The sequence below is a fragment of the Actinomadura geliboluensis genome, assembly GCF_043197915.1.
Lineage (GTDB): Bacteria > Actinomycetota > Actinomycetes > Streptosporangiales > Streptosporangiaceae > Spirillospora > Spirillospora geliboluensis.
The window spans coordinates 274,143-327,771 of the sequence record NZ_JBICUA010000008.1 but is presented as its reverse complement, the minus strand read 5'-3'; the positions used below and the strand labels follow the sequence as shown (position 1 = coordinate 327,771).

The 53,629-nt window shown below is 73.7% G+C and carries 58 protein-coding genes and 1 riboswitch (2 of these 59 only partly in view); of the genes, 28 read left to right on the top strand and 30 right to left on the bottom strand.

Going from position 1 to position 53,629, the window contains the following annotated elements:
* The 5 genes from ACGFI1_RS26430 to ACGFI1_RS26410 form a co-directional block, all read left to right on the top strand.
* A protein-coding gene (locus tag ACGFI1_RS26430; protein ID WP_392788795.1) for a UDP-glucose dehydrogenase family protein crosses the window boundary here: on the top strand, window positions 1–647 show its final stretch. Its footprint begins 721 nt before the window's first position; only the last 647 of its 1,368 coding nucleotides appear in the window; its start codon lies beyond the left edge, outside the window; its stop codon occupies window positions 645–647.
* Window positions 648–666: 19 nt separating this feature from the next.
* Window positions 667–728, top strand: a riboswitch (guanidine-III (ykkC-III) riboswitch).
* 31 nt (window positions 729–759) lie between these two features.
* Entirely contained in the window at window positions 760–1,080 is a 321-nt protein-coding gene (locus ACGFI1_RS26425; RefSeq protein WP_138640609.1) for a DMT family transporter, read from the top strand.
* A 146-nt stretch (window positions 1,081–1,226) separates the two neighbouring features.
* Window positions 1,227–2,012, top strand: coding sequence for a sporulation protein (locus ACGFI1_RS26420; protein ID WP_138640610.1), 786 nt, complete (start codon window positions 1,227–1,229; stop codon window positions 2,010–2,012).
* An 89-nt stretch (window positions 2,013–2,101) separates the two neighbouring features.
* Window positions 2,102–3,559: a hypothetical protein gene (locus ACGFI1_RS26415; protein WP_364552673.1), complete on the top strand. Its 1,458-nt coding sequence runs from the start codon at window positions 2,102–2,104 to the stop codon at window positions 3,557–3,559.
* A gap of 107 nt (window positions 3,560–3,666) precedes the next feature.
* Window positions 3,667–4,413: an SDR family oxidoreductase gene (locus tag ACGFI1_RS26410; RefSeq protein ID WP_392788790.1), complete on the top strand. Its 747-nt coding sequence runs from the start codon at window positions 3,667–3,669 to the stop codon at window positions 4,411–4,413.
* 15 nt (window positions 4,414–4,428) lie between these two features.
* Here ACGFI1_RS26410 and ACGFI1_RS26405 read toward each other — a convergent pair whose 3' ends face one another.
* The gene (locus tag ACGFI1_RS26405) at window positions 4,429–5,067 is read right to left on the bottom strand and encodes an HD domain-containing protein (RefSeq protein ID WP_387069251.1); all 639 of its coding nucleotides are present in this window, start codon (window positions 5,065–5,067) and stop codon (window positions 4,429–4,431) included.
* Between the two features lie 49 nt (window positions 5,068–5,116).
* Window positions 5,117–5,704, bottom strand: coding sequence for a rhomboid family intramembrane serine protease (locus ACGFI1_RS26400; protein WP_138640614.1), 588 nt, complete (start codon window positions 5,702–5,704; stop codon window positions 5,117–5,119).
* Between the two features lie 89 nt (window positions 5,705–5,793).
* On the opposite strand from ACGFI1_RS26400, the gene ACGFI1_RS26395 reads away from it, so the two are divergent.
* Complete coding sequence (locus tag ACGFI1_RS26395) at window positions 5,794–6,720, top strand: NADPH:quinone oxidoreductase family protein (protein WP_138640615.1); 927 nt, start codon at window positions 5,794–5,796, stop codon at window positions 6,718–6,720.
* A gap of 14 nt (window positions 6,721–6,734) precedes the next feature.
* Here the strand turns inward: ACGFI1_RS26395 and ACGFI1_RS26390 are convergent, their stop codons facing one another.
* On the bottom strand, window positions 6,735–7,073 hold the full coding sequence (locus ACGFI1_RS26390; protein WP_138640616.1) for a WhiB family transcriptional regulator: 339 nt from the start codon (window positions 7,071–7,073) through the stop codon (window positions 6,735–6,737).
* A gap of 143 nt (window positions 7,074–7,216) precedes the next feature.
* Between ACGFI1_RS26390 and ACGFI1_RS26385 the strand changes: the two genes are divergently transcribed.
* The gene (locus ACGFI1_RS26385; protein WP_338072633.1) at window positions 7,217–7,687 is read left to right on the top strand and encodes a GNAT family N-acetyltransferase; all 471 of its coding nucleotides are present in this window, start codon (window positions 7,217–7,219) and stop codon (window positions 7,685–7,687) included.
* Between the two features lie 49 nt (window positions 7,688–7,736).
* On the opposite strand, the gene ACGFI1_RS26380 is transcribed toward ACGFI1_RS26385, so the two are convergent.
* From ACGFI1_RS26380 to ACGFI1_RS26370, 3 genes are read right to left on the bottom strand one after another with little or no spacing between them, the layout of a single operon-like run.
* Window positions 7,737–9,050, bottom strand: a complete 1,314-nt coding sequence (locus ACGFI1_RS26380; protein WP_392788787.1) for a phosphotransferase family protein — start codon at window positions 9,048–9,050, stop codon at window positions 7,737–7,739.
* Window positions 9,047–9,448 carry a nuclear transport factor 2 family protein gene (locus ACGFI1_RS26375; protein WP_387069255.1) on the bottom strand — a complete coding sequence of 134 codons (402 nt, stop codon included), beginning with the start codon at window positions 9,446–9,448 and terminating at the stop codon, window positions 9,047–9,049. The genes ACGFI1_RS26380 and ACGFI1_RS26375 overlap by 4 nt, the downstream gene beginning before the upstream one ends.
* Window positions 9,449–9,460: 12 nt before the next feature.
* Entirely contained in the window at window positions 9,461–10,081 is a 621-nt protein-coding gene (locus ACGFI1_RS26370; RefSeq protein WP_386872245.1) for a TetR/AcrR family transcriptional regulator, read from the bottom strand.
* A 120-nt stretch (window positions 10,082–10,201) separates the two neighbouring features.
* On the opposite strand from ACGFI1_RS26370, the gene ACGFI1_RS26365 reads away from it, so the two are divergent.
* The 6 genes from ACGFI1_RS26365 (at window position 10,202) to ACGFI1_RS26340 (ending at window position 15,697) form a co-directional block, all read left to right on the top strand.
* Window positions 10,202–11,707 carry an AMP-binding protein gene (locus tag ACGFI1_RS26365; RefSeq protein WP_387069257.1) on the top strand — a complete coding sequence of 502 codons (1,506 nt, stop codon included), beginning with the start codon at window positions 10,202–10,204 and terminating at the stop codon, window positions 11,705–11,707.
* Complete coding sequence (locus tag ACGFI1_RS26360) at window positions 11,704–12,276, top strand: VOC family protein (RefSeq protein WP_387069259.1); 573 nt, start codon at window positions 11,704–11,706, stop codon at window positions 12,274–12,276. Before ACGFI1_RS26365 ends, ACGFI1_RS26360 begins: the two co-directional genes overlap by 4 nt.
* Entirely contained in the window at window positions 12,260–12,901 is a 642-nt protein-coding gene (locus tag ACGFI1_RS26355) for a carboxymuconolactone decarboxylase family protein (RefSeq protein ID WP_386872239.1), read from the top strand. Before ACGFI1_RS26360 ends, ACGFI1_RS26355 begins: the two co-directional genes overlap by 17 nt.
* The gene (locus ACGFI1_RS26350) at window positions 12,901–14,055 is read left to right on the top strand and encodes an acyl-CoA dehydrogenase family protein (protein ID WP_392788784.1); all 1,155 of its coding nucleotides are present in this window, start codon (window positions 12,901–12,903) and stop codon (window positions 14,053–14,055) included. The genes ACGFI1_RS26355 and ACGFI1_RS26350 overlap by 1 nt, the downstream gene beginning before the upstream one ends.
* Window positions 14,052–15,101 carry an SMP-30/gluconolactonase/LRE family protein gene (locus tag ACGFI1_RS26345; protein ID WP_392788781.1) on the top strand — a complete coding sequence of 350 codons (1,050 nt, stop codon included), beginning with the start codon at window positions 14,052–14,054 and terminating at the stop codon, window positions 15,099–15,101. The genes ACGFI1_RS26350 and ACGFI1_RS26345 overlap by 4 nt, the downstream gene beginning before the upstream one ends.
* 188 nt (window positions 15,102–15,289) lie before the next feature.
* Complete coding sequence (locus ACGFI1_RS26340) at window positions 15,290–15,697, top strand: ATP-binding protein (protein WP_254715661.1); 408 nt, start codon at window positions 15,290–15,292, stop codon at window positions 15,695–15,697.
* 75 nt (window positions 15,698–15,772) lie between these two features.
* Here ACGFI1_RS26340 and ACGFI1_RS26335 read toward each other — a convergent pair whose 3' ends face one another.
* The 4 genes from ACGFI1_RS26335 to ACGFI1_RS26320 all read right to left on the bottom strand — a co-directional run bounded on the left by ACGFI1_RS26335 (window position 15,773) and on the right by ACGFI1_RS26320 (window position 18,463).
* A complete protein-coding gene (locus ACGFI1_RS26335) occupies window positions 15,773–16,414 on the bottom strand; it encodes a choice-of-anchor P family protein (protein ID WP_138638896.1) in 642 nt (213 codons plus the stop codon).
* A 55-nt stretch (window positions 16,415–16,469) separates the two neighbouring features.
* Window positions 16,470–17,303 (bottom strand): L,D-transpeptidase, encoded by an 834-nt coding sequence (locus ACGFI1_RS26330; RefSeq protein WP_392788779.1) that lies wholly within the window; start codon window positions 17,301–17,303, stop codon window positions 16,470–16,472.
* A gap of 143 nt (window positions 17,304–17,446) precedes the next feature.
* Entirely contained in the window at window positions 17,447–17,923 is a 477-nt protein-coding gene (locus tag ACGFI1_RS26325) for a MarR family transcriptional regulator (protein ID WP_138638898.1), read from the bottom strand.
* Between the two features lie 102 nt (window positions 17,924–18,025).
* Window positions 18,026–18,463, bottom strand: coding sequence for a response regulator (locus ACGFI1_RS26320; protein ID WP_138638899.1), 438 nt, complete (start codon window positions 18,461–18,463; stop codon window positions 18,026–18,028).
* Window positions 18,464–18,522: 59 nt separating this feature from the next.
* On the opposite strand from ACGFI1_RS26320, the gene ACGFI1_RS26315 reads away from it, so the two are divergent.
* The gene (locus ACGFI1_RS26315) at window positions 18,523–19,779 is read left to right on the top strand and encodes an RNA-guided endonuclease InsQ/TnpB family protein (RefSeq protein ID WP_392788777.1); all 1,257 of its coding nucleotides are present in this window, start codon (window positions 18,523–18,525) and stop codon (window positions 19,777–19,779) included.
* A gap of 42 nt (window positions 19,780–19,821) precedes the next feature.
* On the opposite strand, the gene ACGFI1_RS26310 is transcribed toward ACGFI1_RS26315, so the two are convergent.
* The 3 genes from ACGFI1_RS26310 to ACGFI1_RS26300 form a co-directional block, all read right to left on the bottom strand.
* Entirely contained in the window at window positions 19,822–21,507 is a 1,686-nt protein-coding gene (locus ACGFI1_RS26310; RefSeq protein ID WP_392788775.1) for a sensor histidine kinase, read from the bottom strand.
* Window positions 21,507–22,703 carry a PP2C family protein-serine/threonine phosphatase gene (locus ACGFI1_RS26305; RefSeq protein ID WP_240808154.1) on the bottom strand — a complete coding sequence of 399 codons (1,197 nt, stop codon included), beginning with the start codon at window positions 22,701–22,703 and terminating at the stop codon, window positions 21,507–21,509. Before ACGFI1_RS26305 ends, ACGFI1_RS26310 begins: the two co-directional genes overlap by 1 nt.
* A 110-nt stretch (window positions 22,704–22,813) precedes the next feature.
* On the bottom strand, window positions 22,814–23,362 hold the full coding sequence (locus ACGFI1_RS26300; RefSeq protein WP_392788772.1) for a CGNR zinc finger domain-containing protein: 549 nt from the start codon (window positions 23,360–23,362) through the stop codon (window positions 22,814–22,816).
* Between the two features lie 80 nt (window positions 23,363–23,442).
* On the opposite strand from ACGFI1_RS26300, the gene ACGFI1_RS26295 reads away from it, so the two are divergent.
* The 3 genes from ACGFI1_RS26295 to ACGFI1_RS26285 all read left to right on the top strand — a co-directional run bounded on the left by ACGFI1_RS26295 (window position 23,443) and on the right by ACGFI1_RS26285 (window position 26,190).
* Complete coding sequence (locus tag ACGFI1_RS26295; RefSeq protein ID WP_392788770.1) at window positions 23,443–24,336, top strand: alpha/beta fold hydrolase; 894 nt, start codon at window positions 23,443–23,445, stop codon at window positions 24,334–24,336.
* Window positions 24,337–24,454: 118 nt separating this feature from the next.
* Window positions 24,455–25,009 carry an RNA polymerase sigma factor gene (locus ACGFI1_RS26290; protein ID WP_138638909.1) on the top strand — a complete coding sequence of 185 codons (555 nt, stop codon included), beginning with the start codon at window positions 24,455–24,457 and terminating at the stop codon, window positions 25,007–25,009.
* The gene (locus ACGFI1_RS26285; protein ID WP_392788768.1) at window positions 25,006–26,190 is read left to right on the top strand and encodes a CU044_5270 family protein; all 1,185 of its coding nucleotides are present in this window, start codon (window positions 25,006–25,008) and stop codon (window positions 26,188–26,190) included. The genes ACGFI1_RS26290 and ACGFI1_RS26285 overlap by 4 nt, the downstream gene beginning before the upstream one ends.
* A 68-nt stretch (window positions 26,191–26,258) precedes the next feature.
* Here ACGFI1_RS26285 and ACGFI1_RS26280 read toward each other — a convergent pair whose 3' ends face one another.
* Entirely contained in the window at window positions 26,259–26,513 is a 255-nt protein-coding gene (locus ACGFI1_RS26280; RefSeq protein WP_392742550.1) for a hypothetical protein, read from the bottom strand.
* 230 nt (window positions 26,514–26,743) lie between these two features.
* On the opposite strand from ACGFI1_RS26280, the gene ACGFI1_RS26275 reads away from it, so the two are divergent.
* From ACGFI1_RS26275 to ACGFI1_RS26265, 3 genes are all read left to right on the top strand, one after another.
* On the top strand, window positions 26,744–28,237 hold the full coding sequence (locus tag ACGFI1_RS26275; protein ID WP_392788766.1) for a pentapeptide repeat-containing protein: 1,494 nt from the start codon (window positions 26,744–26,746) through the stop codon (window positions 28,235–28,237).
* 189 nt (window positions 28,238–28,426) lie between these two features.
* On the top strand, window positions 28,427–30,511 hold the full coding sequence (locus ACGFI1_RS26270) for an RNA degradosome polyphosphate kinase (protein ID WP_387069277.1): 2,085 nt from the start codon (window positions 28,427–28,429) through the stop codon (window positions 30,509–30,511).
* The gene (locus ACGFI1_RS26265) at window positions 30,504–31,382 is read left to right on the top strand and encodes an NUDIX hydrolase (RefSeq protein WP_392788764.1); all 879 of its coding nucleotides are present in this window, start codon (window positions 30,504–30,506) and stop codon (window positions 31,380–31,382) included. Before ACGFI1_RS26270 ends, ACGFI1_RS26265 begins: the two co-directional genes overlap by 8 nt.
* Here ACGFI1_RS26265 and ACGFI1_RS26260 read toward each other — a convergent pair.
* Window positions 31,379–32,872 carry a CYTH and CHAD domain-containing protein gene (locus tag ACGFI1_RS26260; RefSeq protein ID WP_392788762.1) on the bottom strand — a complete coding sequence of 498 codons (1,494 nt, stop codon included), beginning with the start codon at window positions 32,870–32,872 and terminating at the stop codon, window positions 31,379–31,381. The genes ACGFI1_RS26265 and ACGFI1_RS26260 overlap by 4 nt on opposite strands.
* A 254-nt stretch (window positions 32,873–33,126) precedes the next feature.
* Between ACGFI1_RS26260 and ACGFI1_RS26255 the strand changes: the two genes are divergently transcribed.
* Entirely contained in the window at window positions 33,127–33,573 is a 447-nt protein-coding gene (locus ACGFI1_RS26255; RefSeq protein WP_392788759.1) for an iron chaperone, read from the top strand.
* 12 nt (window positions 33,574–33,585) lie between these two features.
* Here ACGFI1_RS26255 and ACGFI1_RS26250 read toward each other — a convergent pair whose 3' ends face one another.
* Window positions 33,586–36,372: an ATP-binding protein gene (locus tag ACGFI1_RS26250; protein ID WP_392788757.1), complete on the bottom strand. Its 2,787-nt coding sequence runs from the start codon at window positions 36,370–36,372 to the stop codon at window positions 33,586–33,588.
* 120 nt (window positions 36,373–36,492) lie between these two features.
* Between ACGFI1_RS26250 and ACGFI1_RS26245 the strand changes: the two genes are divergently transcribed.
* Together ACGFI1_RS26245 and ACGFI1_RS26240 are read left to right on the top strand one after the other, a co-directional pair.
* Window positions 36,493–36,948, top strand: coding sequence for a pyridoxamine 5'-phosphate oxidase family protein (locus tag ACGFI1_RS26245; RefSeq protein ID WP_392788754.1), 456 nt, complete (start codon window positions 36,493–36,495; stop codon window positions 36,946–36,948).
* Window positions 36,949–37,056: 108 nt separating this feature from the next.
* Window positions 37,057–37,365: a hypothetical protein gene (locus ACGFI1_RS26240; RefSeq protein ID WP_138641424.1), complete on the top strand. Its 309-nt coding sequence runs from the start codon at window positions 37,057–37,059 to the stop codon at window positions 37,363–37,365.
* A gap of 42 nt (window positions 37,366–37,407) precedes the next feature.
* Here ACGFI1_RS26240 and ACGFI1_RS26235 read toward each other — a convergent pair whose 3' ends face one another.
* A complete protein-coding gene (locus ACGFI1_RS26235; protein WP_392788751.1) occupies window positions 37,408–37,956 on the bottom strand; it encodes a TetR family transcriptional regulator in 549 nt (182 codons plus the stop codon).
* A gap of 62 nt (window positions 37,957–38,018) precedes the next feature.
* On the opposite strand from ACGFI1_RS26235, the gene ACGFI1_RS26230 reads away from it, so the two are divergent.
* Complete coding sequence (locus tag ACGFI1_RS26230; RefSeq protein ID WP_387069286.1) at window positions 38,019–38,417, top strand: nuclear transport factor 2 family protein; 399 nt, start codon at window positions 38,019–38,021, stop codon at window positions 38,415–38,417.
* 31 nt (window positions 38,418–38,448) lie between these two features.
* On the opposite strand, the gene ACGFI1_RS26225 is transcribed toward ACGFI1_RS26230, so the two are convergent.
* Window positions 38,449–38,733 (bottom strand): putative quinol monooxygenase, encoded by a 285-nt coding sequence (locus tag ACGFI1_RS26225; RefSeq protein WP_386872200.1) that lies wholly within the window; start codon window positions 38,731–38,733, stop codon window positions 38,449–38,451.
* Window positions 38,734–38,988: 255 nt separating this feature from the next.
* Between ACGFI1_RS26225 and ACGFI1_RS26220 the strand changes: the two genes are divergently transcribed.
* Window positions 38,989–39,471 (top strand): hypothetical protein, encoded by a 483-nt coding sequence (locus ACGFI1_RS26220; RefSeq protein ID WP_364551638.1) that lies wholly within the window; start codon window positions 38,989–38,991, stop codon window positions 39,469–39,471.
* Here the strand turns inward: ACGFI1_RS26220 and ACGFI1_RS26215 are convergent.
* The 5 genes from ACGFI1_RS26215 to ACGFI1_RS26195 form a co-directional block, all read right to left on the bottom strand.
* Window positions 39,468–40,253, bottom strand: a complete 786-nt coding sequence (locus ACGFI1_RS26215; RefSeq protein ID WP_392788747.1) for an SDR family NAD(P)-dependent oxidoreductase — start codon at window positions 40,251–40,253, stop codon at window positions 39,468–39,470. The genes ACGFI1_RS26220 and ACGFI1_RS26215 overlap by 4 nt on opposite strands.
* A 21-nt stretch (window positions 40,254–40,274) precedes the next feature.
* Complete coding sequence (locus ACGFI1_RS26210; RefSeq protein ID WP_392788745.1) at window positions 40,275–42,053, bottom strand: serine/threonine-protein kinase; 1,779 nt, start codon at window positions 42,051–42,053, stop codon at window positions 40,275–40,277.
* Window positions 42,054–42,173: 120 nt separating this feature from the next.
* Window positions 42,174–44,105 carry an FtsX-like permease family protein gene (locus ACGFI1_RS26205; protein WP_392788742.1) on the bottom strand — a complete coding sequence of 644 codons (1,932 nt, stop codon included), beginning with the start codon at window positions 44,103–44,105 and terminating at the stop codon, window positions 42,174–42,176.
* A gap of 3 nt (window positions 44,106–44,108) precedes the next feature.
* Window positions 44,109–44,849, bottom strand: coding sequence for an ABC transporter ATP-binding protein (locus ACGFI1_RS26200; RefSeq protein WP_392788739.1), 741 nt, complete (start codon window positions 44,847–44,849; stop codon window positions 44,109–44,111).
* Window positions 44,846–46,147 (bottom strand): SGNH/GDSL hydrolase family protein, encoded by a 1,302-nt coding sequence (locus ACGFI1_RS26195; RefSeq protein WP_392788736.1) that lies wholly within the window; start codon window positions 46,145–46,147, stop codon window positions 44,846–44,848. Before ACGFI1_RS26195 ends, ACGFI1_RS26200 begins: the two co-directional genes overlap by 4 nt.
* 114 nt (window positions 46,148–46,261) lie before the next feature.
* On the opposite strand from ACGFI1_RS26195, the gene ACGFI1_RS26190 reads away from it, so the two are divergent.
* Together ACGFI1_RS26190 and ACGFI1_RS26185 are read left to right on the top strand one after the other, a co-directional pair.
* Entirely contained in the window at window positions 46,262–47,593 is a 1,332-nt protein-coding gene (locus tag ACGFI1_RS26190) for a sensor histidine kinase (protein WP_392788733.1), read from the top strand.
* Entirely contained in the window at window positions 47,563–48,237 is a 675-nt protein-coding gene (locus ACGFI1_RS26185; protein WP_392788730.1) for a response regulator, read from the top strand. The genes ACGFI1_RS26190 and ACGFI1_RS26185 overlap by 31 nt, the downstream gene beginning before the upstream one ends.
* Before the next feature lie 13 nt (window positions 48,238–48,250).
* Here the strand turns inward: ACGFI1_RS26185 and ACGFI1_RS26180 are convergent, their stop codons facing one another.
* The 5 genes from ACGFI1_RS26180 to ACGFI1_RS26160 all read right to left on the bottom strand — a co-directional run bounded on the left by ACGFI1_RS26180 (window position 48,251) and on the right by ACGFI1_RS26160 (window position 51,581).
* Window positions 48,251–49,006 (bottom strand): ATP-binding protein, encoded by a 756-nt coding sequence (locus ACGFI1_RS26180; RefSeq protein ID WP_386872182.1) that lies wholly within the window; start codon window positions 49,004–49,006, stop codon window positions 48,251–48,253.
* A 362-nt stretch (window positions 49,007–49,368) separates the two neighbouring features.
* A complete protein-coding gene (locus ACGFI1_RS26175; protein WP_138639815.1) occupies window positions 49,369–49,566 on the bottom strand; it encodes a DUF397 domain-containing protein in 198 nt (65 codons plus the stop codon).
* A 1-nt stretch (window position 49,567) separates the two neighbouring features.
* Window positions 49,568–50,410 (bottom strand): helix-turn-helix domain-containing protein, encoded by an 843-nt coding sequence (locus ACGFI1_RS26170; RefSeq protein ID WP_386872180.1) that lies wholly within the window; start codon window positions 50,408–50,410, stop codon window positions 49,568–49,570.
* Window positions 50,411–50,538: 128 nt separating this feature from the next.
* Window positions 50,539–50,754, bottom strand: coding sequence for a DUF397 domain-containing protein (locus ACGFI1_RS26165; protein ID WP_138639817.1), 216 nt, complete (start codon window positions 50,752–50,754; stop codon window positions 50,539–50,541).
* Window positions 50,751–51,581 (bottom strand): SAM-dependent methyltransferase, encoded by an 831-nt coding sequence (locus ACGFI1_RS26160; protein WP_392742512.1) that lies wholly within the window; start codon window positions 51,579–51,581, stop codon window positions 50,751–50,753. Before ACGFI1_RS26160 ends, ACGFI1_RS26165 begins: the two co-directional genes overlap by 4 nt.
* Before the next feature lie 156 nt (window positions 51,582–51,737).
* Here ACGFI1_RS26160 and ACGFI1_RS26155 point away from each other — a divergent pair, with 156 nt between their 5' ends.
* Entirely contained in the window at window positions 51,738–52,571 is an 834-nt protein-coding gene (locus ACGFI1_RS26155) for an MBL fold metallo-hydrolase (RefSeq protein WP_392742510.1), read from the top strand.
* A gap of 6 nt (window positions 52,572–52,577) precedes the next feature.
* Here ACGFI1_RS26155 and ACGFI1_RS26150 read toward each other — a convergent pair whose 3' ends face one another.
* Together ACGFI1_RS26150 and ACGFI1_RS26145 are read right to left on the bottom strand one after the other, a co-directional pair.
* The gene (locus ACGFI1_RS26150) at window positions 52,578–52,823 is read right to left on the bottom strand and encodes a hypothetical protein (protein WP_386872174.1); all 246 of its coding nucleotides are present in this window, start codon (window positions 52,821–52,823) and stop codon (window positions 52,578–52,580) included.
* 3 nt (window positions 52,824–52,826) lie between these two features.
* On the bottom strand, window positions 52,827–53,629 hold the 3' portion of the coding sequence (locus ACGFI1_RS26145) for an MFS transporter (protein ID WP_392788727.1). 1,801 nt of this gene lie beyond the right edge of the window; 803 of the gene's 2,604 nt are visible here — the last part of the coding sequence; its start codon lies off the right edge, out of view; its stop codon occupies window positions 52,827–52,829.

Here is a 53,629-nt window from a genome sequence, read left to right as displayed (position 1 = left end):
GCGCCGACGTCAAGGACCTCGCCGACTCGCTGGCGCTGGACGACCGCATCGGCGGCAAGTTCCTGCGCCCCGGGCTCGGCTTCGGCGGCGGCTGCCTGCCGAAGGACATCCGCGCGTTCGCGCACCGCGCCGAGGAGATCGGCGTCGGGCAGGCCGTGTCGTTCCTGCGCCAGGTGGACGACATCAACCGGCGCCGCCGGGCCCGCACCGTCGACCTCGTCCGGGAGCTGCTCGGCGGCGACTTCGCCGGCAAGCGCATCGCCGCGTGGGGCGCGGCGTTCAAGCCCAACTCCGACGACATCCGCGACGCGCCCGCGCTGGACGTGGCCCGCACCATGCACGGCCTCGGCGGCGACGTCCGCGTCTACGACCCGGCCGCGCTCGGCAACGCACGCGCCGCGTTCCCCGAGCTGCGGTACGGCGAGAGCGCGCTCGACGTCGCGCGGGACGCCGACGTCGTCGTCCTGCTGACCGAGTGGTCGGACTTCCGGGAGGTCGACCCGGAGGCGCTGGCCGGGGTCGTCCGGCACCGGCGGATCGTGGACGGGCGGCACGCGCTCGACGCCGCGCAGTGGCGCGCGGCGGGCTGGGAGTACCGGGCGCTCGGCCGCTCGTACAGGGAACAACCCGCCACAACCGGCCGTTGACGGGAACGAGGACGCCGGGGCCGAGGGCACCGGCCCTCCCGGACGAGGTGCGCCGTACCCGGAAAGCGAAGACGACGCGTGACCACCGTCGTCTCGCACCGGGAGCGCATCCATGGCCTGGGTCCTCGTCATCGTCGCCGGCCTCGTCGAGGTCGCGATGGCCCTCTGCCTGAAGGGCAGCAAGGGCTTCACCGAGCCGCTGCCGTCCGTCGGTTTCGCCGTGTTCGCCGTCACCAGCTTCGGGCTGCTCAGCCTGGCCCTGAAGCATCTCGACGTCGGCACCGCCTACGCCGTCTGGGTGGGCATCGGCGCCGTCGGGACGGCGGCGCTCGGCATGCTCGTCATGGGCGACCAGGTGTCCGCCGTCAGGATCGGCGCGCTCGCGCTCATCATCCTCGGCGTGATCGGACTGAACCTCGCGGGCGGCCACTGAGCGCCCGGCGGCGGGCCCGCTGGCCGCAGGCGGCCAGCGGACCCGGCCGTTCGCAGGTCACCACCGTTTCCGCGGAACGTAATCTCCCGTAGCAGCGTCTATCGGACGAGAGCGCGGGGAGTGCTCGGACACGGGAGGGACCGACCTTGGTCTTCAAGAAGCTGCGGCAGGCGATGGGCATCGGCGGCCCGTCGATCGAAACGATCCTGCACGACCCGAACACGACGCCGGGCGGCGTCGTCACGGGCGAGGTCACCATCATCGGCGGCCAGTACAACTCCGACATCAAGTCGGTGAACCTCGCGCTGCGCACCCGGGTCGAGGTCGAGTCGGGCGACAACGAGTACACGTCCAACCTGGAGTACGCGAAGATGCCCGTCGCGGGCAGCTTCAGCCTCCAGGAGGGCGCCCGGCACAGCATCCCGTTCCAGATGCCCATCCCGTGGGAAGCTCCCCTCACGCACATGTACGGACGCCCCCTGCACGGCACCACGGTCGGCATCGCGACCGAGCTGGAGGTGGCGGGGGCGCTCGACCCGGGCGACCTCGACCCCATCGCCGTCCACCCGCTGCCCGCGCAGGAGCGCATCCTCGCGGCCTTCTCCAACCTCGGCTTCCAGTTCCGCAACGCCGACTGCGAGAAGGGCCGCATCTGGGGCGTCCACCAGGAGCTGCCGTTCTACCAGGAGATCGAGTTCTACCCGCCGGGCCAGTACGCGCGCGGCATCAAGCAGCTCGAAGTGACGTTCGTGTCCTACCCGCAGTCCATGGAGGTCGTGCTGGAGCTGGACAAGCGCGGCGGCGTGTTCACCGAGGGGCACGACGCGTTCAGCCGCTTCACGGTCGACTACGCGACCGTCGACCACACCAACTGGGAGCAGCAGCTCGACGGCTTCCTCCAGGAGGCCGGCCGCCGCCGCGGCTTCTTCTAGGCCGCCGCGGGCCGTCCGCCCAGCGAGATCCGGGGGATCCCCTCCGCGAAGTTGATCGCGGAGGGGATCGCCGCGTAGAAAGAGGTTCCGTGCCCCAGCCCCCCGGACTGAACGACGCGGAACGGCGCCTCTGGGCCGCGTTCCCGACCGGCGCCCGCGTCGTCCTCGGCGACGACCTGCCCGCCGGACCCGACCCCGACCGCATGGTCCGCGCCGAGATCGTCACCCGGCTGCTGCTCGGCGCCGGCGAGACCCGGCCGGGCGCGGTCGCCGCCGTCCGGCTGCGCGGCGCCTACATCACCGGGCAGATCGACCTCAAGGGCGGCGCCACCGAGCACGAGCTGCGGCTGGAGGAGTGCCGGCTCGTCGAGGAACCGAACTTCTCCAACGCCGAGACCCGGCAGCTGCGGTTCGCCAACTGCCGGATGCCCGGCTTCGACGGCGGCGGGCTCCGCGCGGACGGCTACATGAGCCTGTCGGGGTCGCGGATCGAGGGCTCGGTGCGGCTGCCGAGGGCGCAACTCGCCGGCGGCCTGCGGATGAACGGCACCCGCATCACGGTGACCGACCCCGCCACGTGGGCGATCTTCAGCGGCGGGCTCGTCGTCGAGGCCGGCACGTTCATGCGGGACGCCGAGATCACCGGCGGGATCCGGTTCGTCGGGGCGCGGATGAACGGCGGCCTGTTCATGGAGCGGACCGTCCTGAACAACCCCGGCCGGATCGCCCTGGACGCGCAGAACATCGTCGTCGAGGACGCGGCCGAGCTCAGCAACGGTTTCACCGCGCACGGCACGGTCCGGCTGCGCAGCGGCCGCTTCAACGGCATCCTGTCGTTCAGCCGGGCGCACCTCGACTCCACCGACCCGGCGCGGATGGCGCTGCACGCCAGCCACATCCAGGCCGACGAGCTGCTCCTGTGGCCGGAGGAGCAGATCAAGGGCCGGGTGTCGCTGTCGTTCTCCCGGATCGACATGATCATGGACCACCCGTCCGTCTGGCCGGACGAGCTGTACCTGAACGGCATGACGTACCAGACGCTGCGCGGCGCCGAGTTCAAGGACCGGCTGAGCTGGGTGTCGCGGGACAAGGAGTTCCACCTCCAGCCGTACGAGCAGCTCGCCGCCTGGTACCACGGCATCGGCCACGACGACCTCGCACGCAAGGTCCAGCTCGCGAAGCTGCGCGCCCGCCGCCGCAGGCTGCACCCCGTCGCCAAGGCGTGGAACCACTTCCTGGACTGGACGGTCGGGTTCGGCTACCGGCCGTGGCTCGCGTTCGCGTGGTTCGCCGCGCTGCTCGCCCTCGGGACGACGGTGTTCTCCATCGAGCACCCGCGTCCGGTGAAGCCGGGCAACGAGCTGCCCGCCTTCCACGCGCTGATCTACACGCTGGACCTGCTGATCCCGCTCGACACGTTCGGGCAGCAGCTGTCCTACGACGCGGTGGCCTGGACCCGGTGGGTGGCCTACGGGCTCGTCACGACGGGCTGGGTGCTCGCCACGGCGCTGATCGCCGGCGTGACCCGGGTGCTGCGCCCCAACTAGCCGCGCCTCCGGCCGGCCCGGCCGAGCGGCCGGGCCCCGGCCGGGCGCCGAACCAACACCCCGCCCCGGGCGTCCACCCGGATAGGGACCGACGAGAATGGGACTCCATGGGCACGTATCTGATCACGGGGGCGACGGGCGGCATCGGCACGGCGGTCGCCGAGTTGCTCCGCGAGCGCGGGCACGACCTGATCCTCACCGGCCGCTCCCCCGAGCGCCTCGGCGCCCTCGCCAGGACGCTGGAGACGGGCGCGCACGCCGCCACCCAGGTCATCAACCCCGGCGCGGTGAGCGCGCCGCCGCGCGCCGGGACCGTCGCGACCGTCCCGCTGGACCTGACGGAGCCGCGCCGCATCGAGGCGTCCCTCGCGATGGCCGGGATCCCGGAACGGCTGGACGGCGTCGTCCACGCGGCGGGCATGGTGCACCTGTCCCCGGTCGCCGAGCTGGAGGCCGACGAGTGGATGGAGCACCTGTCGGTGAACCTGGTGTCGGCGGCGGAGCTGACCCGCCTGCTGCTGCCCGCGCTGCGCGCCGCCGGGGGGCACGTCGTCTTCGTGAACTCCACCGCCGGGCTGCGCGCGAACCCCGAGTGGTCGGCGTACGCGGCGAGCAAGTTCGGGCTGCGCGCCCTCGCCGACTCGCTGCGCGCGGAGGAGCCGTCGCTGCGCGTCACGACCGTCTACCCGGGCCGGACGGCCACGGAGATGCAGCGCAGGGTGCGCGCCCAGGAGGGCCAGAACTACGCCGAGGACGACTTCGCGGCGCCGGGCACCGTCGCCCGCGTCCTGGTGGCGGCCCTGGAGACGCCGCGCGACGCGGTCGTCTCCGACGTCACCGTCCGGCCGAACTGACGTCGGCCGCGCCGCTCACTCCGGCCACGGGCTGTCGAGGATCAGCTGGACGAAGTCGGCGCGTTCGAAACCGTCCATGTAGTGCTGGAGGACGTCGGCGTTCATGTTGCCGAAGGTCGTCTCCGGGCGGTGGACGTTGCCGTCGGTGAACGCGCGGAGGATGCGGTTCTTGAAGTCCGGGCGCGGGTGCGCGCTCGTCACGGCGCCGCGCTGCTCGTCGGTGAGGTCGTCGTAGCCGAGGCCCAGCACGTCGGTCGCCACGCCCGCGTTGAGCAGGGCGATCACCGGGTCGAGGAACTCGGGGACGCCGGGCGTGGTGTGCAGGGCGATGCCGAGCCACACGGTGCGGGCGTCGGCCTCGCCGTGGCCGCGCCGGAGGAGGAAGTCACGCGCGGCGTGGGCGCCGTCGACTTCGAACCGCAGCCGCGAGTCCCGGTAGCCGGGGGTCAGGCCGAGGTCGTGGAACATCGCCGCCGTGTAGAGCAGTTCCAGGTCGGGCTCCAGCCCCCGGGCCCGGCCCTGGAGCGCGCCGAAGAGGAACACGCGCCGCGAGTGGTGGTAGAGCAGGTCGTCCTCGGTGTCGCGGATGTACTCCGTCACGTCCCGGACGAGCGGTGTGTCGGGGACGGTGATGCCTGCGATCGTCTCGGCCATGGCACCGGGGTACCCGGGTCACCGCGGTGCACGCGCCGGGCGCCGGGGCTCAGCTCCGGCGCAGGAACCAGGATGCCAGCACGCCGCCGACCAGCCCGAACAGGTGGCCCTGCCAGGAGATGCCGGGGTCGCCGGGGATGACCCCGAGGATCATCGTCCCGTAGACGGCGACGACGGCGACCGCGATGCCGATGTCGACCAGCCGCCGCTCGAAGAGCCCGCGCCCGACCAGGTAGCCGAAGAACCCGAAGATCAGGATGCTGGAGCCGAGCGTGTTCGCCGAGCTGAGGAACCACACCCCGAGCCCGCCGACCACGATGATGATCAGGCTGGCGGCGAGGAACTTGGCGATGCCGCGCGCCGCCGCGAGGAACCCGAGCACGAGGAACGGCAGCGTGTTGGCCATCAGGTGGCCGAACCCGGCGTGCATGAACGGGGCGGTGAAGATGTCCGGGAGGTCGTTGACGTCGCGCGGCTGGATCCCGAACCGGTCGAGCCACCCGTCGGTCGTGTAGTCGAACGCCTCCAGGACCCACATCACGGCGGTCACGGAGACGATCAGGACGAGCGACGACAGCGCGCGGAACCCGTGCTTGGCCAGCTCCTCGGAACGCTGCCGGTCGGGGGTATAGCTCATGTCAGCCACCGTATGTCTGGACGTCCCTGAACCGTCAACGACCGGGACGCGGGGAAGGTGCCAGCGGACCTTTCCGGCATAGTGGGCGGATGCGCGCTGCGATCTGCGAGAAGCTCGGTTCGGTCGCCGTCACGGAGACCGCCTCCCCCGTCCCCGGCCCCGGCCAGGTGCTCGTCACCGTGGAGGCGGCGGGGGTCAACTACGTGGACGCCCTCTTCGTCCAGGGCCGGTACCAGATCAAGCCGCCGCTGCCGTTCGTGCCGGGCAGCGAGGTGGCGGGGACTCTGCCGTCCGGGGAGCGCGTCCTCGCGATGTGCGGGCTCGGCGGCTTCGCGACCGAGGTGGCGGTGCCCGCGGCCTCGGCCGTCCCGATCCCGGACGAACTGGACTTCCCCCGCGCCGCCACGTTCACCCAGAGCTACTGCACCGCCCTGTTCGCCCTCCGCGACCGCGCGGCGCTGCGGCCGGGCGAGTCGGTGCTCGTCCTGGGCGCCGGCGGCGGTGTGGGCCTGGCCGCGGTGCAGATCGCGAAGGCGATGGGCGCCCGCGTCCTCGCGGCGGCATCCACGGACGGCAAGCAGCAGGCCGCCCGTGACGCGGGCGCGGACGACGCCATCGGCACCGCCGACGTCAAAACCGCCGCCCGCGCGTGGTCGGACGGCGGCGTGGACGTGGTCTACGACCCGGTCGGCGGCGCCCTCGCCGACCCCGCCCTGCGCTCCCTGCGCGAACGGGGCCGCTACGTCGTGATCGGTTTCGCGTCCGGGGACATCCCGTCCCTCCCGCTGAACCAGGTGCTGCTGCGCAACCGCGCGATCGTCGGCGTCGACTGGGGCGCCTGGGCGATGGCGAACCCCGAGGCGCAGCGCGCCCTCCTGGACGAGCTCCTCGCCATGGTCGCCAAGGGCGACCTCACCCCGGTGCCGCCCCGCACGGCACCGCTCGCGTCGGTGGCGGAGGTCCTGGACGACCTGCTGAACCGCCGCGTCGTGGGCAAGGTGGCCCTGCTGCCCTAGGCGGCGGAGTCCGGCTAGGCGGCGGAGGCGTGCTCCGACTCGGAGGCGTCGCCGCGCACCACGATGACGGGCAGCGGGCGCCGCGCCGGGGCCTCGGCCGTCCGGCGGAGGTAGCGGCGCTCCTCCGGGGTCGTGCCGCCCCAGATGCCGTCGGGCTCACCGACCTTCAGCGCCCACGCGAGGCATTCGGCCTTCACGGGGCAGTTCGCGCAGATCGCCTTGGCGGCGTCCTCCTGCGCCTGGAGCACCGGCGCCGAGTAGCCGATCGGGAAGAACAGGTCCGGATCGGCACCGCGGCAGATGGCGTGGTCCGTCCAGTGCTCCTCGTTCTCGTTGTTCTCGTTGACGTGCATTGGCTTCTCCCTGCGCCGCGACGAGACCACCGTGCGGGGTTCTCCTCGGCCGGGGTGGTCTCCACTCAACGTAGTACTACGACACGTAGTACTACAAGACATGCGTGAACGTTGCAACTTAGCGTCCGGATAACCTGTGGGGTGTGCAGCGTGATCAAGAAGTGACCTTCCGCGAGGCGACGGCGGCCGATCTACCCCAGATCGTCCGGCTTCTCGCCGACGATCCCCTGGGATCGACCCGTGAAACACCGGGCGAGGAGATCCCGGAGGCCTACTTCACCGCCTTCGCAGCGATCGAGAAGGACCCCAACAACACGGTGATCGTCGCGGAGGTCGAGGGCGAGCTCGCGGGCACCCTCCAGCTCACCTTCATCCCCGGCCTGACCTACACCGGCGGCGAGCGCGCCCAGATCGAGGGCGTCCGCATCGCCGCCGAGCAGCGCGGCCGCGGCGTCGGCCAGCTCATGATCGACTACGCCATCGACCGCGCCCGCGCCCGCGGCTGCCGCGTCGTCCAGCTCACCACCGACCGCCAGCGCCCCGACGCGATCCGCTTCTACCAGAAGATCGGCTTCCGCCCCTCCCACATGGGCATGAAGTACCACCTCTCCTGACGGGCCACCGCGCGGAGTCACTGTGCGGCCGGCGCGGCGGCCCGCCTGGTCAGGCGCCGGGGAGGGAGAGGTGCCGCGGGTTGGCGACTGTGAGTTTGTCCACTACCGAGTCGCGTACCGCCCGGGTGACCTCGTCCATCCGGGAGTCCAGAGTGCCTTCGCGGATGGCCTTGGCCAGATCGGTGTCGGATCCGCAGTCGAGGTTGCGGAGGCGCTTTTCGTGCGCCGCCTTGTGAGCGTCGCCTAGGAGGAGTTCCCGGCGGGCTATGACCAGGGCCGCGGCGGCGACACGGGCATGGAAGCGCAGGCGGTCGTCGGGTTGCTCTGCCTGGAGGAGGAACGCGCCCACTGCATCGATGAGGGTGGACGCGTCAGGACGGTCATGCGGGGGCGTGCTCGTGTTCTGCGCGGTTTCCAGGGGGTCTTGGACGGTCGTGGGTTCGGTCAGGCCCAAAGCCAGGAGCAGGTCGTGTTCTTGTTCACAGACCTTGCGGCCCAGGACCGCGTACTCGATGGACGGGTCTGAGCCGGTCAGGTAGCGCTCGGCCTGGTGGCGGCACAGGATCAGCCAGCGGAGGGTGCCGTAGACCTCCCACCAGTGGAGTTCCTCCGGGGTGGGCGGGGTGCCGCCCGCGTCGGCGTAGCCGGCGAGGAGCTCCTCGCGGGGGCCGAAGCCGCCCACTGGGTGCGGGGAGTTGAAGCGCCATGCCTTAGTGCAGAGCCAGCCGAGGTCTTCGGCCGGGTCGCCGAGATGGGTCAGCTCCCAGTCGAGGACGCCGCGGACGCCGGTCTCGTCGATCATCAGATTGCCGTTGCGGAAGTCGCCGTGGACGACCGTGCGGGGGCCCGAGGCGGGCGGGCGGTTGCCGTCCAGCCAGCGGAGCGCCAGCTCGACGGCGGGGCGCGCCTCGAAGTTCGCGTAGTACTCGGTGAGGGCGTCGAGGGGGTCGAGGTCGGGGAGGTCCGGGACGGGGGCCATCGTGTGCAGGCGGGCCAGGATCGCGCCGAGCTCGCGGGCCAGGGCGGGGCGGACGGCGGCGAAGCGGTCGTCGCGGAGGAGGCGGCGGGGGATCGTCTCGCCGGGCAGCCGCTCCATGATCAGAAAGGGGGCGCCGGCCAGGTCGTCGCCGTGGTCGGCGAGGGCGGGGACGGGGACCCCGGCCGCGGCCGCGGCGGCCAGCAGCGCCGCCTCGCGGGCCATCGCGGTCGGGTCGGGCGAGCCCGGCGGGTCGCGGCGCAGGATCAGGGCGCGGCCGCCGGCGTCGAACGCCCAGGTCTCGCGGCTGGCGCCGCCGGAGAGCCGACGCAGGCCGGTGATCTCCGAGCCCAGGCGGGCCGCCAGCGCGGCCGCCACGGCGGTCATGCGCGGGCCGCGCGCTGGGCGGCGGCGAGGTCGCGGAGCGGGTCGCTGCCCCGGGTGTCGGCGTACTCCTCGATGCGCGCGATCCGCCCGGCGGCGACGGTCGCGAACAGGCACGCGGCCATCTCGACGGGCGTCCCGTCCGGGAGGGTGCCGCGCAGGACGTGCCGCTGGACGTAGCCGTCCGGCAGGGGGTCGCGGCGGATCTCCTCGTAGCGGAAGTCCGCCAGGTTGCGCGACAGCCAGCGCAGCGTGCGCAGGTTGTCGTCGACGCTCTGCTCGGAGCCGCCGCCGGGGCCGGGTCCGTTGTGCCAGATCCGGGCGTCCGGCGCGTAGATCGCGCGGAGGGCGTCGACGTCTCCCGAGGTGATGGCGGTCATGAAGCGGTCGGCGAGTTCCACGGGTCTCCTTCGTCAGGACGGCAGGCCGAGGGCTCGGACGGTAAGAGTGTCCAGGGTGTCCAGGAGCCGCTCGGTGCCCGGGGGGTCGTTGCCCTGGACGAGCGACAGGTACAGCGAGTGGTCCACCATCGCGGCGAGGGCGCGGGCGGCGGTCTCGGGGTCGAGGTCGGCCGGGACGAGCCCCTCGCGCTGCCAGCGCGCGATCGCCCGCGCGGAGCGCTCGGCGGACGCGGCCCGGTGCTTGCGGCGCAGTTCCTGGAACTCGGCGTTGAACGTCGCGACCTGCTCGATGATCGCCATCATCTTCGCGTTGCGCAGGTACGCCTCGTAGTAGGCGCGGTTGGCGCGGCGGATGCGGGCGGCCGGGGACGGGCCGGTCAGCGGGACGGGCGCGTGGTCCGTCATGTCGGCGAACAGCCGGTCGGCGACCTCCAGGAACACGGCCTCCTTCGACGGGAAGTAGGTGTAGAAGGACCCGTAGGCGACGCGGGCGTGCCGGGTGATGTGCGCGACGCGGGTCTCCAGGAAGCCGTGCTCCTCGAACACCTCGCGGGCGGCCGTGAGCAGGCGCTCCCTGGTCCGGGCGCCGCGCTCGGTGAGCGGCTGGCCGCCGGATTCGTCGCCGCTCCGCATGACCGTGGTTCCTTTCTCCAGGGCTTGACAACCCGATGCTCGCAGGAACAGTATCCGAGCATCGAGCAAGTTGATATGACTGTCAAGTCAACTTCTGGGAGGCGCGATGGCGGGCCGGGCATGCTGATCAACGACATCGTCGAGTACGCGGCGCGCAAGCACCCCGAGCGGCCGGCGATCCTGTTCGAGGACGAGGCGGTCACGTACGCCGAACTGCGCGACCGGGTGCGGCGCACCGCGAACGCCCTGCTCACGGTCGCCGAGCCGGGCGACCGGGTGGCCGTGCTGTCGGGGAACCGGCCGGAGTACTTCGACCTCTACTACGGCGTCCCGGGCGCCGGGATGGCGCTGACCTTCCTCAACCACCGGCTGCACCCGTCCGAGATCGCGGGGCTCGTCGACCACGCGCAGGCGTCGGTGCTCATCGTGAGCAGCGAGTACGTCGAGGAGATGGACCGGCTCCGCGACGCGATGCCGACGGTGAAGACCGTCCTGAACCTCGACGACGACTACCGCGACCTGGTCGCGGAGGCGCCCGCGACCGAGCCGCCGCGCCCCGACGAGGACTCCGTCGCCTGGCTCGTCTACACCAGCGGCACGACCGGCCGGCCCAAGGGCGTCATGCTCAGCCACCGCAACCTGGTCACCGGAGTGATCAGCTCGGTGGCGCACTGGGAGATCCCGGACGCGACGCGGTTCCTGTTCTGCTTCCCGCTCTGCCACGTCGGCGGCTACACCGCCGTCGTCTACCACATGCGCGGCGCGACGGTCGGGATCGTCCGGTCCTACGACAACGAGACGTTCCTGCGGCTGGTCGCCGAATGGCGGATCACCCAGACCGGGCTGGCGCCGACGATGATCGCCTTCCTGCTGTCCCACCCCGGGATCGAGGACCGCGACCTCGGCACGCTGGAGGCCATCGGGTACGGCGCGTCCGCGATCCCGGCCGAGGTGCTGCGCCGCGGGATGGACGTCCTCGGCTGCGACTTCTACCAGGGCATGGGCATGAGCGAGCTCGGCGGCAACATCCTGCACTTCGGGATCGCCGAGCACCGCCGCGCCGCCGCCGGGGAGACGCACCTGCTCGCCGCCGCCGGCCGCGTCATGGACCTCGCCGACGTCCGGATCGTGGACGAGGACTTCCGCGACGTCCCGGACGGCGAGCCCGGCGAGATGGTCGTGCGCTGCGACCAGGTGATGCGCGGCTACTGGCGCGAGCCGGAGCTGACCGCCGAGGCGTTCCGGGACGGCTGGTTCCGCACCGGCGACGTCGTCCGGCGGGACGCCGAGGGCATGGTCTACATCGTCGACCGGATCAAGGACATGATCATCACCGGCGGGGAGAACGTGGCGTCCCGCGAGGTCGAGCAGGTCCTCTACCGGCACCCGGCGATCGCGGACGCGGCCGTGTTCGGCGTCCCCGACCCGCGCTGGGGCGAGTCGGTCTGCGCCGCCGTCGTGGCGCGCGAGGAGATCGGCGCGGGCGACGTCATCGCGTTCGCCCGCGAGCACCTCGGCGGCTACAAGGTGCCGCGCCGCGTCGAATTCGTCCCCGAACTGCCCCGCAATGTCGCCGGCAAGGTCCTGAAACGCGAACTGCGCTCCCGATTCAAGGAGGTCACGTGAACACCGAGTTCGAACTCGGCGGCATCAACCACCTGGCGCTGGTGTCGTCCGACATGAAACGCACCATCGACTTCTACTCCGGCGTCCTCGGAATGCCGCTCATCAAGACCCTCGACCTGCCCGCCGGACTGGGCCAGCACTTCTTCTTCGACTGCGGCGGCGGCGACTGCGTGGCGTTCTTCTGGTTCCCGGACGCACCGGACCCCGTCCCCGGGATCTCCGCACCCGCCGGCCGCCCCGAGCAGGGCGAACTGCTCAGCGCGGTCGGGTCGATGAACCACGTCGCCTTCCACGTCCCGCCGGAGAAGTTCGAGGAGTACCGCACGCGGCTCAAGGAGAAGGGCGTCACGGTCAGCCCCATCCTGAACCACGACGACAGCCCGATGGGCGTCTCCCGCGACGTCGACGACGGGGTGTTCGTCCGCTCCTTCTACTTCCAGGACCCCGACGGGATCCTCCTCGAATTCGCCTGCTGGACGCGCGAGTTCGACGCCTCCGACGTCTCCCACGAGCCCAAGACCGCCGCCGACCGCACCATCTCGAAGGACAAGCATGCCGCGACTGCGTGAGGTCCCCCGCGCCGAAGTCACCGACGAGCGCATCCTCTTCTTCTACGACCACCTGTTCGCGCCCGACCGCGACCCGGCCGTCGACCACGGCACCGCGACCGGCTCGCCCGGCGACTGGTGGACGGTGTTCGCCCAGTCCCCCGACGTGTTCCGGCACGCCGTCCGGGGCTTCGCGCTGTACCGCAACGCCGACCTCGACCCCGTCCTGCGGGAGCTGGGCCAGTGCCGCGCGGGCTGGGCGCGCGGCAGCCAGTTCGTGTTCTCCCAGCACTGCAAGCAGATGCGGGCGCTCGGCATGGCCGAGGAGAAGATCGAGTCCATCCCGCACTGGCAGACGGCCGACTGCTACTCGCCGCTGGAGCGGGCCGTCCTCGCCTACACCGACTGCCTCGTCCTGGACGGCGGCCGGACGCCCGACGCGGTCTTCGACATCCTCAAGGAGCACCTCTCCGACAAGGAGATCCTCCAGCTCACCTACATCACGTGCATGTACGAGATGCACGCGACGATGTCCCGCGCGCTGCGCCTGGAGTTCGACGACCGCCCCGAGCCGATCGTGGAGGTCGCCGCGCCCGAGGGCTACGGCAACCGCGACATCTCGGCCGACCTGACCGGGGCGGGCTGATGCTGTTCCCCGTGCCCGAGCGGGTCCGCGGCGTCCGGGACGCCGTCCACGCCTTCATGACCGAGCGCGTCGAACCGGCCGAACCCGCGCTGAACGGCGGCGACCGCGAGACGCTCCGCAAGCTGCGGGAGGAGGCGAAGGCCGAGGGCCTGTGGGCGCTCGGCCACCCCACCGAGCTGGGCGGCGGCGGCCTGCCGTTCCTCGACTACGTCTACGTCAACGAGGTGCAGGGGCGCAGCGAATGGGGGCAGCTCGCCCTCGGCACGTTCACCCTCCAGGACTCGCTGATGCTGCACAAGTACGCGGGCCCCCGCTGGCGCGAGCGCTACCTGGCCCCGATGGTCGCGGGCGAGGTCTCGCCGAGCTTCGCGATGACCGAGCCGGACATCGCCAGCTCCGACCCCACGCAGCTCCGGACGAAGGCCGTACTGGACGGCGACCACTGGGTCATCAGCGGCCGCAAGTGGTTCACGACGGGCGCCGCCGACGCCGCCTACACCACGGTCATGTGCCGCACCGAGCCCGAGGGGACGGCCCCGCACCGCTCCTTCAGCATGATCATCGTGCCGACGGACACGCCGGGGTACCGGATCGTCCGGGAGACGCCCGTCCTCGGCATCAACGGCGGCCACTACGAGGTCGCCTACGACGACGTGCGCGTCCCCGCCGACAACCTCCTCGGCCCGCGCGGGCAGGGCTTCGTCATCGCCCAGGACCGCCTCGGCCCCGGCCGCATCTTCCACTGCATGCGCTGGCTCGGCCAGGCCCAGCGCGCGTTCGAGCTGATGTGCGCCCGCCTCGGCGCCCGCGTCGCGTTCGGCGAGCCCCTGTCGGCGAAGCAGCTGATGCAGCAGCACGTCTTCGACTCCTACACCGAGATCCAGGCCGCGCGCCTGCTCACCCTCCAGGCCGCCGAGCAGATCGACGCGGGCAGCCAGGCGCGCATCGAGATCGGCGCGATCAAGGTGGTCGGGGCGCGGATGCTGCACAACGTCGTCGACCGCGCCGTCCAGGTGCACGGCGCCGCCGGGCTCACCGACGACACGCCGCTGTCCCGCATGTACCGGCACGCCCGCGAGGCCCGCATCTACGACGGCCCGGACGAGGTCCACGTCCAGAGCACCGCCCGCCGCATCCTGCGGGAGCTCGCATGAGGCTCAGCCGCAGGTCGCTGCTCGGCGGGTTCGGCGCGGCAGCCGTGCTCGGCACGTCCGGCACCGTCCTCGGCACGTCCGGCACCGCGGCCGCCGCCGGCCGGCCGCGTCCGCGAAAGGGAAAGAAATTGAAGATCACCAAGCTGGCCGAGGGGCTCCTGTTCCCCGAGGGCCCGACCGTCCTGCCGAACGGGGACGTACTCGTCGTCGAGTTGCACCGCGGCACGCTGACCCGCGTGAAGCCGGACGGCACCACGTCCGTCGCGGCGGAGACCGGCGGCGGCCCGAACGGGTCGGCGCTCGGCCCGGACGGGCGCGTCTACATCGCCAACTCCGGCGGCCTCAACCGCTTCGAGGTCGGCGGCTTCGTCTTCGCCGGCGGCATCCCCGCCGACTACGCGGGCGGCAGCATCCAGGCCGTCGACCTGACGGACGGCTCCGTCGAGACCCTCTACAGCGACGGCCTCCGCGGCCCCAACGACCTGGTGGTGGACGCCCACGGCGGCATCTACTTCACCGACTACGGCAAGAGCGACGGCGTCACCGGCGACAAGGGCCGCCTGTTCTACGCCAAGGCGGACGGCTCGTCCATCGAGATGATCGCCGCCGGGATGGAGGGCCCGAACGGCATCGGCCTCTCCCCGGACGGCACGCGCCTGTACGTCAGCGAGACCTACACGGCGCGCGTCTGGTGGTGGGACGTCACCGGCCCCGGCGAGATCAAGGGCGGGAGGTCGCTCGGCGGCTCCGGCGGCGGCAACTTCCTCTACACCGCGCCCGACTACACCAACTTCGACTCGCTCGGCGTGGACGGCCACGGCAACGTCTGCGTCGCGTCGATGGTGCACGCGGGCATCTCGATCATCAGCCCGGAGGGCGACCTGGTCCGCTTCGTCGACATCGACGTGGACGGCGACCCGGGCATCACCAACATCACCTGGGGCGGCGACGACATGCGCACCGCCTATGTGACCGCCTCCAGCACCGGCCGGCTTCTGAAGATCGAGAACTGGCCGTTCCCCGGCCTGGTGCTCAACCACGCCTGACATGCGGCCGCGCCGCCGACCGCCCCGCCCGCCGACCGCCCGGCGGGCGGGGATTCGGACGCTCATGGCCGTTTCTTGGAATAGGCGGGCACCGCGTTTTTTCGGTGGGCGGAGTTTCCCGGGGTGACTGCTGGGAAATCTGCCTGCTAGAGGGAACGGAGGCGGTTGGCATGGAGGTCGTTCTCGAAATGACCCTGCCGAGGAACGCCGAGAGCGCTCCGCTGGTGCGGCACACGCTCGACGCTTCCCTTCGCGGGCTCGGAGTGGGTTCCGAGATCCGTGCCGATATCGCGCTGGCGCTCGGAGAGGCGTGCGCGAACGTCATCCAGCATGCCGCCTCCGGAATGGAGTACGAGGTCCGGGCGCGGATGGACGGCGCGCGATGCGTCGTGGAAGTCATCGACGGGGGCACGGACGCGGGGGAAGGCGACGGGAGCGTCATAGAAACGGAATGGGAGCCCGCGGACGCGGCGCCCCTGGCCGAACACGGCCGGGGGCTGCGGCTGATGCGGGCGTTCACGGAGGAGCTTCGCATCGCCGACCGGGTGCACCGCACCGGCGCGATCGTGCATTTCGAGAAGTCGCTGGCCGGGTGACCGGCCCGCGGACCGGGTGACGGGCCCGGCGGCGCGCGCCGCCGGACCGGTCACCCGGCCGGGTCGTGGCCGCCGTCAGCCGGTGACCGGGATGTCGTGCTCGACGGGCGTCGGCGCGGGCGCCTCCTTCGGCGCGCGCGCCGGGGCGCCGCGGCCGCAGGTGGCGGACGCGACCCGGAGCGTGCCCTTGTCGCGGGGCAGCGCCAGCTCCATCGCGGTGACGGCGAGCCGGCCGTCCGCGGTGCGCTGCTGCTTGTTGAGGATCAGCGCCGTCCGGCCGACGCCGTCCACGTCGACCGGGATGGTGGTGTTCGGCGGCGGCGAGGCGTCCAGCCGCTTGCCCGCGAGGACGGCGCGGCCGAGGTGCGCGGAGCCGCGGCCGTCGACGCACTTGGCCGACACGGCGCTGGCGAGCAGGTCCGCGGACGGGACGGCGAGGCGCGTGACGGTCGAGCGGGCGCGGGACGGCGAGGCGCTGACGTGCAGGGCCTCGGCGTCGGCGAGGTCGGTGTGGTTCTCCCGCAGGAGTCTCTTGTTGACCTCCTCGGTGGTGGACGAGACGGCCGGCACCGGCGGGACCGTGATCGGCCCGGTGATCGCCAGCCCGTACGCGGACCCCTCGCCCGCGGGAGCGGTGGCGGCCTGCGCCGGGACGGCCGCGAGCCCGCCGGCGAGCAGGCCGGCGGCGAGGCAGCTGACGACATGGCGGTGACGCATGGGTGTGCTCCGATTCTGGAAAGGTACTCGTTGAGGTTGGTCGAGCGGGGTCTGGTCAGGCGGTGATGAGCACCGGCGAGCCGAGCGGCACGCGGGACAGCGCCTTCAGCGCGTCCGCCGGCACCCGCACGCAGCCGTGCGTGACGGCCTTGCCGAACACGGAGGCGTCGGGCCAGCCGTGCAGGGCGACGGTGCCGGGCCCGCCGCCGAAGGTGTCCAGGGTCGCCGAGTGGGTGCCGAGCGGCAGGACGAGCGGGCTCGGCGTCTTCTTCCCCGGCAGGACCGAGGCCATGATGAACGTCCGGCCGGCCGGTGTCGGGGTCTTGGCGCCGCCGACCGCGACCGTCCACCGGCCCGCGCGGCGCCCCGACTTCAGCAGCGTGAGCTGCCGCTTCGCGACCTCGACCCGGACGGTGTAGGGCGTGCGCGCGGTGCGCAGCCCGGTGCCGGCGAGCCAGCCGCTCGCCCGGTTGGGACGGCTCGGCAGCAGCACGCGCCGCCACTCGCCGGAGGTCTCCACCACGGGCACCCAGGTGGGGCCGCCCAGCTGGGTGGCGGGCAGGGTCGCGATGCGGCGCCCGCCGGGCCGGTCGAACACCGGAGCGGGCCCGGTCGGGTGGACGACGGTGCCGTCGGTGCCGCCCGCGCCGCCCGCGCCGGCGGCCGGTGCCGCGTCCTCGGGCGCGCCGCGGACGGTGGTGAACGTGGTGGCCTCGGGGACCTTGGCGGCGCCCGTGCCGGTGCCGGCGCTCGGGCCGGCGCTCCGCTCGCCGGCGGACGCCGTGCGGTGCTGGGCGGCGCCGCCGCATCCGCCGAGCAGCAGCACGGCGGCGGCCGCGCCGAGCAGCGCGGCGTGACGGGAGTACCGCGGAGCGTAAGTGGTCGCCATGGGCCGGGATATTAGTAGTGGCGAAGGCGGTCGTACCGAGAATGGCGAAAAAGAACGGCGAGCCGCCATTGCAATTAGCAATAAGAACCGATTTGGTGGGTGTGTTGCGGAGGGTTGCGACTTACTCGAATAAAGCGGACAGGTCAGGCGAGCATGGAGAGCGAGCCGTCCTCGCCGTCCCGCCTGGAGGCCGCCTCGTGGAACTCCGTGAGCCCCCACAGCAGCGCCGCGCGCGCGGAGGCCGGCATCTGGGCCAGCACCCGGGTGAGCTCCGCCTGCCGCCGCTCCCGGAGCCGGCCGACCAGCGCCCGCCCGTCCGCGCTCAGCCGCACGGTCACCTCCCGGCGGTCGCGGCCGGAGTCGCGGGCCAGCAGCCCGGACGCCTCCAGCCGGTCGCACAGCCGACTCGCCGAGGACACCAGCGCGCCCAGCTCGCCCGCCAGGCTGCTGATGTTGACCGGGCCGCGCTCCAGCACGAGCAGCGCGCGCAGCTGCGTGGACGGAACGGGCACGTCGGGGGCGTTATGGGGCCGGGACCAGACGTTCATGAGAGTGGCGGCCACGTCGTCCAGGGCCGCCGCAGTGGACTCCGCGGCTCCCTCACCCGGCGTTCCGACCATGCCTCCCACTGTTACATAACGGCGCCCGGCACGGCACCTGGGCCCCTCCAGGCGCCGCGCCGGGCCTCGTCGACGCACCGGGCCTCGTCGACGCACCGCGGGTCAGCGCGGCAGCTTCACCACCGTGACGAAGAAGTCGTCGATCCGGCGGACGACGGAGATGAACTGGTCGAAGTCGACCGGCTTGGTGACGTAGGCGTTCGCGTGCAGGTGGTAGCTGCGCAGGATGTCCTCGTCGGCCTCGGACGTGGTGAGCACGACGACCGGGATGCTCCGCAGGTCCTCGTCGGCCTTGATCTCGCCGAGCACCTCGCGGCCGTCCTTGCGCGGCAGGTTCAGGTCCAGCAGCACGAGGTCGGGACGGGGCGCGTCCGCGTACTCGCCCTCCCGGCGCAGGAACGCCATCGCCTGCTCGCCGTCGTTGACGACGCTGAGGGTGTTGTTCACCTTGTTGTGCTCGAACGCCTCGACGGTCAGCAGGACGTCACCGGGGTCGTCCTCGACGAGCAGAACCTCGATGGGACGCGGACCTTCGTTCATCGGATACCTGCCAGCGTGGAGACCCCGTCGTTCGGGGCGGGGCGGGGAGGGGATGCGGGATGCTTCGACACGGTGACTCTCCGGGTTTTGTCGGTGGCGGTCGGTATGGTGCGGGCGTGTCCCGGTACCGGTTGTGCCCGACCCCTGCCCAGGAGGCGGGGCTGTTGGAGCATTGCTCGCACGCCCGGTACGTCTGGAACCTGGCTGTGGAGCAGCACTCCTGGTGGACGCCGCGGCGGGGTCCGGCTCCGGGGTATGTCGCGCAGGCCCGGCAGTTGACCGAGGCGCGGGCTGCGTTCGGGTGGCTGGCGGCGGGGTCGCAGACGGTGCAGCAGCAGGCACTGAAGGACTTCGCGCAGGCGATGGCGAACTTCTTCGCGGGCACGCACCGGCGCCCCACCTGGCGTAAGGCCGGGGTGCATGAGGGGTTCCGGATTGTCGGGGCCCGCGGGCGTGCCTGGGATGTGCGGCGGTTGTCGCGCCGTACCGGTGGGGTGCGGGTGCCGAAGGTGGGGTGGGTGCGGTTCCGCTGGTCCCGGCCCGTTCCGCCGGGGGTGAAGTCGTTCCGGGTGACGCGGGACCGGGCCGGGCGCTGGCATGTCGCGTTCGCCGCGATTCCGGATCCGGTTCCCGCGCCGGGTAGTGGTGCGGCGGTCGGTGTCGACCGGGGCGTGGCGGTGTCGGCCGCGCTGTCCACGGGCGAGACCAGCAGCGTGCCGGGCCTGACGGCCGGTGAGGCCGAGCGGTTGAGGCGGCTGCTGCGCCGCCTGGCACGCGCGCGCCGGGGGTCGAACAGGCGTGCCCGGGTCAAGGCCGCCATCGCCCGGCTGAAAGCACGTGAGGCCGACCGCCGCAGGGACTGGGTGGAGAAGACCTCGACGGATCTGGCGCGCCGGTTCGACGTCATCGCCGTCGAGGACCTGGACATCGCCGCCATGACCCGGTCGGCGCGCGGCACCGTCGAGGCACCCGGCACGGGTGTGCGCGCCAAGGCCGCGCTCAACCGGGGCATCCTGGCCAACGGGTGGGGACAACTGGTCACCCGGCTTGAGCAGAAGGCGCCGGGGCGCCTGGTCCGGGTCGACCCGGCGTACACGTCGCAGACCTGCAACGCCTGCGGGCACCGCGCCCGGGACAACCGCGAGAGCCAAGCGGTGTTCCGATGCGTCGCCTGCGGGCACCGGGCCAACGCCGACGTCAACGCCGCCCGCAACATCAAAGACACCGCCGTGGGACGCACGGTGGCAGCGCGGGGAGGCACGCCGTCGGGCGGGCCGGTGAACCGCGAACCTCAACCCACTCTCCTTTTCGTATAGGGGACGGGGTTGGAATCCCCCGCCTTCAAGCGGAGGAGGACGTCAAGCGTCGTCTCCGTTGGTGAGGTGCGCGTGGGCCGGCAGGGTCCAGCGGAAGGTGGTGCCGGGCTCGCCGCCGCGGTCCGCGCCGTCGAGCCAGATGCGCCCGCCGTGGTACTCGACGATCTTCTTGCAGAGCGCCAGGCCGATGCCCGTGCCGGTGTACTCGTCCCGCGGATGCAGCCGCTGGAAGATCAGGAAGATCCGGTCGGCGTACCGGGGCTCCACGCCGATGCCGTTGTCGGCGCAGCGGAACTCCCACTCGTCGCCGGTGCGGCGGGCGTCGATGACCACCCGCGGCGGCACGCCCTCGCGCCGGAACTTGATGGCGTTGCCGAGAAGGTTCTGGAACAGCTGGGTCAGCTGGGTGCGGTCGCCGGACACGTGCGGCAGCTCCGCGACGTCCACCTCGGCACCGGTCTCCTCGCGGAGCGTCGCCAGGTTGTCCAGGGCCTGCCGGGCGACCGCGCCGAGGTCGACCGACTCCTCGGGGCGCGCCATCCGGCCGACCCGGGAGAAGCTCAGCAGGTCGTTGATGAGCGCCTGCATGCGCTTGGCGCCGTCCACCGCGAACTCGATGTACTGCCGGCCGCGGTCGTCCAGCTGGTCCCCGTACCGGCGCTCGATCATCTGGCAGAAGCTCGCGACCTTGCGCAGCGGCTCCTGCAGGTCGTGGCTCGCGACGTAGGCGAACTGCTCCAGCTCGGAGTTGGAGCGGCGCAGCTCCGCGGTCTGCTCGTCGAGCAGGCGGGTCTTCTCCTCGCTGATCCGCCACTGCCGGATGATCCGGTCGCGCATCGCGTCGATGATCGCGGCCAGCTCGTTGATCTCAGCGGGGCCCGGCACGTCCAGCGGGTGCTCGAAGTCGCCCTGGGCCACGGCGCGGACGCGTCCGGTCAGGCCGGACACCGGGATCAGCACGGTGCGGCGCAGCAGCACGGCGAGCGCCAGCGCGGCCACGACGACCATGACGAGCGCGGCGACCGTCGACCACTGGGCCGCGCTCGCGCGGGACCGGACCTTCTCGGCGGCGCGGTCGTGCAGCTCGGTGAGGCCGATCTGCAGCGGGGTCATGTCGCCGCGCGCCTGGTTGAGCAGCCGGCGCGCCTCGCGGCTCGCGTCCGGGTCGATGCCCTGGCCGCCGGGCCCGGCGGCGATCCGGTCGGCGAAGGCGGCGCGCCACGCCGCGGAGTCGGCGGTGGCCTTGTCCAGGAGGCGGACGACGTCCCCGCTCTCCGGCACCCCGGCCAGCAGCCGGCGCATCCGCGCCGCGGCCTGCGCCTCCAGCCGCACGGCGTCGCGGTACCGGGCGACCTCCTCGGCGCCGCCGTCCTGCGCGTAGTCGCGGATCGCCATGTCCTGGCTCGTGACGGCGGTGGTGAGGCGGAACTGCTCCAGCGTCGCCGGGTCGACCTGGTTGATGAGGACGTCCCGCGCCTCGCGGCTCCCGAACAGGGCCGCCCCGGCCTGCGTGAACGCGGCCAGCAGGAGCACCGCGAGGACGAACGCGCCGATCTGGTAGATCCGGACGAGCCGGAGCCGGCCCATCCCGTGCCCCTCGGGCAGGGTGCCCGCGGGCATCACGACCGCCGGGCCGCTCATCCTCAGCTCCTGGGGGAAGCCGGAGGGCTGCTCGACGGCTGGCTCCTCGGCGGCCTGCTGTTCGGCCGGGGGCTGCTCGTCCGTCATCAGCCGTCTCCCCGGCTCAGCAGCAGCACGGCCAGGTCGTCGGACAGGACACCGCCGTTCAACCGCTCGGCCTCCGCGATGAGGTCGTCGATGAGCACCTCGCCCCGCCGGCCCGCGTCGTGCGCCGTCTTCGCCAGCTCCACCAGCCCGGACAGGTCGAGGTACTCGTCGTCGCCGACCCGCCCCTCGATCAGGCCGTCGGTGTAGAGGAGCATCCCCCACGACTCGCCGAGGTCCAGGTCGAGGGCGGGCCAGTCGACGCCGGGGATCAACCCGAGGGCGGGGCCGCGGGGCTCGTCCGGGACGACCTCGACGCCGCCCGGCCCGAAGAACAGCGGGCGCGGGTGCCCGGCCCGGTGCATCCGGGCGCTGCGCCGGTCCGGCGCGATCGTCAGCATGCACACGGTGGTGAAGATCTCCTCCCCCCATCGCTCGTGCTGCAGGACGGCGTCGAGCGTGTCCAGCAGCCGCGCGCCGGTGTGCCCGGCGAGGACGAGCGTCCGCCACGCCATGCGGAGCCGTACCCCGAGGGACGCCTCGTCCGCGCCGTGCCCGCTGACGTCGCCGATGACCACGTGGACGGCGCCGTCGTCGGTCTGCACGGTGTCGTAGAAGTCGCCGCCGAGCAGGGCGCGGTCGCGTCCGGGACGGTAGCGGGTGTGGTGGCGCAGCGTTCCGTCGGTGAGGATCGGGACGGGCAGCAGGCCCCGCTCCAGCCGCGCGTTCTCCCGGCTCAGCGCGCGCGCCTCCACGAGCTGGCGCTCGGACTCGTCGGCGCGTTTGCGCTCGATCGCGTAGCTGATGGCGCGGGTGAGCAGCGCGCCGTCCACGTCCTGCTTGACGAGGTAGTCCTGGGCGCCGGCGGCGACGGCCTCGACGCCGACGTGGGCGTCGGCGAGGCCGGTCAGCACGAGCACGGCGGTGGCGGGCGCGTGGGTGCGCACCTGGTGGAGGGCGTCGAGGCCGCGCGCGTCGGGCAGTGACAGGTCGACGATGACGCACTGGATCTCGGGCCGGAGCGCGTCGAGCGCCTCCCGCAGCGTGGTCGCGACGGTGATCCGGACACCGGGCTGCGCCTCGGTGAGCAGCTCCTCGAACAGGAACGCGTCGCCGGGGTCGTCCTCGACGAGGAGGAGGTGCGGGGAGCCGGCCACACCGAGGAGTCGCTCCGCACCGCGACTGTGCATCGCGGCCATGTCTCAGCTCCTTCGGTCGGGGCGCAACCGGATGAACCAGGGCGGGGGGTTTGCTTGTCGTCGAGCAAATATTAAGGGCACCCGGGTGACCGGTATGCACCAGCCACAACCTACTTGCGTCGTGCGTAGTAGCGCGCGACGCGCTCGCGGTTTCCACAGCGGGCCGCCGAGCACCAGCGGCGGCGCGGATGCGCGGGCAGGAAGAGCAGGGTGCAGCCCGCCGCCTCGCACTGGCGGACGCGCCCGATCGCCGGGTCGGCGAGCAGGACCGCCGCGGCCTCGGCCAGGTGCGCGGCGAGCCGCGCGCCGTAGGGTCCGGGGCGCTCCGGGACCACGGTGACGGCCGTCCCGTCCCAGGCCGGGCGCTTGATCGCCGGGGCGCGGCGCTGGGCTTCGGCGAGGCCGTCGAGCGCGTCGCCGGGCGGCCGCTCGCCGCGCCGGGCGGGTTCGATGGCGGCGGCCGTGTGCTCCCGGACGGCGTGGACGGCCGCCACATCCGCCGGGGTGAGCGCCTCCGCGGGCTCGGGTACCCGCCCGTCTTCGAGGGCCAGCCAGGCGGCCAGGCCGTCGGCGGTGGCGATCAGGTCGCCGGTGGCCGGACGGGTGTTGAGCAGGTCCAGCGCGAGGGGCTCTCCGGTCAGCGGGACGGTGTCGCTCATGCGGCTAATGCTACATCCGGCTGTTGACACATTAGATCACGCTCGGCTACATCTAATGCATCTTCATCCTTAGGAGGCATGTGAAAACGACGGTCCCCACCCTTGCGCACACCGTGCACCGCCACCTCGACGTGGACGGGATCCGCGTCTTCTACCGCGAGTCGCTGCCCGCCGACTCGGGCGCGCCCGTCCTGCTCCTGCTGCACGGCTTCCCGTCCGCGTCGCACCAGTTCCGGCGGCTGATCGACGTGCTCGGCACCCGCTACCGGCTGATCGCCCCGGACTATCCGGGGTTCGGGCACAGCGACGTCCCCGCGCCCGCGTCCGCCGGCGGGACGTTCGCCTACACCTTCGACGGCCTCGCCGACGTGATGGAGGGCTTCGTCGAGCGCCTCGGCCTGCGCCGCTTCGCCCTGTACATGTTCGACTTCGGCGCGCCCGTCGGCTTCCGGCTCGCGCTGCGGCACCCGGAGTGGATCGCGGGCCTCGTCGTCCAGAACGGCAACGCCTACGAGGAGGGCCTCTCGCCGGGCGCCCGGGACTTCATCGCGCTGCGTCCCGAGACGGAGGGCGCGGAGAAGGCCGTCCGGGACCTGCTGACGCCGCCCGCCACGCGCGGCCAGTACGAGGGCGGGACGACCGACCCCGAGCTCATCGCCCCCGACGGCTGGACCCTCGACCAGCACTTCCTCGACCTGCCAGGACGGACCAGGCCGCAGATCGACCTCGCCTTCGACTACCACTCGAACGTCGAGCGGTACCCGGCCTGGCAGGCGTGGCTGCGCGAGCACACCCCGCCCGCCCTCATCGTGTGGGGGCGCGACGACATGTTCTTCCCCGAGCCCGGAGCCCGCGCCTACCTGCGCGACCTGCCGGACGCCGACCTGCACGTGTTCGACACCGGCCACTTCGCGCTGGAGGATCGGCTGGCCGAGATCGCTCCGCTGATCGCCCGTTTCCTCGATTCGCTCTGACTTCCCCGATCCGCTGTAACAAGGCGGTCCGTCCGGCCACTACCTCGTGACATGAACACCTGGACGGACGGAGCAGCGGTGCCAGAAGACAGCGGCGGAGGGACGGGCGGTGACCGGCATGACCCCCGATGAGCGGCGCTTCACCGCGATCTACGACGCGTGCCGGCAGAACGTGTGGGCGTACGCCGCCGCGCGCGCCGGGCGGCAGGCGGCGGACGAGGTGGTGAGCGAGACGTTCGCGGTCGCGTGGCGGCGGCTCGCCGACGTCCCCGACCCGGCCCTGCCGTGGCTGCTCGGCGTCGCGCGGAACGTGCTCCGCGACGGCCACCGGGCGCAGGTGCGGCGCGAGGCGTTCACGGCGGAGCTCGGCCGGTGGGCGGCCCGCCCGGCGGGCGACATCGCCGAGGACGTCGCGGAGCGGCTCGCCGTGCTGCGCGCGATGGCGGCGCTGCCGGAGGCCGACCGCGAGGTCCTGATCCTCGTCGCCTGGCAGGGGCTGACACCGCGCGAGGCGGCCAAGGTCGTCCGCTGCTCGCCCGCCGCGCTGCGGGTGCGGCTGCACCGGGCGCGGCGCCGGCTGCTCCGCGCGGCGGAGCAGGACACGGCCGGGGGCAGCCCGGCACGGGGCGGCACGCGGCCGCAGGTGGGGATCATCAGCGAGGAGATGACATGAGGGACGTTCTTCACACCCTGCGGCAGGCCAGGCCCGCCGAGCTGGACCCGGACCTGCCGGTCGGCGACGACGTCCGGCGCGCGGAGCTGACCCGCGCGATGGCGGCGGACCCGGGCGCGGCCGCGGCCGACGCGCGGGTCGCGCCGGAGCGGCGGCGGGTGCGCCCCGCGTGGGGGCTGAGCCTGGCCGGGGCGGTGGCCGCGGGGGCGATCGTCGCGGCGGCCGTCGTCACGACCGGCGGCGACCCGGCCGGCGGGGTCGCTCCCGGGCCCGGCGGGAGCGGGACCGCGGCGGTCCCGGCGCTCGACGCGAAGACCGTGCTCCTCGCGGCGGCGGAGAAGGCCGGCGGGCAGCACGAGACGACCGGGGCGTACTGGCACCAGGTGACGGTCTCGTCCCACCTGTACCTGGTCGGGACGGGCGCGGACCGCTACGGCGTCGTCGTCCGCGACAAGGCGGAGACGTGGACGCCGAGCAAGCCGGGCGTGCGGTCGTGGACGCTCCAGCAGAACCTCGGCGCCAAGCCCGCCACGCCCGCGGACGTGGCGGCGTGGCAGCGCGCCGGGTCGCCGTCGGCGTTCCGGATCGAGGTTCCGCCCGCCCCGAACGCCAAGCCCGGCCAGGGCCGCCTGAAGGCGTTCACGGCGAAGGGCGCGCCCGGCCGCGCCGAGGTGCAGAGCGCGCCGCTCGTCGACGGCGACAAGGTGTTCTGGCTGGGGCGGAACGTGACCATGAAGGACCTGCGGTCGCTGCCGTCCGACCCGGCACGGCTCAAGGCCGAGCTGATGCGCTGGTACAAGGGCCACGGCACCGAGTCGAACGAGCGGATGCCGGCGGACCAGTGGCTCTACGAGGTGGCGCGCGGCCTGGTGATGGACATGCCGGTGAGGCCGGAGGTGCGGGCGGCCGGATTCCGGATGCTGGCCGCGCTCCCCGCGGTGAAGTCGGTCGGGAAGGCCACCGACCCGGAGGGGCGGACGGGAAACGCCATCGCGGTGGACGAGCGGACGGACCGCGGTGTGATCCGCCGTCAAATGATCATTGATCTGGCCACCGGCACCGCACTGGCCAGCCAGAACATCGTGCTTAAGCCCGCGGAGGGAACGCAGATCCCGGCGGGGCGGACGGTGGACTCCACCGTCACGGTCACCGCGGAATGGACCGACTCCCACCCGCGCTGACCCGTTCCCGGAAGGGACGGTGCCGATCCCGGTGCCGTCCCTTCCCGGCGTTTGCGGCCGAGATGTGATCAGGCGCTTTTGGGGGTGTGCCGGGCCGTTCTCTGCGCGGCCCGGCGCTGCGCGGCGGCGGCCTTCGCGCGGTTGAGGCTTTCCCTCACCTTGGCGGCGCCGCGCGTCGCGGTCTTGGTGTCCTTGGCGCGTCCGGCGTAAACGGCGAGCACCTCGGCGACGGGCGGCGGCTGCCATTCCTCCTTCGCGACGATCGGCAGGGCGGGGACGGCGGCGGGGATCGTGGCGGGTGCGGTTGCGGAGTTTCCGGGCACGGGTTTTCCAAGCACGGGGACGAGCGCGAGATGCGATTGGCAGTGCGGGCACTGCACCCCCGGATGGGTGTCTCTGCTCATAACAGAAATCATTACGCGAGGGTCTGACAAAACAACCCCCTCTTTTAATCCGGCGGCGGGCGGGGGCGTCGGCGGGTGGCGGCGGGGTTGCACCTACCTGGCCACCGGGAGACCTGCACTCCGCGCGGCGCCGTGGGTACAACGAGACCGTGACATCACATGAGCCTTCCTCGACGGCGGTGTTCTGGCCGCGCTGCTCGGCGGTCCACGGGTGCAGCGGACGGGCCGCCGGCCCGCGCGGCGGGTGCGCCGCCCACCTGCGGCCCCGCGAGTTCGAGGAGTTCATGGGCACGCTGCGGCCGGGCGCCGACCTGGACCTGCGCGGCGTGACCGTCCCCGCGTGGCTCCTCGACGCCGTGCTGGACGCCGTCACCGGCCCGGACGGCCGCCCCCACCTCGGCCGGACCCGCTTCGACGGCGCCGTGCTCCCGTCCGACGCGGTGCTGCGCGGCGCCTGCGTGGAGGGCGACAGCTCGTTCGACGGCGCCTGCTTCCTCGGCGGCGTCTCGTTCTACGACGCGCGGTTCTTCGGCAACGTCTCGTTCCGGGGCGCGCGGTTCGGCCGCAACGCCTCCTTCCACGCGGCGCGCTTCCACCGGTACGCCTCGTTCGAGGAGGCCGTGTTCACCTGCGACGCCGTGTTCGGGGAGGCGCGCTGGCACGCCGACGCCTCGTTCCGGCGGGCGGTGTTCATGGGCGCGGCCTGCTTCGACCGCGCGCGGTTCGGCCGGGACGCGGCGATGCAGGCGGCCTGCTTCGGCGGCCCCGTCTCGTTCAAGCGGGTCCAGGTGTCGCGGCACGCCCGGTTCGAGCGGACCCGGTTCCGGCAGGGCGTCTGGCTCGGCCCGCTCACCGCCGCCGGCCGGATCGCGCTGTCGGACGCGACCGTGCACGGCCGGCTGCGGGTCCACGCGGCGGCCCGGCAGGTCACGGCGCGCGGCGTCACCGTGCACGGGGAGGCGGGGTTCCGGCTGCGGCACGCCGAACTCGACCTGGAGGACGCGGTGTTCGAGGGCCCGGCGGGCGTCGAGGCGCTGGCCCACCCGATCCAGGGGCTCGCGGAGCCGCCCTCGGCGGGCCCGGCGGCGGTCCGGGTCGTCTCGCTGCGCCGGGTGGACGCGGCCCGGCTGCGCCTCGCCGGCGTCGACCTGAGCGGCTGCGGGTTCCTCGGGCTGCGGCACCCGAACACGCTGGCGCTCGCGGGCGACTGCGCGTTCGCGACCGTCCCGCACCACCGCCCGCACCTGCCCTGGCACCCGCACGGGCGCGGCGCGCACGGCGGGCGGGCGGTGCTCGCCGAGGACCTCGCGCTCGGTTCCGCCGGCACCGCCGCCGACGACGACCGGCTGCGGACGCTGTACCTGGAGCTGGCCCGCGCCAGCGCCGCCGCCGACCGGGGGCGGCTGGCCCGGGACTTCCGGTACGGGGCGCTGGAGATGCGGCGGCGCGGCGAGCCCGACCCGCTGCGCCGCTGGGGGCTGCACCTGCTCTGGATCACCTGCGGCTACGGGCTGCGGGCGGGCCGCGTCGTCGCCTGGCTCGCGGTGATCGTGGCGCTGCTGTGCTTCGGCGCGTCGGTCCTGTACCACGACGGCCGCGCGGAGACCGCCCACAGCGCGCACTCGAACGGCCACGGCACTTGATCCAGCGCGCACCTGACCCGGCGCGCACCTGACCGGCTGCGGCCGGTCGGACGGCTGCCGGAAAAGTGGGCAAGACATGCGGAAATACCGTGTGATCAGGGGGAACCGCGGGCATGATCGGAGTGTCTGATACTTCGGTGACATCCCCGAGTTCGACTGTCGTTCATCTTGGTCGGGAAAGATCACGGTATGACCGTCTATCCAGGACAGCTCCCCCCACCGGACGAAGCGCTGCCGGACGACCGCTTCCTCGACCGGGAGGAGAGCTGGCTGAGATTCAACCAGCGCGTCCTGGAGCTCGCCGAGGATCCGGCCCTGCCGCTGCTGGAGCGCGTCCGCTTCCTGGCGATCTTCGCCAGCAACCTGGACGAGTTCTTCATGGTGCGGGTCGCCGGCCTCGCCCGCCGGATGGCGACCGGGCTCGCCGTCCAGTCCGCGAGCGGCCGGCAGCCCCGCGAGGTGCTGGAGCGCACCGGCGAGGTCGCGCACGAGCTGATGCGCCGGCACGCGGCCAGCTTCCGGGACGGGCTCCGCCCCGCGCTCGGCGACGAGGGCATCGACATCCTGCGCTGGGACGAGCTGGCCGAGACCGAGCAGGAGCGGCTGCGCCGGCTGTTCCGCGACCGGATCTACCCGGTGCTCACCCCGCTGGTGGTCGACTCCGCGCACCCCTTCCCCTACATCTCGGGCCTGTCGCTGAACCTCGCGGTGATCGTCCGCGATCCGGAGACCGACGCGACGATGTTCGCCCGGGTCAAGGTGCCGCCGCTGCTGCCGCGCTTCATCGAGGCGTCCCCGGACCGGTTCACGCCGCTGGAGGACGTGATCGCCGCGCACCTCGGGCAGCTGTTCGTCGGGATGGAGGTCGTCGAGCACCACGCGTTCCGCGTCACCCGCAACCAGGACCTGGAGATCGACGACGACATCAGCGAGGGCCTCCTCCAGGCGCTGGAGCGCGAGCTGCTGCGCCGCCGGTTCGGCCCGGTCGTGCGGCTGGAGGTGGAGGAGTCGATCTCCGCGGGCGTGCTGGAGCTGCTCACCTCCGAGCTGGCGGTGGACGAGGGCCAGATCTACCGCGTCGGCGGGCCGCTCGACCTCGGCGGCCTCGCGGCCATCGCCGACCTCGACCGCCCGGAGCTGAAGTACCCCCCTTTCGTCCCGTCGAAGGAGGCGCTGCCCGAGGACGCGAGCATCTTCGGCGCCATCCGTGAGCGGGACGTGCTCGTCCACCACCCCTACGACTCGTTCACCACGACCGTCCAGCGGCTGATCGAGGACGCCGCGGCCGACCCGCGCGTCCTCGCGATCAAGCAGACGCTGTACCGGACGAGCGGCGACTCCCCGATCGTGGACGCGCTGATGAGCGCCGCCGAGGCGGGCAAGCAGGTCGTGGTCGTCGTCGAGCTGAAGGCCCGGTTCGACGAGCGCGCCAACATCGCGTGGGCGCGCAAGCTGGAGACGGCCGGGTGCCACGTCGTGTACGGGTTCGTCGGGCTGAAGACGCACTGCAAGCTCGCGCTGATCGTCCGGCAGGACGACGAGGGCCAGCTGCGCCGCTACTGCCACATCGGCACCGGCAACTACCACCCGAAGACCGCCCGCCTCTACGAGGACTTCGGGCTGCTCACCGCCGACCCCGAGGTCGGCGAGGACGTCAGCGCCCTGTTCAACCACCTGACCGGCTACTCGCGGCAGAGCTCCTACCACCGGCTGCTCGTCGCGCCGAACAGCCTGCGGTCCGGGCTGGTCCAGCGGATCGAGCACGAGATCGACAACCGCCGGGCCGGGCATCCCGCCCGGGTCCGGATCAAGTGCAACTCGCTGGTGGACGAGGTGATCATCGACGCGCTGTACCGGGCGTCGCGGGCCGGGGTGCCGGTGGACGTCTGGGTGCGCGGCATCTGCGCGCTGCGTCCCGGCGTGCCCGGCCTGTCGGACATGATCCGGGTGCGCAGCGTGCTCGGCCGGTTCCTGGAGCACTCCCGCGTGTTCGCGTTCGAGAACGGCGGCGAGCCCGAGGTGTGGATCGGCAGCGCCGACCTCATGCACCGCAACCTGGACCGCCGCGTCGAGGCGCTCGTCACCGTCACCGACCGGGCGCAGCGCGACGACCTGCTCGCCCTCCTCGACCGCGCCATGGAGCCCGGCACCCACGCGTGGGCGCTGGACGGCGACGGCACCTGGACGCGCGGCCGGGCCCGCCCCGGCGAGACGCTCCTGGACATCCAGACCCACCTGGTCAAGAGCCGCCGGTGGAGGACGGTCGATGGCTGAGGTCATCCACGCCGCCGGGGCGGTGCTGTGGCGGGACGGGCCGGGCGGGGAGCCGGAGTTCGCGGTGATCCACCGGCCCCGCTACGACGACTGGTCGTTCCCGAAGGGCAAGGTCGACCCGGGCGAGCACGTGCTGCGCGCCGCCGTCCGCGAGATCGAGGAGGAGACCGGCATCACGGCCCGCCTCGGCCACCGGCTCCCGACCGTCGCCTACCCGATCGGGGACCGGACGAAGCAGGTCGACTACTGGGCGGCGCGGCCCGTCGCCGAGAGCGCGTTCACTGCGAACCACGAGGTGGACGAGCTGGTCTGGCTGCCCGCCGCCGAGGCGGAGGCCAGGCTCAGCTACCGGCACGACACCGACCTGCTGCACCAGTTCCTGCGTGGCCCGGCGCGCACGGCGCCGCTGGTGATCTTGCGGCACGCGTCCGCCGGGGAGAAGCGGGAGTGGCGGGAGGCTGACGAACTGCGCCCGCTAGACGCCTCCGGGCGGCGCGAGGCCGCCGCCCTGGCCGGGCTGCTGAACGCCTACGGGCCGATGCGGGTGGTCAGTTCGGCGACGGCGCGCTGCCTGGAGACCGTCCTGCCCTACGCGCGCGCTGCGCGGGCGCCCATCGCCACGGACGCGGCGTTCACCATCGGCGACACCGGCCCGGAGGAGGCCGTGGAACGGCTGCTCTCCCTGGCCGGCACCGGCGCGGTCGTGTGCACGCACGGGGAGATCGTCTCCGCGCTCGTCACCGGGCTGTGCAAGGAAATGGGAGAGAACGTCCCGGACGACCCGAGCCTCCGCAAGGGCGAGTTCTGGGTCGCGCACCTCGCGGAGGGCTCGCTGGCGTCACTGGAACGCCACAGCGCCGGGAACGGTTAGAAGGACGGGCCGAGCGTCTGCGACCAGGTCGTGGCCAGGCGGTCGCGGGCGCTCTCCGCCTCGACCTGCTCCTTGCCGTACAGGACGCCGAGCGTGAACGCCTCCGCCGGGTTCTTCGTCCGCTTCGCGGCGGCGGCGAGGTGCTCCATGGCGATGACGCCGTCCTGGTAGCCGCCGAGGACCTCCTGCAGCCGCTTGGCGTCCTTGACCACCCGCTTCGCCGCGATCCCCAGCACCGGGACGGCCAGCTCCGCCGCGTACCTGGCGCGCTTGGCCTCCTTGCGGGTCTCGTGGCGCGCGGTCTCCGGGTCGGCGGACGTCCGGATCGACGCGTACTCCTTGGCCATCCGGTCCCAGGCCCGCGTGACGAGGCCGGGCAGCTCCTTGCGCGCCTTGCGGGCCGCCGCCGCGCCGAGCGGCGGGTCGGCGACCAGGCGGTCCAGGTCGTCGAGCAGCGCGAAGTACCTCGGCTCCTTCAGCACGGCGTTCATCCGCCGGTACGCCGACCGCTCCCGCCGCTCCAGGTCGTCCAGCAGGAAGTCTGGCGCGCCCTCGAAGCGCATGCGCAGCACCTCCAGGTCGCGGACCTCGCCGAGGACCTGGGCGAGCCAGCGCAGCTCCGGGCCGAGCGGCGCCGTCCGCTCCGGGTCGAGGACGGGGCGGTAGCTGCGCAGCGCGCTGCGCGTCCGGCGGACGGCGACCCGCATCTTGTGGACGGCGTCGTCCTCGCCCAGCCGCGCTTTCGGGTCGCCGGTCACGATCGTCTCGACCTGCTCGGCGAGGTAGGCCAGCACGACCTCGCCGGTCGTGATCGCCGGCGCCTTGCCGTCGCAGGTGGCCGCCGCGATCCGCGACCGGGCCGCGGACCGCGCCGCCGCCGGCTCCGACGGGACGACGGCGGCGCCGAGCAGCCGGCCGAGCTTGGACGACGACTTGGCCCGCTTCGCACCGGCCTTGCGGAGCCGCTTCCCGGCGGCCTTCAGCAGGTCGGGGCCGCCGGTGCCGAGCTCGACCTCGATCTCGCGCCACCGCTCGGGCGCGGCGTCCGCGCCGCCCCGGCCGGTCACCAGGTCGTCGGCGACCTCCGCCAGCTCGGCCCCGTCCGCGCCGAGCAGCCGGACGACCGTCCGGCGCGTCTCCAGTGTCGCGACCGGGCGCAGCTCCGCGCCGCGCGTGTGCACCGCGACCAGCCCGGCGAGCCGCGCCGGGACGGCCAGCGGGCGGCCGAGCGGCGCGCGCATCTCCTGCTTGCTGTCCGGCCCGGCGGGCATCTTCAGGTGCCAGCCCGCGTCCGGGCCGCCGCGCCGCCGCCGCAGCGTGATCTTGTTGGCGGCGAGCCGCAGGTCGGCGGTGTCGAAGTAGGTGGCGTGCAGCTCGTGGACCTCCGGCTCCCCGAGCGCCGCCACCCCCGGCAGCCCGGACAGGTCCGGCAGGACGAAGTCGGCGGCGGCATCGTACTTCTGCTCGATTTCGAGATGCCTGTCGGCCACGGGCTGCTCCCTCAACGATGCTCGGCAAATCGGCACGCACACCCAGATGACCAGCATTCCACGCCCAGGTGAACAGCAGGGGAAAGCTTTGCCCGGCCTGGACGTCCGTCTCTCCGTGTCCGGTTGCGGACTGGCCGTCCGTGGTGGTTTCCGTACTCGGCACGGATGCCGCCCGTACCGCCGTCCGGCGATGCTCGTAACCACGGCGACCGGCCCGGTTCGGGACGGTCGAACCACGGACAACGGGAGTGATCATGGCCGCGAACGGCACGTACGAGGGGTTCACCGCCGAGGAGCGGGCCGCGATGAAGGACCACGCGGAGGAGCAGAAGAAGGCGGCGCGGCGCGCCTCGCGCGCCGACAAGGCCGCGGAGGCCGCGCGGGACGTCCTCGCGAAGATCGCCGAGATGGGAGACGCGGACCGGGCCATGGCCGAGCGCGTCCACGCCGTCATCACGTCCACCGCGCCCTCCCTCGCACCGAAGCTCTGGTACGGGATGCCCGCCTACGCGCTGGACGGGAAGAACGTCTGCTTCTTCCAGCCCGCGGCGAAGTTCAAGACGCGCTACGCCACGCTCGGCTTCAACGACCCGGCGAAGCTGGACGACGGCCCGATGTGGGCGACCGCGTTCGCGCTGACCGAGGTGACGCCCGAGGTGGAGGGGCGCATCGCCGCCCTCGTGAAGCGGGCGATGGGCTGAACGCGTCCGCCCCTACCGGGCGGCCGCCGGGGCGAGCCCGAGTCCGGCGAGCGCGGCCTCTCCGGCGGCGGTGTGGTCGCCGCCGGCGAGGAGCAGCGTGCGCGCCGCCTGGTACGGGCACCCGGCCGCCTCGAACGCCTCCGCCGCGGCGAGCTGGCGCGGGAGGTCGCCGTCGAGCAGCGCCTCCGCCCGGTCCACCTGCGCGGAGGCGACCGGGTTGCCGGTGACGACCGTCCGGGCGGCGGCGATCCGGTCGCGGGCCTCGGGATGCCCGGCGAGCACCGCCGCCTCCGCCCGCAGCGCCGTGTACCAGTGCAGCCAGACCCAGCACACCCACTTCCACACCTGGTCGGGCTCAGGGGCGACCCGTTCCAGCGCCGCGTCCGCGTCGCCGTTGTGGAGCAGGACCATGGTGTCGAAGACCGCGCCGTAGCCCAGGCGGTTGTCCCCCTCGGGCCCGGCGTCCGCGGCGATCGCGAGCCAGGACGCGCGGGCGTCCCGGTCGCCGCGCAGGCCGTGGACCATCGCGACCGACGCGGCGGCGGGCGCGAGGGACCGCGACCGCAGGCCGTTCCGCTCCCACGAGTCGAGGAACCGGGCGCTGACCGGGAGCAGCTCGCCCGCCAGGCCGCTGAACGCGTCCGCGACGAGCAGCCAGGACGTGGCGTGGTGCCCCGCCTCCGCCAGCAGCGGGTGGTCGGCGAGCCGCCCGCCCCAGCGGCGGGCGTCCGGCAGCCGCCCCACGCCGACGGCGGTCCCGGCGGCCATGGCGAGGGCGTCCATCAGCTCGTGGGTGCCCGCCGGGCCGTCCGGCTCGGCGGACAGCAGGGCGATCCGGCGGCCTGCGGCGGCCGCCGCCGCGAACGGGTCGCCGGCCCAGCTCTGCGCGCCGGAGAGCGCGTCCAGCGCGGCGGACTCGGCCACCGGGTCGCCCGCGCGCCGCGCCAGCTCCACCGCCCGCCCGGCCCGCCGGACCGTCTCCGCCGCCGGGTTCTCCGGGTCGCCCTGGACGGCCCCGAACGCGTCCGCCTCCACCGCCGCCTCCGCCAGCGCGACCGCCGCCTCGGCGGCCGGTGAGTCACCGGCCAGCTTCCGCGCCTCCGCGAGGATCGCCGCCACCTCCGCGGCGGGCGGGATGCGCTCGAACGAGCTGGAGAAGCGGTACGCGACGGTCGCGGCGGCGGCCAGGTCGCGCCCGGCGGCGGCGGTGTCGCCCGCGCGGCGGGCGGCCTCGGCGGCGGCGCGGTGCAGCCGGTACATCTCGCCGTCGAGGCTGCGGCACCCGGCCACGGCGGCGGCGTGCCGGAGCGCCGCAGCGGCCTCGGCACCGTCGGCGGCGAGCCCCGCCGCCTGCTCGAACCGCTGCTGGGCCTCGCCGAGCAGGTTGCGGGCGAAGGCCAGCTCGGCCATGGGCACGGCGAGCCGGTAGGCGTCCGGGCGCCGCTCGGGCAGGTCGGCGGCCCAGGTGAGCGCGGCCCGCATGTCCTCGGCGGCGTCGTCGAACCGGGCGCGCCAGTCCGCGCCGCCGGTCTCCCGCAGGGCGGACGCGTTGGCCAGGCACCAGCGCAGATGCCGGGCCCGGACGTCCGCGAGCTCGCCCGCCTCGGCGAGCCGCTCCGTCCCGTACTGGCGGATCGTCTCCAGCGCGTGGTACCGGGTGCCGGACGGGGACGGCGCCACCGAGAGCAGGCTCTGCTCGGCGAGCGCCCCGAGCCCGTCCACGACCGCCGCCGGGTCCAGCGGGGCGAACCCGGCGACCTCGGCGGCGTCACCGGCGGTGAACGGCGCGACGAACACGGAGATCCGGCGGAGCAGCGCCTGCTCCGGCGGCTCCAGCAGGTCGTGGCTCCAGTCGAGCACCGCCCGCACCGACCGGTGCCGGTCGTCGGCGCGGGACCCGCCGGTGAGGATGCGCAGCTGATCGGAGAGGCCCGTCATGAGGCCGTCCAGCCCGAGCGTGGACCAGCGGGCCGCCGCCAGCTCGATCGCCAGCGCCATGCCGCCGAGCCCCTCGCAGACGGCCACGGCCTGCTCGCGCGCCGCCGGGTCCGGCGGCAGGCCCGCGACGGCCGCCCGGTCCAGGAACAGCGCCACCGCCTCGGACTCGTCGCCCCCGTCCCGCGACAGCGGCGGGACGGCCACGACGTGCTCGAACGGGACCATCAGCCGGGCCCGGCTCGTCACCAGCACGCGCAGCTCCGGGCAGGCGGCGAGCAGCCGCTCCACGAACGGCGCCACCCCGTCCCGCACGTGCTCGCAGTTGTCGAGCACCAGCAGCGCGCGGCGGTCGGCCAGCGCCGCCGCGACCGCGTCGTCGATGCCGCGTCCGGGCTGCTCCCCGACCCCCGCCGCCGCCGCGACCGCCGCGCCCACCCGTCCCGGCTCGGTGACCGGGACCAGGTCCGCGAACCACACCCCGTCGGCGAAGTCACCTGCCAGGTCCTCCGCCGCCGCGAGCGCGAGCCGCGTCTTGCCGACCCCGCCGGGCCCGGCCACGGTCACCAGCCGGCTGCCCCGCACCGCCGCCGCCAGCTCCCGGCGCTCGCGGACCCGTCCGATGAAGGCCGTCAGCGGCGCGGGCAGCGCGGGCGCCGACCGCGACTGCTCGGCGCGGGCGAACTCGGCGGCGTGCCGGGCGAGCGCCCGCCGGTCCGGCAGCGCCAGCTTGCGCAGCAGCGAGGACACGTGCGACTCGACGGTGCGGACCGACAGCACCAGCCGCGCGGCGATCTCGGCATTGCTCAGATGCGCCCCGACCAGGGCGAGCACCTCGGCCTCGCGGGCGGAGATCGTCGTCACCGGCCCATTATCCGTGGCGGGTTCCGTGCTCGGCACGGAGGCGTCCCGCCCGCCGGGCGGGAGAGCCTGGGACCGCGCCGGCCCGCCGGCCGGCCACCACCCGCGATCCGAGGAGCGACCATGACCCTCCCCGCCCCGCGCTCGCGCGCCGAGCGCCGCCGCGACACCGAGCACCGGCTCGCCCACGACGTGGACGTCTGGGTGGCGACCGCCTCCCCGGACGGCGTCCCCCACCTGGTGCCGCTGTCCTTCGACTGGGACGGCGAGGCGCTGCTCGCGGCCACCCCCGCGGACAGCCCCACCGGCCGCAACCTCGCCGCCGGCCGGACCGTCCGGCTCGCCCTCGGCGGCACCCGCGACGTGTCCCTGATCGACGGCACGGTGGAGGTGCTCGACCTGGACGCGCTGCCGGCGGAACGGGCCGACCGGTTCGCCGCGCAGGCCGGCTTCGACCCGCGCGAGGCGGCCGGCGCCTACCGCTGGTTCCGGATCACCCCGCGCCGCGTCCAGGCGTGGCGCGAGGTGAACGAACTCCCCGGCCGCGACCTCATGCGCGACGGCCGCTGGCTGCCCTGACCTCCCCGCTCGGCCGGTCGGGGTGGCCGGTTTCAGCCTTCGGCAGGGGGAACCTGGCGGCCGGAACGCGCATCAATACCTCCGATATCGCCTGACATGGGGGTTTATGTGAAGCGCGCAGTTCCGGTTCTCGCCGCTCTCGCGGCCGGGGGCGTCCTGGTGCTCGGCGGATGCCAGTCCAACTCGCACAGCTGCGTTAACGGCAAGTGCCACGTGACCGTGACCGGCGCCGGGCAGACCGTGGAGGTCAACGACGTCGACGTCACCGTCTCGCAGATCTCCGGCCGGGGCGTCACGGTCTCGGCGGACGGCTCCGCGCCCGCCACCATCGCCACCGGGCAGCGCGCCCAGGTGGGCCCGGTGACGATCACGGTGACCTCGATCGAGGGCGAGAAGGTCAAGTTCGACCTGCAGTGACGCGGGCGGCACCGACGCCCGGAACCGGCCGCCGCGCCTCCGTCAGGACGACAGGACGGCGCGGCAGGCCGTGACGATCAGAGCGTCGACCTCGGGCGGGGGCGGGCGGCGGGCCAGCAGGTGGCGGCGGACGGCGCCGTAGGGGACGTCGACCGTGGCGAAGACCAGCCGCTCGCGCTCCAGGCCCGGATGCCGCTCGGCGAAGGAGTCGAGCGCGGCGGCGCTCTCCTCGTTCAGCGCGGCGAACTCCTCGGGCCATTCGGCCACGAGGTCCTGCCGCCGGTAGAGCAGCAGGACGGCGGCCTCGTCCGGATGCGCGCGGCACCAGCGGGGCGTGTGGAGCGCCGCCGCCTCGGCGTCGTCCGCCGCCAGGGCCGCGGCGAACCCCTCCTGGAAGCGGCGCGCGCAGCGCGCCCAGAGGGTGGCGAGCAGCAGGTCGCGGGACCCGAACCGGTGGTAGATCGAGCCGGACGGGGCGCCGAGGCGCGCCGCGATGGCGCCGATGGTGGCCGCGCCGGGCCCGTCCTCGGCGAGCACCGCGAGCGCGGCGTCGAGGATCCGGTCCTCACCGAACTTGGCCGGTCTTCCCATGGCGGCACCCTCCATGCTAGTAGTGGATATATTCTAGAACACTGTCTCTAAAAGAGGTGCCCATGACCGCCGACGCCGATCTCGTCGCCGGGTTCTACACCGCCACGCAGGCGCGGGACGCCGCCGCGATCCTCGCGCTGCTGCACCCGGAGTTCGAGGCCCGCACCGCGCCCGGCCTGCCGTTCGGCGCGGGCGGCGCCTTCCACGGCCCCGAGGAGACGCTCACCCGCGTGTGGGGCGCCATCTTCGCCGAGTACGACACGGCGCCCTACGCCGAGACCTGGCACGAGACCGGCGACGGGCTCGTGGTGGTGACCGGTCACTACCGGGGCACCGCGCGCTCCACCGAGCGCCGCTACGAGGCGGAGTTCGTCCACCTGTGGCGCGTCACCGACGGCCGGATCTCCTGGCTCCACCAGTACACCGACACGGCCCGATGGCACGAGGCCCTGGCCTCCTGACCTGGCCTTCCGACCTCCTGGCCTTCTGGCGCTAGGGGGCCTCGACGCCGGAGATCAGGTACCGGTTCACCTCGGCGTCGCGGATCTCCGCCTGCTGCTCCGACGACGGGCCCGTCCCGCGGAACCGCTCGACGGCCTCGCCGCTTTCCCAGCGCTCGTACACGTTGATCCGGCCGGGCTCCAGGAGATCGGCCGAAATGGCGAAATCAAGGCAGCCCGCTGCTTTTCTCGCCAGTTCGACGACCTCCCGGCACCCCTCCAGATAGGCGTCCCTGGCCTCGGCGTCCACATAAAGCTTCCCCGAGATGATGACCACGCTCGACCTCCCTGGGCCGTCCGTACCGCCGACCAGGCCAGTGTGCCGAACGCCACCGACAGATCCGCCGCGGAGCGGCCCCCGCCCCGCGGGGGCCGTCCGTCCGGATACGGAAATTCACGCATATTTCCCCGACCAGTGACGATGGCGCCACATCGCCGTTTTTGCAATGCTATGACCGCTGTCGGGCGGGGGCACTTTCCGGCGACTTCTCCCGCCGTACGCTCACAGCGGGTTTTCCGGAGGTGGGGGGAAATGAAGCGTCTGTACGAGCGTTCCAGCAGGCGGTCCGAGCCCGGGGCGCTCGATCCGGAGGTGCGGGCGGCGATCGCCGCGCACGCCCAGGAGCACCTGCTCGGGAACGCGCTCGGCACCGCCCGGTGGTGCTGCGTCACGCGCAGCGTCCGGCTGAGGCGGCCGGGACCGCTGGCGAGGCTCACGGGGTCGGGCGACCCCGACGGCGAGCACACGACGGTCGCGCTGCTCCTGCCCACCTACCTCGTGGTCGCCGTGGCCGGGAAGCGCCGGGGCGTCCACGTCCGGTCGATCTGGCTGGGGGACGTCGTCCTCGACGCGCTCCCGCCGCTCGTGCCGGACACGGGGATCAGCGCCACCGGGCCGTGGTCGGGCATGCCGGAAGCCGCCTCGTTCCACCTCGCCCTGGGCGACGACGCCGACGGCAAGGACTTCCTCACCGCCCTGCGCGACGCCGTCGCCGCCGCGAAGTCGGGAGGTTAGGGCGCGCGATCGTCCGGGACGGCAGGGGCCTCCTCGGGGTCGCGGCCCACCACGTGGCGCCCGCCGTCCACCGGGAGGACGGCGCCGTTGACGAAGCTCGCCTCGTCCGAGAGCAGGTACGCGACGGCGGCGGCCACCTCGTCCGGGCGTCCCACACGGCCGACCGGGTGGAGCAGCCGCATCTCGCCCTCGATCCGGGCGGCCTCCTCGGGCGCCTGCTCCGCCAGGAAGTGCTCGTACCGCTCGGTGGTGATGGAGCCCAGCGCGACGGCGTTCGCGCGGATGCCGTACGGGCCGTAGTCGACGGCGAGGGCCCGGGTGAGCCCCTCGACCGCCGCCTTCGCCGTCGCGTAGGGAAGCGACCCCCGCACGGGACGCCGCGCCTGATGGGACGAGACGTTGACGATGGCGCCGCCCGTGCCGGCGTCCAGGAACCGGCGGACGGCGGTCACGCAGCCGACCACCGCCGGATCGAAGTTCAGCGCGACCAGGTCCAGCAGCTCCCGCGCGGACGGGGACGCGACGTCGCGGAAGACGGCAGCGTTGTTGACCCACCCGGCGAGCGTCCCCGCCTCCTGCGCCAGGTCGGCGGCCCGCTCCGCGACGCTCTCGTCGGCGGCGCTCCCGACGACCGCGGCGACGCCCGGGACGCCGTCCGCCCACGCGACCGCCGCCGCGTCGAGCTCGATCACCACGACGCCGCCCCCGTCCCGGAGCAGCCGCTCGACGATCACGCGGCCCACGCCGCGTCCACCGCCGGTCACGACGAAGGATTCACCCACCGCACACCCTTTCGGCGTCGCTCACACGATGCGGGCGCAGAGTACTCCCTTGCGGAAGTCCGTCCACCGCAGCGAGCCGCTCGGGCACGTGGACTCGTAGTAGCCGGTGAACTGGAGGATGTAGTTGAACCCCCGGGGGACGGTGCTCTTACCGCAGCCCCACGAGGTCATCAGGCCGTGCCCGTTGATGGCCGCCGTGCTGCCGTTCTTCGTGCTCTTCTTGCCCAGGAAGCACTCGCCCTCCCTGAACTGCCGCCGCACGCAGAGGTAGATCCGCTCTCCGTCGTGGTAGGGCGAGCTCCACCAGTCCTCGCCGTCGAGCGCCTCGGCGTCGCACCCGCTGCCGGAGTCCTCCACGCCGTAGACCTTCAGGTACGCGTCGCTCCGGCCGCAGGAGACCGCGGTCGGCTCGTCCTCGCTCCACTCGGAGGAGTCGTAGGGGTCCTGGTAGGCGTCCAGGCAGTCGCCGACCCTGATCGCGTCGAACGCCTCGAAGGTCGGGTCCGGGGTCGGCGTCGGGCTCGACGAACCGGTGGGGTCCGAGCCGCCGTAGAGCCCGGACGTCCGGGTGGTGGTCGAGGTGGGCGACGACGACGTGGACGACGAGGCACCGGCGTTGCCCGACGAGCCCGACCGGTCCTGGGCGGCGACGGCGATGAGCAGCACGACCAGCAGCACCCCGATGACCCCGGCCGCGATCCCGCCGGCCGGTGCCGGCTGCTTGGCCGGCGGGCGCGGCTGCTGCTGCTGCGGCCGCGGGGGCGGCTGCGCCTGGCCCTGCGCCTGGGCCTTGGGCTGCTGCGCCTTCGGCCTGGGCGGCGCCTTCGGCTCGGCCTTGGGCTTGGGCGGCGCCTTCGGCTTCGGCTTGGGCGGCGGCTTCGGCTCGGACTTCTTCCCCGCGCCGAGGCTTCCCGCGAAGACCTCCGTCTCGGCGACGCGCGTGGCGATCATCGTGTCGAACGTCTTCGGGAGGGACATGCCCTCGTCCGGGGCCAGCGCGGAGCAGCGCTCCAGGAACTCCTCGGTCGGCGGGCGGTCGTCCGGGTCCTTCTCCAGGCCCGCCGCGACGAGCTCCTGCAGCGCCGCCGGGATGCCCGCGAGGTCGGGCTCCTCGTGCCGGACGCGGTAGCCGAGCGCGTCCGGCGGCCCCTCCCCGAACGGGTGGCGGCCGGTGGCGGCGAAGGTCAGCACGGCGGCCAGGCAGAACACGTCGCTCGCCGGCCCGATGTCGCCGCCGAGGTACTGCTCGGGCGACATGTACCCGGGCGTCCCCACCAGGGTCAGGCTCTGGGACGTGGCGTCCATCGCGCGGGCGATGCCGAAGTCGATGATCCGGGCGCCGTCCCGGGCCAGCAGCACGTTCCCCGGCTTGAGGTCCCGGTGGATCACGTGCTGCTCGTGGACGGCCCCGAGCCCCTCCGCGAGCCCGGCGCCGAGCGCGGCCACCGACGCCTCGGGCAGCGGGCCGTTCTCGTCCACGGCTTCTTGCAGCGTCGGCCCGGCGATGTACTCCGTCACCAGCCACGGCGGGTCGGCGTCGGGGTCGGCGTCCACCACGTGCGCCGTGTAGAAGCCCCCGATGCGGCGCGCCGCGGCGACCTCCTTCGCGAACCGGCGCCGGAACGAGGCGTTGTCGGCGAAGTGCGGGTGGACGACCTTGACCGCGACCAGCCGCCGCCCCGGCGAGCGTCCCAGATAGACCCGGCCCATCCCGCCGGCCCCGAGCCGGGCCAGCAGCCGGTAGGGTCCGACCTGCTCCGGATCACCCGGCCTGAGCGCCTTGAGTCCCGCCCCGGACATCCCACCCCCAGCACCGGCTGCACATGATCGTCTATTTGACGCACACAGTACCGAGAGTGTTCGTCCCGTTCTGCGTCTTCCGACGCACAGCCGGCGCCCGAGCGCGGCCGGTGCACCGCCTCACTCGCGGGCGGCGAGGAGCGACGTCGGGGACGGCCGGGTCGCCGCCGCCGCCGTGACTGCTCCGGTGATGGTGGTGACGGCGAGCGAGACCGCTACGAGCAGGCCGAACAGGGTCCATGGCACGGCGAGGATGCGCACCCCGCCCGGCCCCGGATGGAAGCCCGCCAGCGCCGCCGCCGCGACCAGGGCCCCGAGGAGCAGGCCGATCACCGTCACCGCCGCCGCCTCGACGGCGGCCATGACGACGACCTGCCGCCGGCTCAGCCCGGTGGCGCGGGCGACGGCGAACTCCCCGCGCCGCTCGGCGGCGGCGATCACGACGGCGTTGACGACCGCGATCGCGGCGTACAGGCCGGACATCCCCATCAGCACGGCCATGATCCCCATGGTCCCGCGCTGCTGCTCGGCCACCCTGGCGTCGGCCCACCGGCCCACGGTCCGCACCTCGCCGAGGCCGCCGGCGCGGATCCGGTCGGCGACCGCCTCCGGCGACGCGCCGGGCGCGACCCGGACCATGGTCTCGGTCGGCGCGTCCGCGAGCATCGCGGCGGGGAGGAGGTCGCGCGGCACCAGGAAAGTGTCGCTCCCGTTCTCCAGGACCTCCGGCATCCGCGCGACGGTGCGCAGCGTGACCCGGCGGTCGCCGATCCGCGCCGTCACCGTGCGGCCCCGGACGCCCTGGGCGGCCAGCCGGGGCCCGATCGCGACGGTGCGTCCGTGCAGGGCGTCGAGCGATCCGGAGCGCGGGGTGAGGCGGTGGGTGCGCCGGTAGGCGGCGGCGTCGACCGCGGTGATCCCCGAGTGGTGCGTCTGCCGGTAGGTGCGCCGGCCCACCCGGTGCCGGGCGGTCACCGACATCTCCACCTGGCTCTGCGCGGACGCCACGTCCACTCCCGGCACGTCGGCGATCCGGGCCGCGGCGGCACCGGTCGAGGTCACCACCAGGTCGGCGGCGGTGGTCCGCTGCAGGTCGGCGCCGGTGGCGCGGGCGAGCGAGTTCAGCGCGCCGGTGAGGCCGACGAGCAGGCCGACCAGCACGATGAGGGGCGCGGCGGTCGAGGCGCTGCGCCGCACCGCGTCCCGCAGGTTGGCCTGCGCCAGGTCGCCGAGCGCGCCGGTGCGCAGCACCGTCCCGAGCAGCCGGCCGAACAGCGGGACGACCAGGGGGCTCAGCGCGCTGAGCGCGATCGATCCGAAGACGGAGACGGCCATCGCGACCAGCAGGGCGCCCAGCAGGTCCGCGCCGTGCCCGGCCGCGACGAGCACCACCGTGAGGGCGAGCGAGGACAGGCCCGCCAGCCAGCGGCCGGCGGTCATCACGCGGGTCGCGCGGGGCGCGCCGCGCAGGGCGTCCAGCGGACGCACCCGGGCCGCCCGGTAGGCGGCGGCGAGCACCCCGCCGATCGCGACGCCGGTCCCCACGCACGGCGAGAGCACCAGCACCCAGGCGGACCAGCGCGCGGAGAAGCCGTCCGGCAGCAGGCCGATCCCGATCAGCAGCCGCCCCTGCGCCCAGGCGGCGGGCACCCCCAGCGCGATGCCGAGGGCGCTGCCGGCCAGCCCCAGCAGGAACGCCTCGCCCAGCAGCAGCCGGACGACCTGCGGGCGGCTCCCGCCGATCATGCGCAGCAGGGCCAGTTCCGCCCGCCGCTGCTCGACGGCGAACGCGAACGTCGACCCGACGATGAACACCGCGAGGAACATCGCCAGCGGGGTCGCCATACCGAGCAGCGTCGCCGCCCCGACGTACCCCTCCCTGATCTGCTCGGCGGCCCGGCCGGACGTGCCCGGCGGGATCTCCGGCTCGCCCGTGGACACCAGGACGAGCACCGACGACTGGACGAGCGCCACCCCGAGCGTGACCGTCAGCAGCCCTCCGGCGAACAGCGGCCAGCGGTCCCGGACGGTGGCGGCGGAGACGCGCAGCACGGGTCAGCCCTCCAGCCGGGTGAGGCGTTCCGCCACCTGGGCGGCGGAGGGACGCACCAGCCGATCGGCGATGCGGCCGTCGGACAGGAACACCACCGCGTCGGCGTTGGCCGCCGCAACCGGATCATGGGTCACCATGACGACGCACTGCCCCGCCTCGTCCACCATGCGGCGCAGCAGTGACAGGACCGTGCGGGCCGACCCGGTGTCCAGGGCGCCGGTGGGTTCGTCGGCGAACAGCACCGAGGGCCGCGTCACGATCGCGCGGGCGATCGCCACCCGCTGCTGCTGCCCGCCCGACAGTTCGCGGGGCCGGTGCCGCGCGCGCTCCGCCAGCCCGACGTCGGCCAGCGCGGCCCGCACGTCCGCGCGGGACGGCCGGGCCCCGGCGAGCTTCAGCGGGAGCGCGACGTTCTGCTCGGCGGTCAGCGAGCCGATCAGGTTGAAGTTCTGGAAGATGAAGCCCACGGCGCGGCGCCTCAGCGCGGTCAGCGCGGCGTCGGTGGCGCGGGTGACGTCCTGCCCGGCCAGCAGGACGCGTCCCGAGGACGCCCGGTCCAGGCCCGCGGCGCAGTGCAGCAGGGTCGACTTGCCGGAACCGGACGGGCCCATCACGGCGGTCCAGGTGGCGGCGGGGAAGGCGATGCTGACGCCCGCGAGCGCGTGGACGCGCGCCTCGCCCGTCCCGTAGTGCCTGCTCACCTCGTGCAGTTGCACCGGCGGAGGCGGAGGCGGGTGGTTCATCGCAGGGCGCCCAGGTCGATGCCGCGCGCCAGGGCCTGGTAGCCCGCGTCGTTGGGGTGCAGGCCGTCCTCGTACACGTAGGCCAGGCGTGGACGGTCAGGGTCGGCGGGGTCGGCCATGATCCGGTCGGCGTCCAGGACCGCGTCGTACTCGCCGCTGGTGCGGATCCAGTGGTTGACGGCGTCGCGCTCCTTCTCCACCTGCGGCGTCCACACCGGGAACAGCGCGCCCTTCATCGGCAGGATGGTCGTCCCGACGACCTTCAAGCCGCGGGCATGGGCCGCGCGGATCAGCTGCCGCTGGGCCGCGATGACCTGCCGGGCGGTCGAGGGCCCGCCCGGCACCAGGCACGGGTCGCCTGGAGTGTCGCGGATGTCGTTGGCGCCGAGGTGCACGATCACCGACCGGACGCCCGGCCGGGCCAGGACGTCGCGGGCGAACCGGGCGGTGGCCTTGTCGCCGCTGCACGCCGAGTCGTACCGCAGCCGGTTCCCGCCGATCCCCGCGTTGACGACGCCGAGCGGGCGGCGGGCGGCGGCGAGCCGCTCCGCGAGCGCGTCCGGCAGCCGCGCGTCGGCACCGGGGGACGCGCCGACGCCGTCGACGAGCGAGTCGCCGAAGGCCACCACGGAGCCGGTACCGGCGGTGCCGCCGGTCACGTCGACGCCGGCCAGGTAGTAGAGCGCGTCGGTGGTCTCGGTGTAGGCGTCCGAGCCGATGTCGGAGAGGTGGTCGCCGGGCGCCCGGTAGGCGGGCCCGGTGGTGAAGCGGTGGAAGGTCGCCGGCCCGGTGGCGCCCGTGAACCGGAGCGTGACGGCCAGCTTCTCCAGCGGCGCGGTGGCCAGCGGCACCGGATCGCTGACGAGCTCCCGGCCCGGCGGGACGGCGGCGGAGCGGCCGCCGCCGAACGTCAGCGCGGCCGCGGTGCCCGGCCACACCTTGGCGCCGCCCGCCGACCGGCCGACCACGCCGGCGGCGACCCGCAGCGGGGCCGTGCCGTAGCGGTTGGACAGCCGGATCCGGATCCGCGTGCCGCCCGTGCTCAGCCGGACGACCTGCCGCAGCGAGTGGTCGCCGAAGCCCGCCGTCGACCAGTTCGGCCCGTCGTCCTCACCGGCGGCGAGGGGGCGCTGCATCGCCGTCCCCCAGCTCTGCGACCAGCTCGCGGACGGTGCGGCGACCGGTCGCGCCGACGCCTCGGGACCGCCGGGAAGCGGGGGCACGAGCCCGGCGACCAGCACCATGCCGGTCACGCCGGCCAGGGGAAGGATCATGCGTGCGGAGGGCTTTCGTCTCATGCCTCGATCCCACCGCCGCGGCACCCCGCGCCACATCACGGCAGGCCCCCGACTTCGGGGTATGCCCAGCACTACCCGCGCTCCGCACCCGGAAGGCTCGGCTACCGTACGCCTGTGCCGACCGACCCGCCGCCGACCGCGCTGGCCGCGATGGGGCGGCGCCGATTCCTGCTGACGGGCTGGCCCTGGCGCGCCGCAGCGTTCGCGCTGTCCACCGCGCCGGTCGCCCTCGCCGCGTGGGTGCCGCTGGCCGTGCCCGCGCTGCTGTGGCTCCTGGCGGCCTCACCCGGCGCGGGCCTGGGCGAGCGGGCGGTCTTCGTCGTCCTCGGCGCCCTGCTCGCCGCCGTGCTCGGGCCGCCGGTCACGATGCCGCTGGCCCGGCTGGAGCGGCGGCGCCTGCGGCTGGTGGACGCCCGTCCGGCACGGTCGGGCCACCGGCGCCCGCCCGCCCCCGGCTTCGGCCCGTGGCTCCGCACGCGCTGCGCCGAACCGGCGACCTGGCGCGAACTCGGCTACTTCCTGCTGGTGGCGGCGATCGTCCCGGTGCTCTACGCCGCGCTGCTCGCCGTGCTGGCGTTCCAGTTCGGCGCCGCCGCCGCGCCGCTGATCCTGCTGGGCGGGGACGGGCCGATGGCGCTCGGGCCGGTGAAGGTCGCCGCCCCGGCGGACGCGCTCCCGTACGCGGTCGCCGCGCTCGCGCTGCTGCCCGCCGTCCCCTACCTGCTCGCGCTCGTCGCGGGCGCGCAGGCCGCCCTGGCCCGGACGCTCCTCCAGGACGCCTCCGGCGGACGGCTTCACGCCGAGCTGGTCGAGGTCGAGCGCTCCCGGGCCCGGCTGGTGGACGCGTTCGACGCCGAGCGGCGCCGCATCGAGCGCGACCTGCACGACGGCGCGCAGCAGCGGCTCGTCTCGCTCACCATGAAGCTCGGGCTCGCCCGCATGGACCTGCCGCCCGGTTCCCCCGCGGCCGAGGGCGTGGCCGACGCCCACCGGGAGGCCAAGCAGCTCATGGCCGAGTTGCGCGAGCTGATCCACGGCATCCACCCCCGCGTGCTCACCGACCGGGGGCTGGCGGCGGCGCTGGGCGAGCTGGCCGACCGGTCGACGCTCCCGGTGGAGGTCGACGCCGACCTGCCCGGCAGGCCCCCGCGCCACGTGGAGGGCACCGCCTACTTCGCCGCCGCCGAGGCGCTCACCAACGCCGCCAAGCACAGCGGCGCCGCACGCGCCGCGGTGACCGCGCGGTGGGACGGCGGCGTCCTCACCGTGGAGGTCGCCGACGACGGCGCGGGCGGCGCCGACCCGCGCCTCGGCACCGGGCTGACCGGCCTCGCCGACCGGGTCGCGGTGATCGACGGCAGACTGCTGGTGTCGAGCCCCGCCGGGGGGCCGACCGTCGTCCGTGTGGAGCTTCCGTGCAGCCTGAGCGCACCGCCGTCCGCGTAGTCCTCGCCGAGGACGGCGCCCTCCTGCGGGAGGGCCTCGCCGGCCTGCTGGCCAGGTTCGGGTTCGAGGTGGCCGCCGCCGTGGGCGACGCCGAGGCGCTGCTCGCGGCCGTCGCCGAGCACCGCCCGGACCTGGTCGTCACCGATATCCGGATGCCGCCGGGCTTCTCCGACGAGGGCCTGCGCGCCGCCGTCGCGCTGCGCCGCGCCGACCCGGACCTCGCGGTCGTCGCGCTCAGCCAGTACGTCGAGCTGAGCTACTCCGCCGACCTGCTGGACTCCGGGACGGGCCGCCGCGTCGGCTACCTGCTCAAGGACCGGGTGGTGGACGTCGCCGACTTCGCCGACTCGCTGCGCCGGGTCGTGGACGGCGGCACCGTGGTGGACCCGCAGGTCGTCCGGCAGCTCATCCGCCGGCGCCGGGACCCTCTCGGCGAGCTGTCGCCGCGCGAGCGCGAGGTGCTCGCGCTCATCGCCGAGGGCTGCTCCAACGCCGCCATCGCCCGGCGGCTCGTCGTCACGGAGGCGACGGTGGGCAAGCACGTCCGCGGCATCCTCGCCAAGCTCGACCTGCCGCAGACCGACGACACCCACCGCAGGGTCCTCGCCGTGCTCGCCTACCTGCGCGGCCGCGACGCCGGGTGACCCCCGCGGCGGCTCAGGGGGCCATCGTCTCCCAGATGCGGACGAGCTGCTCGCAGACCTCGGTGATGTCGGTGATCGGGAGCTTGCCGGTCTCGCCGGTGCGGGCGCACCAGCGGAAGGTCGCCGACTCGCACCAGACGGTCAGGTCGCCCTGGCCGGACAGGACGGAGACGCCGAGCTCGTCACCCGGGACGAGGTCGTGCACGCCGCGCTGGACGAGCAGCGCGTGCAGGTCCCGCACGGCGTGCGGGCCGTCCATGCGCCAGTTGTGCCGGTGGCGGCGCGCGGTGCGCGGCAGGGGCAGCGCGAACCAGGTCGCCTTCCCCCGGACGGCCGGCGACCGGAGCCGGGAGCGGGACGGGTGGTGCCCCCAGCGGCCGCCGGTCAGCAGCTCGATGATCTCCAGGCCGCGGCCGTGTTCGAGCATCGGGCCGGCGGGCGCCTGCGGGCGCCAGGCGCGCAGCGTGTCGAACGCCTTGATGACCAGCTCGTCGGCGCCGCGCCCGTCCGCGCGCTGGTAGACCCAGAGTTCGGCGCCGGACGGGCCGTCGCCGGGGGTCGCGTGCTGTAAGACGTTCGTGGCCAGCTCGCTGACCATGAGCGTGATGTCGTCGGCGTCCTGGACGGCGAGCCCGAGCGCGGGCAGCAGGCCGGTGACGTGCGCGCGGGCGACCCGCGCGATCGTGTCGTCCCCGGGCAGGGGCAGTGCCGCGCAGCCGCCGTTCTCCAGCCTCCACGGAATCCCGCACGTCGCTGCGGCCTTCGTCATGACGCCCACCTCGGGTGGTCTTGGGAGACATTCGCAATTCAGACATTCGCGACCTGAACCTCAGAGGTTCGCAAGTCGCTATGTGTGAATCACAGATACAAGCTTCGCACATTTCTGGCCGCCGGACGCGGAACATCGCAAGGATCATGCGGTGACAGTTGAGACGTTCACCGATGCCCCCTTAAGCGCACAAACCACGTTCATGTTCGGGACGGCGGGAACGTACCGGCGGACCCGGGACGGGCGGCGCCCGCCGCTGTAGCGTGGACGGCGCCTGAGAGAGGGCCGCACACATGAAGATCCCCCAGGGGTGCAGCCCTGGGGGATCATGTGTGCGGCCCGGTCAGGGCCCGTACCGCGTGCTAGCGGTCGTACCGGCCGGCCCGCACGTCGCCGAGGAACGCGGCGAAGACCGAGCGGGGGACGACGTGCGCCCCCGCCTCGGGCGTCCTGCTGTCGCGCAGCCCGGTCGCGGTGCCGAGGTCGGCGACCTCGACGCATCCGCCGTTGCTGCTCGCGCTCGCGGCGGCCTTGAACCACCGTGCCTGAGAGAGGTCCATTTCACTCCAGCGTCGCGATGAGTTTCTCCAGGTGCTTCGCGGTGTCGGCGGGGCTCAGCGCCGCCGCGCGGATCTGCTCGAAGATCTCGTCATACGCCTCCACTCTGCTCGGATCGTCGATCTCCTGGATGTCGGCGTCGTTCTCGAGGAACACCATGGACGGCTCCCCGCACGGGAACCGGAAGATGTTGACCAGCGTCGACATGCCCGGATGCAGGCCGTCGGCGAAGCGCAGCAGCCGCATCTCGACGTTCGGCCTGGCGGACATGGCGAGCAGGTGGCGCAGCTGGGCGCGCCGGTCGCCGGGGTCGCCCCACTCGTACATCAGGGACGCCTCGGTGAGGACCGCGGTCAGCTGCGGCGCCGTGCCGTCGTCGCGGTCGAGGATCTGCTGGCGCCGCAGCCGGGCCCGCAGCGCCTGCTCCCGCCACTCCGGCGTCCGCGTCCCGGACGTGAGCAGCGCCTGCATGTACGGCAGGGTCTGCAGCAGGCCGGGCAGCACCAGCGGCATGACCACCCGGATGCTCGACGCGTCCCCCTCGTAGCCGGGGAACTCGTTGTCGAAGACGTCCGGGTAGTCACGCCACCAGGCCCGCTTCCGGGCGCGCGTCGCGAGTTCCTCGAGCTCGTCGAGGTCGCTGCCCTCGTAGATGCGCGCCAGGTCGCGGATGTCACTGAGCTCGGGCCGAACCCAGTTGTTGGCCTCGAACCGGCCGACCTTGCCCCGTCCCCAGTTCAGCCGGTCGCAGACCTGGTTGGCCGTGTATCCGGCCGCGACGCGCAGGTCCCGAAGGCGGCGCGCCAGCCCCCGCTTGGCAATGGTGGCGCCGTACGCCTCACTCATCGGCGCCACCTCCCTTGACATACGGCCGCCATCAGCATACGCCTTCCGAATTTGTGAATCACAGATCTGGCCGGATGAGGAAGTGCTTCACGAATCGCGGTCACGGGGCGGGCCTCACGATGCGGCCCTCACGATGCGGCGCGGTCGAACTCGCCCTTCCGCACACCGTCCAGGAAGCAGGCCCATTCGTGCTGGTCGAACACCGAGATCAGGTCGCCGGACGTGCGCAAAAGGGTCCATTCCCCGACAAAAGCGACTTCGATTCCGCCCTCGTCGCTCTCCGAGCGCTGCCAGTCGAGGGCGTCCGGATCGACGCCCAGCTCCGCCGCGGTCGGTTTCCTCATGCCGGCTTCCTCGCCACAGCGCAGTAGCCCAGCTGTGAGCCATCACTATCGGCCTCGTCAGGGTCCTCGGCGCCCCAGACACCGAGATGGCACAACTCCGCGGGCGCCCCCTCGTACGGCGGGACGATCTCCAGCCCGGCGAAGAACCGCTCGATCTCCGCGCGGGGCCGCGGGTAGGCGCCGCCGGACGACGACCTGGCGTACACCGCGGTCACCTGGTCCAGTTCCTCGCTCACCTGGCGGTCGCTGCTGATCGCGGACAGCGCCACGTAGCTGCCCGGCGCGAGCCTGCTCACGTACCGCTGCACGACCCCCCACGGGTCGTCCTCGTCCGGGACGAAGTGGGTCACCGTCACCAGCAGCAGCGCCACCGGCTCGGTGAAATCGATCATCGCGGTGGTCTCCTCGTGCCCGAGCAGGCCGTCCGGGTCGCGGAAGTCCGCCGTGATGAACGCCGTCCCCGCCACGCCCTCCAGCAGGGACTTCGCGTGGATCTCGACCAGCGGGTCGTTGTCGACGTACAGGACCCGCGCGTCGGGGGCGACCTTCTGCACCGCGTCGTGGGTGTTGTTGCCCGTCGGAAGGCCGGCGCCGACGTCGATGAACTGCCGGACGCCCTGCTGGGCCAGCCACCGCACCGAGCGCTGGAGGAACCCGCGGTTCGCCCACGCGGCGTCCTCCAGGTCGGGCATGTGCGCGCGGACCTTCTTCACGGCCTCGCGGTCGACCGTGAAGTTGGCCGAGCCGCCGAGGATGTAGTCGTACATTCGGGCCGGGCTGGGGATCGTGCTGTCCACCCCGGGTGGAGCCTGTTCGATGTCGCTCATCGCTTGGCCTCCATTGCCGCATCTTGTGATGCACGAATTATGAAGCAATTGGTCAAGACGAGGCGATGTCCCGGCCGGGCCCGCACCGGGCCGGCGGGGGTTCGGCGGCGCTCGCCTGGGCATCACCCGCCGAAGGGCCGAAAGGGGGGAACGACCATGAAGACCGCACCTGACCTCGCGTTGCGCCAGCTCACCATGCAATTCGTCGGCAATGCGACGACCCTGCTGCGCTGCGGGCCGTTCACGCTGCTGACCGACCCGAACTTCCTGCACCGCGGGCAGCGCGCCTATCTCGGGTTCGGGCTCACGTCCAAGCGGCTGACCGAGCCCGCCCTGCGGATCGAGGAACTGCCGCGGCTGGACGGCGTCGTCCTGTCCCACCTGCACGGCGACCACTGGGACCGGGTCGCCCGCGCGAAGCTCGACCGGGGCCTGCCGATCGTCACGACGCCGCACGCCGCCCGCCGGCTCCAAGGCTGGCACCGCTTCCGGCACGCGGTCGGGCTGCGCACCTGGGAGACGCACACGATGGTGAAGGACGGCGCGCTGCTCCGGATCACCTCGATGCCCGGACGGCACGCGCCCGGCGCGGCCCGCATGCTGCTGCCCCCGGTGATGGGCAGCCTCCTGGAGTTCGCTCCGGCCGCCGGCGACGTGCAGTTCCGCCTCTACATCACGGGCGACACGCTGATGTTCGACGGGATCCAGCAGATCGCCCGCCGTACCCGCGACATCGACCTCGCCGTCCTGCACCTGGGCGGGACCAAGCTGCCCGGCGGGCTCATCGTCACGATGGACGCCACCCAGGGCGCGGACTTGTTCGAGACGATCCGTCCCGCAAGGGCGGTGCCCGTCCACTACAACGACTACAGCGTTTTCAGCTCGCCCCTGGACGACTTCCGCCGCGAGATGGAACTCCGAGGCTTCGGCGACCAGGCGACCTACGTCGAACCGGGTCAGACACACACATTCACTCAGCAGACCGCCTGACGCGGCTCAGCGGCGCTCCCGTCTGCGCATGGCGTGGGCCAGGCGCAGCGGAAAGAGCGCGACGAGCGGGGCACGGCGGCCCATGTCGTCGGTGTCCTTCTTGTCGAAGGCCCGGGCGTAGCGCCGCGCCTCGGACGCGGTGCCGTACTCCTTCGAGCCGCCGGCACCGCAGCCGCGCGCGCACGTCCAGCGCATGGTGGCGCCTTCGGCCGTGAAGCGGAAGTCGTGCCCGAAGAAGCGGCAGGTCGGCATCGGTCATGCCTCCGGGTTCGCGTCGTGGTTCTCGGGCGGCCCGTACCGGTTGCTCGCGAGGGGGCGCGCCCGCCCCTCGTGGACGGCCTCGCGCAGCGCGGCGCGGAACCGTCCGGGACCCCAGTAGCGCGCGCCGACCACCTCGGCGAGCCGGGTGCGGCCGATCGGCCCGTGCTCGGCGAGCGCCTGCGCGATGGCGGTGACCTCGCGGTCCAGCGCGCGGTCGGCGCCGGACGCCCACTCGGCCGACCGGGCGGTCATCATCATGCCCGGCGAGTAGAAGGCCTGCCCCGGGCCGGGCAGGAACCGGCGCAGGCCCGCGCGGCGCTCCCGCTCGCGGCGCAGGACGCGGGCGCGGATGCGCTCGTCGCGCTCGCGCGCCGCCCGCTCCCGGTCCGCCGCCTCGGCGCGCTCCCGATCGGCCTGCGCGGCCGTGCCCGCCTCCGCGGCCAGCGACTCGGCGGCGGAGCGGTGCTGCGCGGCCTCCATCCGGTCGGCGGCGGACTCGGCCCGCATCCGGTGGACCTCGGCCCGCCGCTCGTGCGCGCCGGCCTCCTCCTCGTCGCCGTCGGCGCGGGCGGCGTGGGCGAGCGCCAGCTCGGTGTGCATGCGCTCCCATTCGGTGTAGGTCTGGGCCTGCTCCAGCACGATCTCGGCCTCGGTCCCGTCGAGCCCGGCGGCGCGCCCGCGGGTCTCGGCGGCCATCGCCCGCTGCTCGCCGGCCCGCGCCCGCTCGTCCGCCGCGGCGGCCAGCGCCGCGTGCAGCGCGGAGTTCTGCTCGTTCTCCGCGGCGAGGGCCTCGACCC

Excerpts from the sequence above, each read along its gene's own strand:
- ACGFI1_RS26365 (WP_387069257.1), top strand. The coding sequence starts at position 10,202 with ATGCTGATCAACGACATCGTCGAGTACGCGGCGCGCAAGCACCCCGAG.
- ACGFI1_RS26300 (WP_392788772.1), bottom strand. The coding sequence starts at position 23,362 with ATGAGCGACACCGTCCCGCTGACCGGAGAGCCCCTCGCGCTGGACCTG.
- ACGFI1_RS26180 (WP_386872182.1), bottom strand. The coding sequence starts at position 49,006 with ATGACGAAGGCCGCAGCGACGTGCGGGATTCCGTGGAGGCTGGAGAAC.
- ACGFI1_RS26315 (WP_392788777.1), top strand. The coding sequence starts at position 18,523 with ATGCTTCGACACGGTGACTCTCCGGGTTTTGTCGGTGGCGGTCGGTAT.
- ACGFI1_RS26170 (WP_386872180.1), bottom strand. The coding sequence starts at position 50,410 with ATGAGTGAGGCGTACGGCGCCACCATTGCCAAGCGGGGGCTGGCGCGC.
- ACGFI1_RS26285 (WP_392788768.1), top strand. The coding sequence starts at position 25,006 with ATGAGGGACGTTCTTCACACCCTGCGGCAGGCCAGGCCCGCCGAGCTG.
- ACGFI1_RS26355 (WP_386872239.1), top strand. The coding sequence starts at position 12,260 with ATGCCGCGACTGCGTGAGGTCCCCCGCGCCGAAGTCACCGACGAGCGC.
- ACGFI1_RS26160 (WP_392742512.1), bottom strand. The coding sequence starts at position 51,581 with ATGAGCGACATCGAACAGGCTCCACCCGGGGTGGACAGCACGATCCCC.
- ACGFI1_RS26410 (WP_392788790.1), top strand. The coding sequence starts at position 3,667 with ATGGGCACGTATCTGATCACGGGGGCGACGGGCGGCATCGGCACGGCG.
- ACGFI1_RS26335 (WP_138638896.1), bottom strand. The coding sequence starts at position 16,414 with ATGCGTCACCGCCATGTCGTCAGCTGCCTCGCCGCCGGCCTGCTCGCC.
- ACGFI1_RS26310 (WP_392788775.1), bottom strand. The coding sequence starts at position 21,507 with ATGACGGACGAGCAGCCCCCGGCCGAACAGCAGGCCGCCGAGGAGCCA.
- ACGFI1_RS26230 (WP_387069286.1), top strand. The coding sequence starts at position 38,019 with ATGACCGCCGACGCCGATCTCGTCGCCGGGTTCTACACCGCCACGCAG.
- ACGFI1_RS26245 (WP_392788754.1), top strand. The coding sequence starts at position 36,493 with ATGACCCTCCCCGCCCCGCGCTCGCGCGCCGAGCGCCGCCGCGACACC.
- ACGFI1_RS26175 (WP_138639815.1), bottom strand. The coding sequence starts at position 49,566 with ATGGACCTCTCTCAGGCACGGTGGTTCAAGGCCGCCGCGAGCGCGAGC.
- ACGFI1_RS26405 (WP_387069251.1), bottom strand. The coding sequence starts at position 5,067 with ATGGCCGAGACGATCGCAGGCATCACCGTCCCCGACACACCGCTCGTC.
- ACGFI1_RS26345 (WP_392788781.1), top strand. The coding sequence starts at position 14,052 with ATGAGGCTCAGCCGCAGGTCGCTGCTCGGCGGGTTCGGCGCGGCAGCC.
- ACGFI1_RS26370 (WP_386872245.1), bottom strand. The coding sequence starts at position 10,081 with ATGCGGAGCGGCGACGAATCCGGCGGCCAGCCGCTCACCGAGCGCGGC.
- ACGFI1_RS26255 (WP_392788759.1), top strand. The coding sequence starts at position 33,127 with ATGGCCGCGAACGGCACGTACGAGGGGTTCACCGCCGAGGAGCGGGCC.
- ACGFI1_RS26330 (WP_392788779.1), bottom strand. The coding sequence starts at position 17,303 with ATGGCGACCACTTACGCTCCGCGGTACTCCCGTCACGCCGCGCTGCTC.
- ACGFI1_RS26270 (WP_387069277.1), top strand. The coding sequence starts at position 28,427 with ATGACCGTCTATCCAGGACAGCTCCCCCCACCGGACGAAGCGCTGCCG.
- ACGFI1_RS26325 (WP_138638898.1), bottom strand. The coding sequence starts at position 17,923 with ATGGTCGGAACGCCGGGTGAGGGAGCCGCGGAGTCCACTGCGGCGGCC.
- ACGFI1_RS26155 (WP_392742510.1), top strand. The coding sequence starts at position 51,738 with ATGAAGACCGCACCTGACCTCGCGTTGCGCCAGCTCACCATGCAATTC.
- ACGFI1_RS26165 (WP_138639817.1), bottom strand. The coding sequence starts at position 50,754 with ATGAGGAAACCGACCGCGGCGGAGCTGGGCGTCGATCCGGACGCCCTC.
- ACGFI1_RS26290 (WP_138638909.1), top strand. The coding sequence starts at position 24,455 with ATGACCCCCGATGAGCGGCGCTTCACCGCGATCTACGACGCGTGCCGG.
- ACGFI1_RS26195 (WP_392788736.1), bottom strand. The coding sequence starts at position 46,147 with ATGAGACGAAAGCCCTCCGCACGCATGATCCTTCCCCTGGCCGGCGTG.
- ACGFI1_RS26395 (WP_138640615.1), top strand. The coding sequence starts at position 5,794 with ATGCGCGCTGCGATCTGCGAGAAGCTCGGTTCGGTCGCCGTCACGGAG.
- ACGFI1_RS26425 (WP_138640609.1), top strand. The coding sequence starts at position 760 with ATGGCCTGGGTCCTCGTCATCGTCGCCGGCCTCGTCGAGGTCGCGATG.
- ACGFI1_RS26390 (WP_138640616.1), bottom strand. The coding sequence starts at position 7,073 with ATGCACGTCAACGAGAACAACGAGAACGAGGAGCACTGGACGGACCAC.
- ACGFI1_RS26235 (WP_392788751.1), bottom strand. The coding sequence starts at position 37,956 with ATGGGAAGACCGGCCAAGTTCGGTGAGGACCGGATCCTCGACGCCGCG.
- ACGFI1_RS26220 (WP_364551638.1), top strand. The coding sequence starts at position 38,989 with ATGAAGCGTCTGTACGAGCGTTCCAGCAGGCGGTCCGAGCCCGGGGCG.
- ACGFI1_RS26305 (WP_240808154.1), bottom strand. The coding sequence starts at position 22,703 with ATGGCCGCGATGCACAGTCGCGGTGCGGAGCGACTCCTCGGTGTGGCC.
- ACGFI1_RS26200 (WP_392788739.1), bottom strand. The coding sequence starts at position 44,849 with ATGAACCACCCGCCTCCGCCTCCGCCGGTGCAACTGCACGAGGTGAGC.
- ACGFI1_RS26150 (WP_386872174.1), bottom strand. The coding sequence starts at position 52,823 with ATGCCGACCTGCCGCTTCTTCGGGCACGACTTCCGCTTCACGGCCGAA.
- ACGFI1_RS26380 (WP_392788787.1), bottom strand. The coding sequence starts at position 9,050 with ATGACCGCCGTGGCGGCCGCGCTGGCGGCCCGCCTGGGCTCGGAGATC.
- ACGFI1_RS26340 (WP_254715661.1), top strand. The coding sequence starts at position 15,290 with ATGACCCTGCCGAGGAACGCCGAGAGCGCTCCGCTGGTGCGGCACACG.
- ACGFI1_RS26265 (WP_392788764.1), top strand. The coding sequence starts at position 30,504 with ATGGCTGAGGTCATCCACGCCGCCGGGGCGGTGCTGTGGCGGGACGGG.
- ACGFI1_RS26210 (WP_392788745.1), bottom strand. The coding sequence starts at position 42,053 with ATGTCCGGGGCGGGACTCAAGGCGCTCAGGCCGGGTGATCCGGAGCAG.
- ACGFI1_RS26320 (WP_138638899.1), bottom strand. The coding sequence starts at position 18,463 with ATGAACGAAGGTCCGCGTCCCATCGAGGTTCTGCTCGTCGAGGACGAC.
- ACGFI1_RS26400 (WP_138640614.1), bottom strand. The coding sequence starts at position 5,704 with ATGAGCTATACCCCCGACCGGCAGCGTTCCGAGGAGCTGGCCAAGCAC.
- ACGFI1_RS26350 (WP_392788784.1), top strand. The coding sequence starts at position 12,901 with ATGCTGTTCCCCGTGCCCGAGCGGGTCCGCGGCGTCCGGGACGCCGTC.